At 63.3% G+C, this 57671-nt stretch carries 50 protein-coding genes and 3 pseudogenes (1 of these 53 running past the window's edge); 29 read left to right on the top strand and 24 right to left on the bottom strand.

Going from position 1 to position 57671, the window contains the following annotated elements; genetic code table 11:
* Nucleotides 1-483 precede the first annotated feature (483 nt).
* Nucleotides 484-2577 (top strand): heavy metal translocating P-type ATPase, encoded by a 2094-nt coding sequence (locus tag GM909_RS12390; protein WP_157016696.1) that lies wholly within the window; start codon nt 484-486, stop codon nt 2575-2577.
* On the opposite strand, the gene GM909_RS12395 is transcribed toward GM909_RS12390, so the two are convergent.
* The 13 genes from GM909_RS12395 to GM909_RS12455 all read right to left on the bottom strand — a co-directional run bounded on the left by GM909_RS12395 (nt 2537) and on the right by GM909_RS12455 (nt 12951).
* The gene (locus GM909_RS12395; RefSeq protein ID WP_157016697.1) at nt 2537-2812 is read right to left on the bottom strand and encodes a hypothetical protein; all 276 of its coding nucleotides are present in this window, start codon (nt 2810-2812) and stop codon (nt 2537-2539) included. The two genes, GM909_RS12390 and GM909_RS12395, sit on opposite strands and share 41 nt — an antisense overlap.
* Before the next feature lie 91 nt (nt 2813-2903).
* Nucleotides 2904-3068, bottom strand: coding sequence for a cbb3-type cytochrome oxidase assembly protein CcoS (gene ccoS, locus GM909_RS12400; protein WP_157016698.1), 165 nt, complete (start codon nt 3066-3068; stop codon nt 2904-2906).
* On the bottom strand, nt 3065-5311 hold the full coding sequence (locus GM909_RS12405; RefSeq protein WP_157016699.1) for a heavy metal translocating P-type ATPase: 2247 nt from the start codon (nt 5309-5311) through the stop codon (nt 3065-3067). Before GM909_RS12405 ends, ccoS begins: the two co-directional genes overlap by 4 nt.
* 4 nt (nt 5312-5315) lie before the next feature.
* The gene (locus GM909_RS12410; RefSeq protein WP_157016700.1) at nt 5316-6107 is read right to left on the bottom strand and encodes a DUF2189 domain-containing protein; all 792 of its coding nucleotides are present in this window, start codon (nt 6105-6107) and stop codon (nt 5316-5318) included.
* 23 nt (nt 6108-6130) lie between these two features.
* The gene (locus GM909_RS12415; RefSeq protein ID WP_157016701.1) at nt 6131-6328 is read right to left on the bottom strand and encodes a hypothetical protein; all 198 of its coding nucleotides are present in this window, start codon (nt 6326-6328) and stop codon (nt 6131-6133) included.
* Entirely contained in the window at nt 6325-7221 is an 897-nt protein-coding gene (ccoP, locus tag GM909_RS12420; protein WP_198174229.1) for a cytochrome-c oxidase, cbb3-type subunit III, read from the bottom strand. The genes GM909_RS12415 and ccoP overlap by 4 nt, the downstream gene beginning before the upstream one ends.
* Nucleotides 7212-7382, bottom strand: a complete 171-nt coding sequence (locus GM909_RS12425) for a cbb3-type cytochrome c oxidase subunit 3 (protein ID WP_157016748.1) — start codon at nt 7380-7382, stop codon at nt 7212-7214. Before GM909_RS12425 ends, ccoP begins: the two co-directional genes overlap by 10 nt.
* Nucleotides 7382-8134: a cytochrome-c oxidase, cbb3-type subunit II gene (ccoO, locus tag GM909_RS12430; RefSeq protein ID WP_157016702.1), complete on the bottom strand. Its 753-nt coding sequence runs from the start codon at nt 8132-8134 to the stop codon at nt 7382-7384. The genes GM909_RS12425 and ccoO overlap by 1 nt, the downstream gene beginning before the upstream one ends.
* Before the next feature lie 4 nt (nt 8135-8138).
* Complete coding sequence (gene ccoN / locus GM909_RS12435) at nt 8139-9782, bottom strand: cytochrome-c oxidase, cbb3-type subunit I (protein ID WP_157016703.1); 1644 nt, start codon at nt 9780-9782, stop codon at nt 8139-8141.
* Nucleotides 9783-9797: 15 nt separating this feature from the next.
* Entirely contained in the window at nt 9798-10259 is a 462-nt protein-coding gene (locus GM909_RS12440; protein ID WP_157016704.1) for an RrF2 family transcriptional regulator, read from the bottom strand.
* 4 nt (nt 10260-10263) lie between these two features.
* Nucleotides 10264-10734, bottom strand: a complete 471-nt coding sequence (locus tag GM909_RS12445; RefSeq protein ID WP_157016705.1) for a hypothetical protein — start codon at nt 10732-10734, stop codon at nt 10264-10266.
* The gene (locus GM909_RS12450; RefSeq protein ID WP_157016706.1) at nt 10721-11176 is read right to left on the bottom strand and encodes a group III truncated hemoglobin; all 456 of its coding nucleotides are present in this window, start codon (nt 11174-11176) and stop codon (nt 10721-10723) included. Before GM909_RS12450 ends, GM909_RS12445 begins: the two co-directional genes overlap by 14 nt.
* 89 nt (nt 11177-11265) lie before the next feature.
* Nucleotides 11266-12951 (bottom strand): heavy metal translocating P-type ATPase, encoded by a 1686-nt coding sequence (locus GM909_RS12455; RefSeq protein WP_235911871.1) that lies wholly within the window; start codon nt 12949-12951, stop codon nt 11266-11268.
* A 507-nt stretch (nt 12952-13458) separates the two neighbouring features.
* On the opposite strand from GM909_RS12455, the gene hemN reads away from it, so the two are divergent.
* Both hemN and GM909_RS12465 read left to right on the top strand, forming a co-directional pair.
* The gene (gene hemN / locus GM909_RS12460) at nt 13459-14817 is read left to right on the top strand and encodes an oxygen-independent coproporphyrinogen III oxidase (RefSeq protein ID WP_157016708.1); all 1359 of its coding nucleotides are present in this window, start codon (nt 13459-13461) and stop codon (nt 14815-14817) included.
* A 77-nt stretch (nt 14818-14894) separates the two neighbouring features.
* Entirely contained in the window at nt 14895-15104 is a 210-nt protein-coding gene (locus GM909_RS12465) for a DUF1858 domain-containing protein (protein ID WP_235911864.1), read from the top strand.
* An 8-nt stretch (nt 15105-15112) separates the two neighbouring features.
* Here the strand turns inward: GM909_RS12465 and GM909_RS12470 are convergent, their stop codons facing one another.
* Nucleotides 15113-15814, bottom strand: coding sequence for a Crp/Fnr family transcriptional regulator (locus tag GM909_RS12470; RefSeq protein ID WP_157016709.1), 702 nt, complete (start codon nt 15812-15814; stop codon nt 15113-15115).
* A gap of 118 nt (nt 15815-15932) precedes the next feature.
* On the opposite strand from GM909_RS12470, the gene GM909_RS12475 reads away from it, so the two are divergent.
* Nucleotides 15933-16373 (top strand): pseudoazurin, encoded by a 441-nt coding sequence (locus GM909_RS12475; protein WP_157016710.1) that lies wholly within the window; start codon nt 15933-15935, stop codon nt 16371-16373.
* A 97-nt stretch (nt 16374-16470) separates the two neighbouring features.
* Nucleotides 16471-17652: an NnrS family protein gene (locus tag GM909_RS12480; RefSeq protein ID WP_157016711.1), complete on the top strand. Its 1182-nt coding sequence runs from the start codon at nt 16471-16473 to the stop codon at nt 17650-17652.
* A gap of 53 nt (nt 17653-17705) precedes the next feature.
* Here the strand turns inward: GM909_RS12480 and nirK are convergent, their stop codons facing one another.
* Nucleotides 17706-18809, bottom strand: a complete 1104-nt coding sequence (gene nirK / locus GM909_RS12485) for a copper-containing nitrite reductase (RefSeq protein WP_157016712.1) — start codon at nt 18807-18809, stop codon at nt 17706-17708.
* A gap of 255 nt (nt 18810-19064) precedes the next feature.
* Here nirK and GM909_RS12490 point away from each other — a divergent pair, with 255 nt between their 5' ends.
* From GM909_RS12490 to arcC, 4 genes are read left to right on the top strand one after another with little or no spacing between them, the layout of a single operon-like run.
* Nucleotides 19065-20501, top strand: coding sequence for a YfcC family protein (locus GM909_RS12490; protein WP_157016713.1), 1437 nt, complete (start codon nt 19065-19067; stop codon nt 20499-20501).
* Between the two features lie 9 nt (nt 20502-20510).
* On the top strand, nt 20511-21737 hold the full coding sequence (arcA, locus tag GM909_RS12495) for an arginine deiminase (protein WP_157016714.1): 1227 nt from the start codon (nt 20511-20513) through the stop codon (nt 21735-21737).
* A 23-nt stretch (nt 21738-21760) separates the two neighbouring features.
* Entirely contained in the window at nt 21761-22762 is a 1002-nt protein-coding gene (argF, locus tag GM909_RS12500; protein WP_157016715.1) for an ornithine carbamoyltransferase, read from the top strand.
* A gap of 3 nt (nt 22763-22765) precedes the next feature.
* On the top strand, nt 22766-23686 hold the full coding sequence (gene arcC, locus GM909_RS12505; RefSeq protein ID WP_157016716.1) for a carbamate kinase: 921 nt from the start codon (nt 22766-22768) through the stop codon (nt 23684-23686).
* A 30-nt stretch (nt 23687-23716) separates the two neighbouring features.
* On the opposite strand, the gene GM909_RS12510 is transcribed toward arcC, so the two are convergent.
* The 3 genes from GM909_RS12510 to GM909_RS12520 all read right to left on the bottom strand — a co-directional run bounded on the left by GM909_RS12510 (nt 23717) and on the right by GM909_RS12520 (nt 25779).
* Nucleotides 23717-24568 carry a DUF6544 family protein gene (locus tag GM909_RS12510; RefSeq protein ID WP_157016717.1) on the bottom strand — a complete coding sequence of 284 codons (852 nt, stop codon included), beginning with the start codon at nt 24566-24568 and terminating at the stop codon, nt 23717-23719.
* A gap of 79 nt (nt 24569-24647) precedes the next feature.
* Nucleotides 24648-25490, bottom strand: a complete 843-nt coding sequence (locus GM909_RS12515; RefSeq protein ID WP_157016718.1) for a universal stress protein — start codon at nt 25488-25490, stop codon at nt 24648-24650.
* Between the two features lie 25 nt (nt 25491-25515).
* Nucleotides 25516-25779, bottom strand: coding sequence for a c-type cytochrome (locus GM909_RS12520; RefSeq protein WP_328600458.1), 264 nt, complete (start codon nt 25777-25779; stop codon nt 25516-25518).
* Between the two features lie 332 nt (nt 25780-26111).
* On the opposite strand from GM909_RS12520, the gene GM909_RS12525 reads away from it, so the two are divergent.
* From GM909_RS12525 to glgP, 3 genes are read left to right on the top strand one after another with little or no spacing between them, the layout of a single operon-like run.
* The gene (locus GM909_RS12525; protein WP_157016719.1) at nt 26112-28517 is read left to right on the top strand and encodes a phosphoketolase family protein; all 2406 of its coding nucleotides are present in this window, start codon (nt 26112-26114) and stop codon (nt 28515-28517) included.
* Nucleotides 28517-29689: an acetate/propionate family kinase gene (locus tag GM909_RS12530; RefSeq protein WP_157016720.1), complete on the top strand. Its 1173-nt coding sequence runs from the start codon at nt 28517-28519 to the stop codon at nt 29687-29689. Before GM909_RS12525 ends, GM909_RS12530 begins: the two co-directional genes overlap by 1 nt.
* Nucleotides 29690-29734: 45 nt before the next feature.
* Nucleotides 29735-31438, top strand: coding sequence for an alpha-glucan family phosphorylase (glgP, locus tag GM909_RS12535; RefSeq protein ID WP_235911865.1), 1704 nt, complete (start codon nt 29735-29737; stop codon nt 31436-31438).
* A gap of 36 nt (nt 31439-31474) precedes the next feature.
* Here glgP and GM909_RS12540 read toward each other — a convergent pair whose 3' ends face one another.
* Nucleotides 31475-32161: a CBS domain-containing protein gene (locus GM909_RS12540; protein ID WP_157016721.1), complete on the bottom strand. Its 687-nt coding sequence runs from the start codon at nt 32159-32161 to the stop codon at nt 31475-31477.
* A 162-nt stretch (nt 32162-32323) separates the two neighbouring features.
* Nucleotides 32324-33160: a universal stress protein gene (locus GM909_RS12545; protein WP_157016722.1), complete on the bottom strand. Its 837-nt coding sequence runs from the start codon at nt 33158-33160 to the stop codon at nt 32324-32326.
* 184 nt (nt 33161-33344) lie between these two features.
* On the opposite strand from GM909_RS12545, the gene GM909_RS12550 reads away from it, so the two are divergent.
* Nucleotides 33345-33734 carry a hypothetical protein gene (locus GM909_RS12550; protein ID WP_157016723.1) on the top strand — a complete coding sequence of 130 codons (390 nt, stop codon included), beginning with the start codon at nt 33345-33347 and terminating at the stop codon, nt 33732-33734.
* A 99-nt stretch (nt 33735-33833) separates the two neighbouring features.
* A complete protein-coding gene (locus GM909_RS12555; RefSeq protein WP_235911866.1) occupies nt 33834-35027 on the top strand; it encodes an AI-2E family transporter in 1194 nt (397 codons plus the stop codon).
* Here GM909_RS12555 and GM909_RS12560 read toward each other — a convergent pair.
* Complete coding sequence (locus GM909_RS12560) at nt 35019-37658, bottom strand: bifunctional acetate--CoA ligase family protein/GNAT family N-acetyltransferase (RefSeq protein WP_235911867.1); 2640 nt, start codon at nt 37656-37658, stop codon at nt 35019-35021. The two genes, GM909_RS12555 and GM909_RS12560, sit on opposite strands and share 9 nt — an antisense overlap.
* Nucleotides 37659-37880: 222 nt before the next feature.
* Here GM909_RS12560 and GM909_RS12565 point away from each other — a divergent pair, with 222 nt between their 5' ends.
* From GM909_RS12565 to GM909_RS26585, 9 genes and pseudogenes are all read left to right on the top strand, one after another.
* Complete coding sequence (locus tag GM909_RS12565) at nt 37881-38465, top strand: NAD(P)H-dependent oxidoreductase (RefSeq protein WP_157016725.1); 585 nt, start codon at nt 37881-37883, stop codon at nt 38463-38465.
* 78 nt (nt 38466-38543) lie between these two features.
* Entirely contained in the window at nt 38544-40652 is a 2109-nt protein-coding gene (locus GM909_RS12570; protein WP_157016726.1) for a DUF294 nucleotidyltransferase-like domain-containing protein, read from the top strand.
* A 406-nt stretch (nt 40653-41058) separates the two neighbouring features.
* A pseudogene (locus GM909_RS12575) lies at nt 41059-42177 on the top strand (PAS domain-containing sensor histidine kinase); the annotation flags it as partial.
* Entirely contained in the window at nt 42167-42784 is a 618-nt protein-coding gene (gene fixJ, locus GM909_RS12580) for a response regulator FixJ (RefSeq protein WP_157016728.1), read from the top strand. The pseudogene GM909_RS12575 and the gene fixJ, both read left to right, overlap by 11 nt.
* 104 nt (nt 42785-42888) lie before the next feature.
* Nucleotides 42889-43251 (top strand): DNA-binding transcriptional response regulator, encoded by a 363-nt coding sequence (locus GM909_RS12585; RefSeq protein ID WP_198174230.1) that lies wholly within the window; start codon nt 42889-42891, stop codon nt 43249-43251.
* Nucleotides 43252-43330: 79 nt separating this feature from the next.
* On the top strand, nt 43331-44008 hold the full coding sequence (locus GM909_RS12590; RefSeq protein ID WP_157016730.1) for a helix-turn-helix domain-containing protein: 678 nt from the start codon (nt 43331-43333) through the stop codon (nt 44006-44008).
* A gap of 170 nt (nt 44009-44178) precedes the next feature.
* On the top strand, nt 44179-44949 hold the full coding sequence (locus GM909_RS12595) for an SDR family NAD(P)-dependent oxidoreductase (RefSeq protein ID WP_157016731.1): 771 nt from the start codon (nt 44179-44181) through the stop codon (nt 44947-44949).
* Between the two features lie 10 nt (nt 44950-44959).
* Entirely contained in the window at nt 44960-47569 is a 2610-nt protein-coding gene (locus GM909_RS12600; RefSeq protein ID WP_157016752.1) for a cation-transporting P-type ATPase, read from the top strand.
* Between the two features lie 12 nt (nt 47570-47581).
* A pseudogene (locus tag GM909_RS26585) lies at nt 47582-47756 on the top strand (AAA family ATPase); the annotation flags it as partial.
* On the opposite strand, the gene GM909_RS12605 reads toward GM909_RS26585, so the two are convergent.
* Nucleotides 47756-48946 carry a tyrosine-type recombinase/integrase gene (locus tag GM909_RS12605; RefSeq protein ID WP_157016732.1) on the bottom strand — a complete coding sequence of 397 codons (1191 nt, stop codon included), beginning with the start codon at nt 48944-48946 and terminating at the stop codon, nt 47756-47758. The pseudogene GM909_RS26585 and the gene GM909_RS12605 overlap by 1 nt on opposite strands.
* A gap of 1054 nt (nt 48947-50000) precedes the next feature.
* Here GM909_RS12605 and GM909_RS26035 point away from each other — a divergent pair.
* Nucleotides 50001-50195 (top strand): annotated as a pseudogene (locus tag GM909_RS26035) (IS701 family transposase); the annotation flags it as partial.
* Here the strand turns inward: GM909_RS26035 and GM909_RS12615 are convergent.
* Together GM909_RS12615 and GM909_RS12620 are read right to left on the bottom strand one after the other, a co-directional pair.
* Nucleotides 50172-50495: a ProQ/FINO family protein gene (locus GM909_RS12615; protein WP_407941287.1), complete on the bottom strand. Its 324-nt coding sequence runs from the start codon at nt 50493-50495 to the stop codon at nt 50172-50174. The pseudogene GM909_RS26035 and the gene GM909_RS12615 sit on opposite strands and share 24 nt — an antisense overlap.
* 376 nt (nt 50496-50871) lie before the next feature.
* Nucleotides 50872-51171 (bottom strand): hypothetical protein, encoded by a 300-nt coding sequence (locus GM909_RS12620; RefSeq protein WP_157016734.1) that lies wholly within the window; start codon nt 51169-51171, stop codon nt 50872-50874.
* 150 nt (nt 51172-51321) lie between these two features.
* On the opposite strand from GM909_RS12620, the gene GM909_RS12625 reads away from it, so the two are divergent.
* From GM909_RS12625 to GM909_RS12645, 5 genes are all read left to right on the top strand, one after another.
* Complete coding sequence (locus tag GM909_RS12625; RefSeq protein WP_157016735.1) at nt 51322-53028, top strand: tetratricopeptide repeat protein; 1707 nt, start codon at nt 51322-51324, stop codon at nt 53026-53028.
* A 133-nt stretch (nt 53029-53161) separates the two neighbouring features.
* Nucleotides 53162-53689: a hypothetical protein gene (locus GM909_RS12630; protein ID WP_198174231.1), complete on the top strand. Its 528-nt coding sequence runs from the start codon at nt 53162-53164 to the stop codon at nt 53687-53689.
* 58 nt (nt 53690-53747) lie between these two features.
* Nucleotides 53748-55361, top strand: a complete 1614-nt coding sequence (locus GM909_RS12635; protein WP_157016736.1) for a DUF1254 domain-containing protein — start codon at nt 53748-53750, stop codon at nt 55359-55361.
* Between the two features lie 101 nt (nt 55362-55462).
* Nucleotides 55463-57010: a DUF1254 domain-containing protein gene (locus GM909_RS12640; RefSeq protein ID WP_157016737.1), complete on the top strand. Its 1548-nt coding sequence runs from the start codon at nt 55463-55465 to the stop codon at nt 57008-57010.
* 116 nt (nt 57011-57126) lie between these two features.
* Nucleotides 57127-57671, top strand: the 5' portion of a protein-coding gene (locus GM909_RS12645) for an HAD family hydrolase (RefSeq protein WP_157016738.1). Its footprint extends 478 nt past the window's final position; the window shows 545 of its 1023 coding nt (coding positions 1-545); the start codon lies at nt 57127-57129; the stop codon falls past the right edge of the window.

Here is a 57671-nt window from a genome sequence, read left to right on the forward strand (position 1 = left end):
TCTTTCAATCCTGTCTATACGCTGAGGTCAGACGGTGAATTGCGCCATATCAATTTCATGAGGCTCCCCGCATCATCTCAAGCTTGCGTGAGGAGTTGATCGGTTCAGAGCACCACCGACAGCGTGCCGGCTCTGCGCAGAATCGCAGGCAAGTGGCTGCCTGAGGATCTGGTGGGCCGGAGATTCATGGATTTGCGCGTTGCTGCCAGGATTCCGCTTGCGCGAGATCAATTCCCGCCACCCAGAGTCGGGTAGAGTAGCTTTGTCGATTGGCAGGGAAGAACGCTCTCGACCTTCCAATTGCAGGAAGCTTCAGTTCCCAGAATATGAGGAAGGCAAGGCTTGCTTCTGGCTATTTTCTGCTGATCAACGTCGCGGATTCGCGGGCTCGGATAGCTGTCGACTTGCAGACCGGGAGTGTAATTGCCGACGGGTGAAGATAGCTACCAGACTAGCCTTGGTAGCCGAGGCAAGGGGAGACGAATGCAGGATGCCGATCACCACGCCGCAAGGCAGAACGCTCACCACGGACAGCACGCCGAGGCGCCCCTAACTGGCGACCGAAATCCTGACAGGGGCTCCGGCTCGGATCATGGGGTGCACGCCGGGCATGCCGATCATTCGGCCATGGTGGAAGACTTCCGCCGCAGATTCTGGGTGGCGCTGGCGCTGACGCCGCCGATCCTCATCCTATCGCCGATGATCCAGCACTGGCTGGGGTTGAGCGATATTCTGGCCTTCCCCGGTAGCGAGTTGCTGCTCTTCCTCCTGTCCAGCATCGTCTATTTCTACGGCGGCTGGCCCTTCATCAGCGGGTTTTCCTCGGAGCTGAAGGCCGGCAAGCCCGGCATGATGACGCTGATCGCGCTGGCGATCTCGGTCGCCTACTTCTATTCGGCGGCCGTGACGTTCGGGCTGCCCGGCATGTCCTTCTATTGGGAGCTTGCCACCCTTATCGCCATCATGCTGCTCGGTCACTGGCTGGAAATGCGCTCCGTTATGGGCGCCTCGCGGGCGTTGGAGGAACTGGTCAGGCTTCTCCCTGACACGGCGCTGCGGCTCGATGCCGAGGGCAACAGTCATGAGGTGGCGATCTCCGCACTTGCGCCCGGAGACCGTGTACTCGTCCGACCAGGCGCGAAAGTCCCGGTCGACGGCCGCGTCGCCGAGGGCGAAACCTCTTTCAACGAGTCGATGCTAACGGGCGAGTCGCGCCCGGTTTCCAAGAAGCCGGGAGACAGCGCGATCGGCGGTGCGATCAACGGCGCGGGCGCCGTGACGATCGAGGTGACGGCGACGGGAAGCAGCACATATCTCGCGCAGGTCATCGACATGGTGAAGCAGGCGCAGGCCAGCCGCTCACGCACGCAAGACATCGCCAATCGCGCCGCGGGCTGGCTCACCTATGTCGCGCTGATCGTCGGCTTCGGCTCATTGGCCTTCTGGGTGATGGCCGGCGAGACCTGGGAGTTCGCGATTGAGCGCATGGTCACCGTGATGGTGATCGCCTGTCCGCACGCGCTCGGCCTGGCGGTCCCGCTCGTCGTCGCCGTCAGCACCTCGCTCAGCGCCGGAAATGGGCTTCTCATCCGCGACCGCGCCGCCTTCGAGCGTGCGCGCAATCTCAACGCCGCCGTCTTCGACAAAACGGGAACGCTGACCGAGGGCAGGTTCGGCGTCAGCGATATCGTCATGCTCTCGGGCGAAGACGAGACGGATGCGCTGCGGCTCGCGGCTTCAGCGGAAAGCCAGTCGGAGCACCCGATCGCCCAGGGTATTGTGGCGGCCGCAAAAGAGCGGGGCCTCGCCTTTCCGAAGCCCGACAGCGTCCGCAATATTACCGGCGAAGGCATCGTTGCCGCGGTCCAGGGTGAGGAGCTCAGCATCGTCAGCCCAGGCCGTCTCGCACGGCAGGGTAAACTGATCGCCCACCCGCGCCTGAAGCAGCTCGAGGAGCAGGGCAAGACTGTGGTCGTTCTGGTCAGGGGTGGCGAGCCGCAGGCTCTGTTTGCGCTGGCCGACATCGCTCGGCCGGAATCGCGGGAGGCGGTGGCGCAGCTCAAGCAACTGGGCATCAGCCCGATCATGCTGACGGGCGACGCCGAGGGCGTAGCACGCTCGGTCTCCGCAGAGCTCGGCATCGACGAGTACTTCGCCGAGGTGCTGCCGGATCAGAAGGCCGCCAAGATCGGCGCACTCCAGGACAGAGGCCTGCGGGTGGCGATGGTGGGCGACGGCGTCAACGATGCGCCGGCCCTTGTACAGGCCGATCTCGGCGTGGCCATCGGCGCAGGCACGGACGTCGCCGTGGAGTCGGCCGACGTCGTTCTTGTCCGCAGCGATCCGCGCGATGTGGCCGCCATCCTCGGCCTGTCGCGGGCGACCTACCGCAAGATGGTGCAGAACCTGATCTGGGCGACCGGCTACAACGCGATCGCCATTCCCATGGCGGCGGGCATCACTTTCGGGACGGGCTTCTTAATGACGCCCGCCATCGGCGCCGTCTTCATGTCGGCCAGCACCATCATCGTCGCCATCAACGCCCAATTGTTACGGCTTTACGGACGAGGAAAGTAGGCGGCTTTATTTTTGGCCCCATGGCTTGATCCACATCATGGATGGGTCGCCATAGGCGTGGCAGCATTAATGAAGCCCACTGCGCGAGGGAAGGGAAGACATACGCCTTCTGCACGCCAATAGAAGCAAAAAACGCCCTCTGCGGCTCCAATTCGTCTCCGCCGCGCTGCATCGGCTGATGATCGCTTTCCTCTTGGCGGCGTCGATGATCCTTATCGATAGCTTCCACGCCCATGCCGGAAACTCTTGGACTTGCCCGCAAGGTGGCGTGCCGCGGCGTGAAGGTCTATCCAACCAGCACCGCGCACCGGATGCGCCCGCCCCCGCTAGGCATTTTGTTCGCGGATGGGACGGTCCTCGTCGACAAGGATGCGCGCGGCTGCGCCGTCCAGGTCTTCATACTGCCCGTCGCGCAACGACCAGAGGAAGGCGACGAGGGCGGTTATGCCCATCAGAATGGCGACGGGGATCAACCAGACGAGATAACTCATGAGGTGACCTCAGCCAGTTTCGGCGCACGCAGTTCAGTCGGTGTCAGCGTCCGCTCCCCGCCGCGTAGCCTGAGCGCGTTGGCGACGACGAGGATCGAGGAGGAAGACATGGCAATGGCGGCGACCAGCGGCGTGACATAGCCGGCCAGCGCCAGCGGCAGGACGGCGATATTGTAGGCCACCGTCATCGTCAGGTTCTGGCGCACCAGCACTGCCGCGCGTTGGGCCGTCGCAAGCGCCACGGGGACGGCGCTTAGCGCCCCGGTGAAGAAGACCATGTCGGCGGCGTTGCGTCCCACCTCCGCAGCGCTGCCCGGAGCCATGGAGACATGCGCGGCGGCAAGTGCCGGCGCATCGTTCAAACCGTCGCCGACCATCAGCACGGTGCGGCCCTGCCTGCGCAGTTCTTCCAGCCGCGCCACCTTGTCCGCCGGCAGCATCGCGGCCCGGCAGGTTTCGATACCGAGATGGTGCGCGGCGGCCGCGACAGTCCGCGCGCCGTCGCCGGACACGATCTCCACGGCGATGCCGCGCCCCAGGAGGGCACGGACGGCGCCTTTCGCGTCGGCGCGCGGCGTGTCGGTGAAGGAGAACGTGCCGAGGGGAACACCGTCGCGCGACAGGGCGCTCATACTCCGTTCGCTTGCAGCGGTGGTCTCCGCGCACGCCCAGGAGGGACGGCCGAGGCGGTAGAGTGCGCCGCCGATCCGTCCCTCGATCCCAAGGCCCGGCTGCTCGGCGAAGTCTTCCACCGGCAGGTCTTCGCCGGCCGGATCGAGCCGCGTGATGGCGCGCGCGGCGGGGTGGCGGGAGCGGGCCGCAAGGGCCGCGGCGGCGGCCAGGACGTGCTTCGGCACGGTGGAGGCGGCGACGCGCAGGTCGCCGAGCGTCAGTGTTCCGGTCTTGTCGAAAACGGCCGTGTCGATCTCGGCCAGCCGCTCCAGCGCGCCGCCCTCCTTGAGCGCGATGCCGTGCTCGAAGAGGCGGCGCGCGGCCATCACCTGCACCATCGGCACGGCGAGTCCCAGTGCACAGGGGCAGGTGATGATCAGCACCGAGACGGCGACGGTGAGCGCGCGGTGCCAGTCGCCGGTCGCCGCCATCCAGCCGATGAAGGCGGCAAGGGCCAGCGTGTGGATGACCGGCGAATAGAGGCTCGCCGCGCGGTCGGCGATCCGCCGATAGCGCGAGCGGCCGGCCTCGGCCGCTTCCATCATGCGCATCATCTCGGAGAGGAAGGAGTCCTCGGCGCTTCTCTCGGCGCGGAGGGACAGTGAGGCGTTCAGGTTCAGCATGCCGGCGCTGACCTTATCGCCGCGCGCGACGATGACTGGCACGGCCTCGCCCGTGACAAGCTGGGTATCCAGCTCGCCGCTGCCCTGCATGACGATGCTGTCGAGCGGGATGCGCTCGCCCGGGGCGACGAGCAGCGTCTCGCCCGGCACGATTGCCCTGACCTCCTTGTAGTCGCGCGCGCCGTCGGCCGACACGGTTACCGCCCCGCGCGGCATGATGCGCGCCAGCCCGACGATGGCGGTTCTGGCCTTGCGGCGCATCATGTGGTCGAGCGTGCGGCCGATGAGAAGGAAGAAGGTGAGCGAGACCACGGCGTCGAAATAGGCATGCGGCTCGTTCCGGAATGTGTCGTGCAGGCTGAGTGCCAGCGTGAGCAGGATGCCGACGGAGATCGGCACGTCCATGTTGGTGCGCCGCGCCTTGAGTGCAGACCACGCGGAGGCGAAGAAGACACGGCCGGAATAGGCGACCGCCGGCAGTGCCAGCAGCGCCGAGACGAGGTGGAAGGCGTGGCGGGTCTCGGCGTCCGCGCCCGACCAGACGGAGACCGAAAGCAGCATGATGTTCATCGCCGCGAAACCCGCCACCGCCGTGGCGCGCAGGAGACGACCGAACTCCGGGTCGTCGTCCGACTGGTCGTGTGTGTATAGCGTGGCGTCATAGCCCGCCCGCGCCAGCGCATCGAAGAAGGGTGGCACCGGACCGTCCTTGCGCCATTGCACCGCAACCCGGCGGGTGGAGAGGTTGAGCCTTGCGGCCTCCACGCCGGGCAGCGCCAGGAGCGCCTTCTCAATCGCACGAATACAGGCGCCGCAATGGGCCGCCGGCACGGAGAGGTCGGTCTGCATTAGCGTCTCGGACAGCGCGCGGCTTGCAAGACGCACCTCCTCGCCGGCGGGCCGGCCCGCCGGCGCAATGTCGGCTCCAGGGGCGCAGCAGCCCGCCATGGTCTCAGCTCCGGGCTATGGTTTCATAGGCATGCCAGGTGGCATGGCCCAGAAGCGGGAAGATGATCGCGAGGCCGAGAAGCCCGGTGGCGATGGCGACGAGGAAGAAGGCCAGCACGATACCGCCCCACATGAGCATGACGGGCAGGTTGTTCCACACCAGCGCCATGCTGGTGCCCATGGCCGTCAGCGCGTCGGTGCGCCGGTCTATCAGCATGGGAACGGCGAAGATGCTGATGGCGAAGGAAAAGGCGGCAAAGAGCCCACCGACAACGGTGCCGGTGAGAAGCATCGCCCAGCCAATGGGCGTCAAAATGAGCATCGGCATGATCTGGTCGAGGCCGGGGAAGGGCCGCAGGCCGAAGAAGAGGGCATAGATGAGGACGGCCGCGCGCATCCAGAAGACCATCAGAAGCGCAAGGATCAGCCCGACGAAGACGATCTGGCCGCCGGAGCGCACTGGAACGAAGAGCACGTGCCCGAGGCCGAGCGGCTCGTCCGCCGCCAGCCTGCGGCTTTTCTCGTAGGTGCCGATGGCGATCAGCGGGCCGACGATCATGAAACCGGAGAGCGCGGGAAACAGGATGTGGTCCCAGCCGGCGGCGAACATCACCGCCACGGTGAGCGCCGACAGGGCGAGCACGCCGAAACCGTAGACGAGGCTCAGGCCCGGCCGCGTGATGAAATCGCGCCAGCCGGCGCCCAGCCAGCGAAACGCTTCGGAGGGCGGCAGGTCGCGGCTGCGGATGGCCGGTGCTGCGGCCTCGACGTTGCTTGCGTGGATGTCGTTCGCCATGGTTCTTGCTCTCTTTCCCACCTTCAGCAGGCGGACTTCGCCGCGCGGAACTCACCGGGCCGCGTCTCGTCCGGCATCCTGATATGGTCGACGCAATCCGGCCGAGCCTCGAACGCCACATAGAGGAGGTGCGCATTCGCTCCGGCGAAGAGGGCGAGGGCGGTGGCCACGCCGGCCAGCACCCAAAGCCTCGTCCCGTATCGGCGCGTGATCTGCCTCATCGCGCAGCCCCCGCCCGGCCGCCGGCGATCTCCGTCACGTAGATCGCCAGGATCTTGCGGTCGGTCTCCGTCAACCGGTCTTCCCAGTGCGGCATGTGGCCCTGCCGGCCTTGCGAGACCGTGCCGATCAGGGACGCCCGGTCGCTGCCTATGAGCCAGGAATCGTCCATGAGGTCGGGCGCGCCCATGGCCGGGTCGCCACGCCCGTCCTCACCATGGCAAGCGGCGCAGTTCTCGGCAAAAAGCTGTGCGCCTTCCTTCACGCCCTTCGAGTCCAGCGGCCCCAGGTCGTCGATTCCTTGCGCATTGTTGCGGATGAAGGAAACGATCGAGGAGATCGCCGTCCGGTCGAGGATGCCGTCGCGGCCGAAGGCGGGCATCTGTGCGAAGCGCGTCTCGGGATGGGTGGAGTTGATGCCGATGCGCAGGGTCTCGGCCACGGTCTCCGGATCGCCGCCCCACAGCCAGGCATCGTCCGCGAGGCTCGGGAAGCCGGGATTGCCCTTCGCATCCGTGCCGTGGCAGGCGGCGCAATTGTCGCCGAAAAGCGTGCTGCCGGACTCGCGCACGATCCGCATCAGTTCTGGGCGCTTGGTGATCTCGGCGAAATCGAGCCGGGCAATCTCGTCTGTCCACGCCGCGCGCCGGGCGGCGGCTTCCTGCACAGCCTTTTCCACCGTTGCGCGCTGGTCGATGCCGAGCAGTCCCTTCGTGTAGGTGACGCCAAGCGGCCAGGCCGGCATCAGCACCCAGTAAACGATGGAGAACAAGGTCGTGACGATGAGGAAGAAGATGACGGCACGCGGGACGCGGTTGTCCAGTTCTTCGATGCCGTTCCATTCGTGTCCGGTCGTGTGCCGGCCGGTAATGGGGTCGCGCTCTCCTATCGCCATGGCCGGTCCTCCTTGTCGAGCACGCTCACCTTGGCGCGGGCGAAGCGCTTCCGGTTTCCCGGCCAGAAGGTATAGACCAGCACGCCGATGGAGAGCGCGACGAGGTAGAAGAGCCCCCAGCTCTTGGCGAGCGCGACGAGGGTGTCGTGGCCGATGTCCATCATTCCGTCTCCTCTGCCCGTACGACTTGTTCGCCGGTCCGCTTCTCGTGGGCTGCGTCGGTCAACTGCCCGACGATCTGCAGATAGGCGACCAGCGCGTCCATCTCGGTGAGCCGTCCCGGATCGCCGTCGAAGGCGCGGATATTGGTGTCTTCGCCGTAGCGCTCGGCCACGCCCTCGGCCATGTCGCTGTCGGGATAGGCCTGAGCGAAGGCGTCGCGCGCTGCGTTCTCGATCATCGCGTCCCTATAGGGTACCCCCACCCGAAGCATGGCCATGAGATGGTCCGGCAGGTCGTCGGTCTTGAGGGTGTTGCGTTGAAGCCAGGCATAGGCCGGCATCTTGGATTCGGGCACCACGGCGCGTGGATCGACGAGGTGTGCAACGTGCCATTCGTCGGAATATTTGCCGCCGACGCGGGCGAGGTCCGGGCCGGTGCGCTTCGATCCCCACAACATTGGATGGTCGTACTGGGATTCCACGGCCAGCGAATAGGGGCCGTAGCGTTCCACCTCGTCGCGCAGCGTGCGGATCATCTGGCTGTGGCAGGCATAGCAGCCCTCACGGATGTAGATGTTGCGGCCGGCAAGCTCCAGCGGCGTGTAGACCCGCATGTCCTCGACCTCCTCGACGGTCTCGTCGATGGTGAAGAGCGGCGCGATCTCGACCAGCCCGCCGATGCTCGCGACAACGACAATGGCCAGCACGAAGCCGATGGTCGAGCGTTCCAGTTTCCTGTGTGCTTCAGGCATATCCTTACTCCCCCGGCACGAGCGGACGGTCGGTACCGAGCGCTTCCGCGCGCCGGCTGAGCGGCAGCGGCTCGTGCCTGATCGTCATGAAGATGTTGTAGGTGCCGACCGCTGCACCGATCAGGAAGAAGAGCCCGCCGAGGGTGCGCGCGATGTAATAGGGATGCATGGCGACCAGCGACTCGATGAAGGAGTAGGTCAGCGTTCCGCTGTCATTGTAGGTGCGCCACATCAGCCCCTGGATGATGCCGGAATTCCACATGGCGAAAACGTAGATCAGCGTGCCGATCACCGCGCACCAGAAGTGCACCTCCACCAGCGTGCTGGAATACATGCGCGCGCGCTTCCACATGGCCGGCGTCAGCGTATAAAGCGCTCCGAAGGTGATCATCGCCACCCAACCGAGCGCCCCGGCATGGACGTGGCCGACGGTCCAGTCGGTGTAGTGCGAGAGCGAGTTGACGGCACGGATCGCGAGGAACGAGCCTTCGAAGGTCGACAGGCCGTAGAACACGGCCGCGACCATCATGAAGCGCAGCGTGGCATCGTCGCGCACCTTGTGCCACGCGCCGTTGAGGGTGAGAAGCGCGTTGGCGGCCGAAGCCCAGGAGGGCACGAGCAGCACCACCGAGAAGGTCATACCCAGCGTCTGCACCCAGTGAGGGAGGGCAGTGTAGTGCAGGTGGTGCGAGCCCGCCCACATATACATGAAGGTGATGCCCCAAAAGCTGATGATCGACAGCCGGTAGGAATAGATCGGCCGCTCAGCACGCTTCGGCAGGTAGTAATACATCATGCCCAGGAAGCCGGCGGTGAGGAAGAAGGCGACGGCGTTGTGGCCGTACCACCACTGTGTCATAGCGTCCTGCACGCCGGAGAAGGCGGAGTAGGCCTTGGCATTGCCGAAGGAGACCGGCACGGCGAGGTTGTTGACGATATGCAGGATCGCCACAACCAGGATGAAGGCCATGTAATACCAGTTGGCCACATAGATGTGGGGCTCCTTGCGGCGGGCGAGCGTGCGGATATAGAGCGCGAAATAGGCGACCCAGACGACCACCAGCCAGATATCGGCGTACCATTCCGGCTCGGCATATTCCTTCGACTGCGTGATGCCGGCGAAATAGCCGGAGACGGCGAGCAGGCAGAAAAGGTTGTAGCCGAGCAGCACGAACCAGGGACTCACCTGGTCGGGCAGGCGAGCGCGTGAGGTGCGCTGCACGACATGCAGCGAGGTGGCGATCAGCGCATTGCCGCCGAAGCCGAAGATGACGGCCGTCGTGTGCGCCGGGCGCAGGCGCCCGAAGCTCGCCCAGGCCGCATCGAAGGTCAGCTCCGGCCAGGCCAGAAGCGCGGCCACCCACACGCCGATGAACATGCCGAAGATGGCCCACAGCATCGTCAGCACGATGCCGAAGCGGATCGGATCGTCGTAATATTCGGCAAGCCGGTTCTCGTCCGGCTCCGGCGCGTCGAGATTTCGCAAAAGCGCGATCATCACGAGCGCGCCGAAGACTACGATCAGCAAGCCCTGATAACCCAGCACGTCGTTGCGGCCCGCGATCCCGAGCGCCGCACCCATCAATGTGACGAGCCCGGCGAGCACGAGTCCGATCTGTCTTTCTGTGGCGGTCAGTCCTGCGATCAAAGTCGTACCCCTTGTCTATTCTGCCCTTTGCGGTGCCTTGCCGTGCTCCATTTGAAGCAGCAGTCCGAGCGCATCTTTGTTCTGGATCAAATCCGCCAGCGAGTATTTGTCGAAGACGGCGAGATAGGCTTGGAGCGCCTCGTGCACGACACCCTTCAGCCGGCATGCCGGGGAGAGAAGGCATGCGCCGCCATCCGTTTTCATGCATTCCACCATCGCAAAATCGTCCTCGGTGGCGCGGATGATGGCGCCGATATTGATGTCTTCCGGCCTGCGCGCCAGCGCTATACCGCCGGAACGGCCGCGCGTTGTCGTGATGACGCTAAGGTTGCGCAACTTCAGCGCCACCTTCAGGAGGTGGTTGCGCGAAAGCCCATAGGACTCGGCCACCTGCTGGACCGTCACCGGCTCGCCGTCGCGAACGCCGAGCATCATCAGCATGCGCAGCGCATAGTCGGTGTGAAGCGTCATGCGCATGGGCCTACTCCGATGCCGAGGCGGCGGGTGGGCTGGCCAACCGCAAAAGGCCGCCGAGCCCGATGGCCAGAAGGAGCAAGGCCTTCACGACCTCCGCCGAGGCATAAAGCAAGTGATGCGGGCTGGAGGGCAGCGGTTCGCCGGCGATGATTACTGCCACGCGCGCATCGAGCACCGGCAGCAGCCAGAAGAATTCGGCGACGAGCAGCGCAATGATGCCAATCGCCGCCGCAATCATCCAGCCGTTCAGGCGCGGCAACACGACAACGGGAAGAAGGAGCACGGCCGGAATCCATTCGATGCGCGAGAAGAGAGCAAAGGTGACGCGGCCCACATCCAGCGCCACCGGCAGGTCGAGCGAGGGCGCCTGGAATTTCACTGGCGTGGCGAGAAAGGAAACGCCGACAAGCATACCAAGCCAGACGAGGGCGACGGAGGCCGCCGCTGCGTTGGCGAATCGCTTATTTCGGGTCATGATCGGCAGGCTCCTTCCCGGCCGCATCGAGGGTGAAGAACATGGCAAGCTGCAGGCTCCTGGCGATCCGCTCGGCGCGGTCGATGAAGACGCCGGCCACCTCCGGTGAACAGCGTTCCTGCACGGTCTGGCGGAAGAGGCCGAGCCAGATGGCGAAGTCGGATTCCCGCACCTCCTTGAGCTTTAGGTGCGTCGGGACGGGACGGCCCTGATATTCCCCGGTCTTCAGGATCACCGAGCACCAGAAGTCGGTCATCTTCTCCAGATGCGGCTCCCAGTCGCCGGCAATATGGCGGGCGAAGATCGGCCCCAGCCGCTTGTCTTTGCGCACGCGGGCGTAGAAGTCGCGCACGATCCCGCCGATGAAGGCGCGGTCGACATCTTCGGCGGCGATCGGTTTTTCCGGCTTCGGCCGTGCAGCTTCGATGCGAAGATTGCTCATGGATCATCCAATAAGTGGTAAATTTGATACCACTATTAACGGCCGATCAAACGGACTTCAACGGAAGTGATGTCGCACCTGGCGGAACGTCATTGGCGCGGTATGCTGGTGGTCAAGGAAACCGACGGAGCCCGGTTCAGTCCGGGACCGCTGCCTTCGCCGAGTGCCCGCAGGGCATTGAGAATGACCGCTATATCGATCCCTTCCTGCAGGAGGGCGCCTGCGACCGGCGTAATCAGACCAAAGGCGGCGGCGATCATCGCCACTCCCGAGAGGCTCAGGCCGACGACGATGCTTTGCAGGGCGATCGCGCGCGTGCGGTGCGCGATCTGCAGGGCCTCGCCCACCGGGCGCAGGCGGTCGGTCAGGATCACGACATCCGCGGTTTGCGAGGAAGCGGTAGCGCCACGCGCGCCCATGGCAACGCCAACCGTGGCAGCGGCCAGGGCGGGGGCATCGTTGATGCCGTCGCCGATCATCATGGTCGGCGCCTGCCGCATCTCGTCTTGTACCGCTTTGACCTTTTCCGACGGGCTTGCTTCGGCGATCACGGCATCGATGTCGAGCTGTGCGGCCACGCGTGTCGCGGCCTGGTGATCATCTCCCGTCAGCATGACCGTCCGGCTTATGCCGGCCGATTTCAAGGTGCGCAGTGTCTCGGCGGCGTCGCCGCGCAAGGCGTCGCCGAAGGTCAAGACACCGGCAAGGCGGCCGTCAAGGGCAACATAGACCCTGAGCACCGGCTGGCCGCCATAACGTTTTTCGCCGTCCGTTGCCCAGATCGGTGCGAGGCTATCGCCCAATACGAGAGCGCGCGAGCCGGCACGGATCTGCGTTTCGCCAACGGTGCCTTCCAGCCCGGCGCCGCGGTGTTCCCTCACCCTGGCGGGATGTGACAGCGTCAGATTGCGGGTACGCGCCTCGCCAGCGATGGCGTCCGCCAGCACGTGATGGGAAGCCTGCTCCAGGGAGGCGAGCAGTCGCAGCACCTCCTCCGGATCGTGGCCTGGTGCGGTCTCCTGTTCCACCAGCTGGGCGCCGCCGCGGGTGAGCGTGCCGGTCTTGTCGAAGACGGCGGTACGCGCTCGCGCGAGCGCCTCCAGTGCTTCGCTGCCCTTCATCAGAATGCCGGCGCGCGCTGCCCGCGAAACACCACCGATGAACGCGACCGGGGCCGCGAGGATGAGCGGGCAAGGTGTTGCAACGACCAGAACGGCGAGCGCGCGGATAGGATCGCTCGAGGCATACCACGCGAGCGCGGCGACAATCAGCGTGGCCGGCAACAGGAGAAGGGCAAAGCGGTCCGCCATGCGGATGAAGGGCGCCTTGGCCGTCTGGGCAACGGCGACCATGCGCACGATTCCTGCATATGTGCTCCGGTCAGCGGGAGCCGACGCTCGCATCGTGAAAGCCTCACCGGCATTGACGGTGCCGCTGCGGAGGTAGTCCCCCGCGCGCCGGTTTTCCGGCAATGGCTCGCCGGTGACGGCTTGCTCATCGATCTTTGCCGTCGCGTCGAGCAGATGGCCGTCCACCGGCAACACATCGCCGGCGCGAACGAGAATCTCGTCGCCAACATGAACATCATCGACCGGAATCGTCTCGACCGCTTCCGCGGATTTCCGGCGCGCAAATCGCGGAGACCTGTCGGTCAGCGCCTTGAGGTTGCGCTCGGCCCGGCCGCGCGCGAAGTCCTCCAATACCGTGCCACCGGCATACATGATCGCCACCACAATCGCGGCAAGCGACTGGTCGAGCAGCAGCGCCGCCGACATCGAAGTGAACGCGATCGCATCGACGCCGAACCGGCCGATCCAGAAGTCGCGCAGGATCGAGATCAGGAGCACCGCCACGACGGGCAGCGTCGCCGCCGTCCAGAACACCTCCGGCCGAAGGAGAGGAAAAGCGCCTGCACGAAAGCCAAGCTGCAGGGCGAGGCCGCTAGCAAGCCCCAGTATCGCGGTTGCGAGCAGTATGCGCCTCAGAAGAAATTCGGAGGCCCAACCCCCTGCGCCAGCCGGATCGCCCACCGGTTAAAGTTCCCGCCACAGAACGGCGATCGCGAGCGCGAAGACACGCTCGAGGGGCGATTCGATCGCGTCACTTCTATTATTGCTGCCGGAAGCGACGATTTGGCTCGCGCTTGGATTTCTCATTCGCACCACCTGCCTGGTTTCCTCCCGGAGGGGACATTCCGGAAGCGGGGTGCGCGCGCCTTGACCTACATCAAAGCCGGCCGCCCCGATCGCAGGCAATCGACCTCGATAAAGAGAGGATCAGTCATGCAGCGGGCCGGTGAATCATGGAACGGAACGGAGCGGCTCTCCGAGGCCGTGCCGCGTTATACGAGCTATCCCACTGCACCGCATTTCCATTCCGGCATCGATGGGGCGGTCTTCAGCGGCTGGCTAAGGGAGATCGGGGCGGGCGAGGAGGTCTCCCTCTATGTGCACATCCCGTTCTGCGACAGGCTGTGCTGGTTCTGTGCTTGCCATACGAAGATGACGCGGCGCTACGAGCCGGTGGCCGCCTTTCTGAAGGCGCTTCATCGGGAGATAGCCACCGTCGGCGGCCTCGTGCGCGGTGCCCGCGTGCGGGCGCTGCACTTCGGTGGCGGGTCGCCCACGATCCTGAAGCCGGACGACATCCTTGCGCTGGGGGATGCGCTGCGCCGCGCGTTTGATTTCCGGCCGGATGCCGAGATCAGCGTCGAGCTCGACCCCAACGACATGGACGACGGCCGCTACGACGCCTTCGCCGCCATCGGCATGACACGCGCGAGCCTCGGGGTGCAGGATTTCGCGCCCAAGGTCCAGAAGGCCATCAACCGGGACCAGGGTTTCGAGGAGACGAAAGCGGTCGCCGATGCCGTGCGCGCCCGAGGTGTGGCTTCGCTCAATCTCGATTTGCTCTACGGCCTCCCGCATCAGACGGAGAAAAGCCTGGAGGAGACGATCCGGCAGGCGCTTCTTCTCGCGCCGGACCGCATCGCGCTGTTCGGTTATGCGCATGTGCCCTGGTTCAAGAAGAACCAGACCATGATCGACGAAACCTGGTTGCCGGGATCGGACGCGCGGTTTGCCCAGCAGCAACGCGCCGCCCGCATCATCGCTGCCGCCGGTTATCAGCCGATCGGCCTCGACCACTTCGCCAGGCCCGGCGATTCGCTGGCCATTGCCGCGCGCGAAGGGCGGCTTCACCGCAACTTCCAGGGCTACACCGACGACCCGTGCACGACGTTGATCGGCCTGGGACCTTCGTCCATTTCCAGGCTGGAACAAGGTTATGCGCAGAACGTCACCGCGACACCTGCTTACGAGCGCCTGGCCGGCACGGGGAAGCTCGCGACCGCGCGGGGGATCGCGTTTACCGGTGAGGACCGGGCGCGCGCCTGGGTGATCGAGCGCCTCATGTGCGACTTTGCATTTTCGAGTGAGGAGGCGGTGCGCCGGTTCCGCATGACCGGCCGTATCATTGTCGAGGAAGCGGAGGCACTGGCAGAAGAAGACGCGCGGATGCTTGTCCGCCAGGGTGAGCTTTTTGTCGTACCCCAGCAAGGGCGGCCCTTGGTGCGGTCCGTCGCCGCCCGCTTCGATCAGTATCTGGCAAAGGGCACGGCGCGGCACTCGGCGGCCGTTTGAGAATCGATCTTCTTTGCGCAAGCACAAGGACTTGCGGTGCGGCACGGACGACAGTGCCGTCTGCAAGGAGAGCAGCCGTGCGAAAGGTGCATCTTGACCCGGATATGACGCTCGAGGAGATCATGCGGGCCTGGCCGTCCGCCATCTCTGTCATCCTGCGCTATCGCATGCTGTGCGTCGGCTGCCCCATCACCGCATTCCACACCGTCACCGAGGCTTGCCGCGCGCACAGGGTGGACGAGAGCGTCTTCCTGGAGGAGTTGCGGGCGGCGATCGCGGGTGGTTGAGGGACCGGCTACCGCTGTTCGCGGCTTTCCGCCTTCAGCATCAGGCGGTGCGGGTCGGAAATGGTCACGCGCTTGCGTCCGCTCTTGACGATTCCCTCCCCCTCCCATGCGCTCATCAGCCGACTGACGGTGTGCAAGGTCGCGCCGGTCATCTCCGCGATGTCCTGCCGCGTGATGGGGAAATCGATCTCTATTCCCTCACCGGTCTTCCGGCCCGTCTGCCTGACAAGGCGCAGGAGAGCGTGCGCCACGCGCTGCTCCACCTGCTCCGTCGACATCTCGATCACGCGTGTATGCGCCTCCTGCAGGCGGCTACCGACGGTCCTGTAGGTGTTGGCGCCAAGCGCGGGAAAGCGGGTTGAAAGCTCCGGCCACAGCGCGCTCGGCCAGGCCAGCACCACGCAATCCACCGCAGCAATCGCCGTCGCGGGATAGGCCGTGCGGCCAAGGGCGGTAGCGATGCCGAAGACCTCACCCTCGCTGATGTAGCGGACAATGACCTGTTGGCCTTCCGGCGTAGTGCGCACCACGCGCACATGCCCGTCGAGCAGGACGAAGAAGAAATGCGCCTCCGCTTCCTGTTCGAAGATCGGCTTCTCTCTTTCGAACCGCAAGGATCGGGCGGGGGCGAGCACTTGCTCGAGCTCGTCCTTTTCGAGGCCTTCAAAAGGAGGCAGACCGGCAATCAGCGATGCATCGAGCTTCGGCACGTCATCTCCGGGCGGTTCGGTCAGATATTTCCACTCACTTTGCGCGAGCGCAAATTCTCTGCCTGCTCTCGGCGATAGACAGGATGCAACACCCGAGACCGATAGGAAAGGAACCGAAATGAAAAAGACAATGCTCGCCGCAGCCTGCGTCCTGCTCGCCGTGACCGGCGCTGCCAGCGCCGAGGAGCATGTGATCGAGATGCTGAACAAAGGCGAGAAGGGCGCGATGGTTTTCGTGCCGGACATCGTCCGTGCGGCGCCTGGCGACACGGTCCGATTCGTGGCCGTCGACAAGGGTCACAACGCGGAAACGATCAAGGGGATGGTCCCCGAAGGAGCGGAAGGTTTCAAGGGCAAGATCAACGAGGAAGTCACGGTGACGCTCGCCGAGGAAGGCATCTACGGCATCAAATGCGCGCCCCACTACGGCATGGGCATGGTCGCCCTGATCACCGTCGGTGAACCCGTCAATGCCGCCCAGGCGGAAACGGTGAAGCATCCCGGCAAGGCCGGCAAGGTGTTTGCCGAGTTGTTTGGGCAGGTCGTCGCCTCGAAGTGAGGCATGGCGCCGCTACGATCTTCTTGGCGATGTGACGATACGGCCGGGACAAGCACGAGCCAGTGCCGCCCGGCCGTCTTTCCATTGGAGTGCATTCATGGCCATTCCCAGGCTCCGGGCCTTCGAGGGCCCCGCCTTGCTTTCCTACGGCTTCCGGCCGTTTTTTCTCCTGAGCTCGCTGTATGCGGGCCTTTCGATTCTCATATGGGTGCCGCTTTACATGGGTGCGCTCGACATGCGCATGCTGTTTCTGCCGGTGGACTGGCATATCCATGAGATGCTGTTCGGCTATCTCGCGGCGATCGTCGCCGGCTTTCTCCTGACGGCGGTGCCCAACTGGACGGGCCGGCTGCCCGTGCAGGGCCTGCCGCTTCTCGTGCTCGTTCTGTTGTGGGGGGCGGGGCGCCTTGCCGTTCTTCTGTCGGTTTCGCTTGGCTGGCAGCTTACCGCCGTCATCGATTGCGCCTTTCTCGCCGCCCTCGGCCTGGCGATCGCCCGCGAGATCGTCGCCGGCAGGAACTGGCGCAATCTCAAGGTTCTCGTGCCGGTCGCGGTCCTTCTCCTCGCAAACGGTCTCTTCCACATCGAGGCACAATTCTATGGTGCTTCCGACATCAGCCGGCGTCTGGGGCTCGCCGCGGCGATCACCCTGATCATGCTGATCGGCGGCCGCATTATTCCGTCCTTCACCCGCAACTGGCTGGTTCGGGAAAATCCGGGGCGTTTGCCGGTTCCCTTCGGGCGGTATGACGGCCTTTCCATCGCCGCTTCCATCCTGGCGCTGGCCGCGTGGACCGTCGCGCCGGAACACGCGATGTCCGCAACGCTTATGGCGCTCGCCGCCATCCTGCAGGCCGGGCGACTGGCGCGCTGGGCAGGCGAGCGTACCTGGCGCGATCCGCTGGTCGCGGTGCTTCACCTTGCCTACGCTTTCGTTCCGATCGGCTTCGCACTCCTGTCCCTGGCGATTCTCGCGCCGGGCGCCGTTCCGGTGGCCGCCGGCATGCATGCGCTGGGCGGCGGCGCGATCGGCGGCATGACCCTTTCGGTGATGGTGCGCGCCACCTTGGGGCATACCGGCCGGACGCTCCAGGCGGACCGGGCGACGAACGTCATCTTTGCTGCCGTCTTTGCCGCTGCGCTTCTACGCATCGTGGCGGCCTTCGATGTGCGGATGGTCTGGATCCACGCGGCGGGCGGGGCGTGGGCGCTCGCCTTCCTCGGCTTTGCCGTCCTCTACGGTCCGGCACTCGTCACGCGGCGGCTTCAGCCTGCCTGAATCGGAAAAGCCCGACGCGATGCGCCGGGCCTTCTCCATGCAGACGCGCTTGCTCAGTAGGACGCGATCGGTCGCGGCGCGTCGACCTGCTTCATCAGGTCGTCGTTCCACTCGCCCTCTACCATGATGTGCGCGGCCGCTCCCAGCTCGATCGCCTCGATGAGGTTGTGATTGACATAGGCATAGAGGCCGGGCTGCAGGAAGGTGTAGGTCGCCGCACCCGCCGAGCCGCCGCGGATGAACCAGGTCTCGAGATCCCTGGCGGGCGGGTTGGCGAACTTGCCCTCTTCCCAGACATGGTCGCCATGGCCGCCGATCAGGTGGGGCCGAGTGTCCCGGTTCGCCTGCGCGTGGACGATCATGACCGTTTCGCCGACTTTGGCGGTCAGGGCGTTATCGCCCGTCAGCGCGCCCTTGGCTCCGTTGAAGACGACATGTGTCGGCACCAGACCGCGCATCACCTCCACCGTGTCGGCATACGCATCACCCGCCGACTCGTAGCCCTTGAAGTTGCCATCCACATCGCGCGGGACGTAGAAGTCGTTCTCCCCGATATAGTAGATGCGGTCGTAGCGGATGGGCTCGCCCTTCTCGTCCTTCAGCCCCTCGCGCGGCAGCACCATGATGGTGCCGCTCATGCCCGAGACCACATGCCAGGGAGTCATCGGCCCGCCCGGCGCGCAGTGATAGACGAAGACGCCCGCGCGGGTGGCCTTGAAGCGCAAGGTGGTCTGTTCGCCGGGATTGATCAGGGTCAGCTCGCCGCCGCCCATGGCGCCGGTCGCGGCATGGAAATCGATATTGTGGGCGAGGCTGCTCGTCTCGGGGTTGACCAGCGTGAGTTCCACATAGTCGCCCTCGTGCACCACCATCATCGGTCCGGGAACCGAGCCGTCGAAGGTCATGGCCTGGAAGGTCGTACCGTCCTCGTCGATGACGATCTGCTTTTCCTGGATAGTCATGGTGAACTTGACGATCTTCGGCCCGCCGATCGCCACCTGCTCGTGATCATGCACGAAGGGCGGCGGGACCAGCGCGACAGTCTGGCGCGGCAGGGCGTCGGCTTCGTCTGCTAGAACGGGCGACGCCGTCAAGGGCAGGGCACTCAGCATGGCGGCTGTGGCGACGCCCAGCAGTGCTTCGCGACGCGTGAACATTTCGGTCTCCTTGTAGTGTCCGGTTGTCGATGAAGAAAACGCTACAGGCAGACCGGCCGAAGTTCTTTGCTCTGGCGCAAATACCTTGACTGCCATTTCCGATCTGGTGGGTATGCGAAAGTAGTGTCTCGGTCTCTACCTCAGGCTTCCTCGGAGACGTTGCGCTGGATCAAAGTTTGCGCGGCGCGTTCGAGCTAGGGGAATTGAGGGCTGCCGGAAGGGTGGTCCGGTCAATTCTTTCCAGGAGACGCAGTCATGGCCATCGCCAGCGACGCAACTGAGCCGCGGAGGCTCCCCTTTCCATCGGCCTTCACCATTCTGTTCGGCCTTATCATCCTCGTTGCCGCGCTCACCTGGGTCATTCCGGCCGGGCAGTATGAGCGCACCTTCAATACCGCGCTCGACAGGGAAGTGCCGGTCGCCGGCACCTACCAGACGACGGACTCGAACCCGCAGGGCATTTTCGACGTGATCATGGCGCCGATCGCCGGTCTCTACGATCCGGCGAGCGGCACGGCCAATGCGATCGACGTGGCTCTGTTCGTGCTGGTCATCGGCGGCTTTATCGGCGTGGTCGCCTCGACCGGCGCCATCAATGCCGGCGTGGGCGGTGCGATGACGGCGTTGCGCGGCCGCGAGAAGTGGATGATCCCGGTCCTCATGGGCCTCTTCGCCTTCGGCGGCACCACCTACGGCATGGCCGAAGAGACGCTGGCTTTCTACATGCTGCTGATCCCGGTCATGATCGCGGCGCGCTATGACGCAGTGACAGCGGTGGCGGTGATCCTTCTTGGCGCGGGCGTCGGTGTGCTTGGTTCGACGGTGAACGCGTTTGCCACGGTGATCGCGTCGGATGCCGCCGGTATCCCCTTCACGCAGGGTATCGTGCTGCGCTTCGTCATCCTCGGCCTCTCATGGCTCGCCTGCGTCATCTATGTGATGCGCTATGCCGAGCGCGTGCGGCTCGACCCCACCAAGTCGCTCGTCTACGACCGCAAGGCTGCAAACGAGGCGCATTTCCTCGCCGGCCACGAGAACGACGCCGAGCTTGAGTTCACCTGGCTGCACAAGATCGTGCTCGCGCTCTTTGGCCTGACTTTCGTCGTCATGGTATGGGGCGTGCTCTTCGGCGGCTGGTGGATGGGCGAGATGACCGGCCTGTTCCTCGCTTCCGCGCTCCTCATCGGCATTATCGCGCGGACCGGCGAGCAGAAATTCGTCGATGCGTTCCTGAACGGCGCGCGCGATCTCCTGGGTGTTGCCCTCATCATCGGGCTCGCTCGCGGCATCGTTGTCATCATGGATGCGGGCAAGATCACCGACACCATCCTGCATTGGGCCGAGGTCTCGGTCTCCGGCCTGTCGGCGGTGGTGTTCGTCAATGTCATCTACTGGATCGAGGTGCTTCTGTCCTTCTTCGTGCCCTCGTCCTCCGGCCTCGCCGTGCTCAGCATGCCGATCATGGCGCCGGTGGCCGATTTCGTCGGCACGGGGCGCGATCTCGTTGTCACCGCCTATCAATCGGCCAACGGCCTGGTGAACCTCGTCAACCCGACCTTCGCCGTGGTGATGGGCGCGCTTGCCATCGGCCGGGTGCCCTACGAGCGCTGGCTCGCCTTCATGTGGCCGCTGCTTCTCATCCTGTCGGCGATCATCATGATCTGCCTCAGCGTCGCAACCGTTCTCGCCTGAGGTGTACCGATGTCCCCGACCTATGGAGTGCATTCCGAAGTGGGCCGGCTGCGCCGCGTCATGGTGCACCGGCCGGGCACCGCGCTGGCGCGGCTCACGCCGTCGAATTGCCACGAGCTGCTGTTCGACGACGTGCTGTGGGTGAAGCAGGCCCGCGTCGAGCACATGACCTTCGTCGATGCCATGCGCTATCGCGGCGTGGAGGTGGTCTTCCTGCGCGAAATGCTGACGGAGACCATGCGCATCCCGGAGGCGCGGCGCTGGCTGCTCGACCGGCGCGTCAACGACAATACGGTCGGCGTCGGCCTTGCCGACGATCTGCATGCTCACCTGATGGAGATCGATGCCGATGCGGTGTCGAGCATCCTCGTCGGCGGGTTGAGCAAGGTCGAATTGCCAATGAAGGCAAACAGCGTGGTGGCTTCGGTGCTCGCGGCGGAGGATTTCGTCCTCCCGCCGCTGCCCAACCATCTCTTCACCCGCGATACCACCTCATGGATCTACGAGGGCGTGACGCTCAATCCGATGCGCTGGAACGCGCGGCAGTTGGAAACGGTGAACATCGCCGCCATCTACCGCTTCCACCCGGACTTCCGGGACGCCGTCTTTCCCATCTGGTTCGGCGACCCCGACTGCGGCTTCGGCATGGCCACGGTGGAAGGTGGCGACGTGATGCCCATCGGCAATCGCGCGGTATTGATCGGCATGGGCGAGCGCACGACGGCCCATGCCGTGGGCCAGGTCGCGCGCTCCCTCTTCGCCCACGGAGCCGCCGAGCGTGTCATCGCCTGCAAGCTGCCCAGGGAGCGGGCGAGCATGCATCTGGACACAGTCTTCACCTTCTGCGACCGCGACCTCGTCACCGTCTTTGCCGAAGTGGTGAACGGTATCGAGGCTTATTCCCTCCGCCCCGGCGAAAAGCCGGGTACGGTGGACGTCCGCGTCGAGGAACAGCCACTGACCGAGGTGGTGGCCGGAGCACTGGGTCTTCAGAAGTTGCGCGTCGTGGAGACGGGTGGCGATGCCTACGTCCAGGAGCGCGAGCAGTGGGATGACGGCAACAATGTCGTCGCGCTCGAGCCCGGCGTCGTCGTCGGCTACGACCGCAACGTCTACACCAACACGCTTTTGAGAAAGGCCGGTGTCGAGGTCATCACCGTCCCCGGCGCCGAGCTCGGACGCGGCCGCGGTGGCGGACATTGCATGACCTGCCCGCTCATCCGCGATCCCACCTGATCCCAACCCCAAAGGCCAAGACCATGCCCGTCAATCTCCACGGACGCAGCTTCCTGACGCTGCTCGACTTCACGCCGGATGAGCTCCGGTTTCTCCTGAGGCTCTCCGCCTCTCTGAAGCAGGCCAAATATGGCGGCTACGAACAGCAGCGCCTGAAGGGCAAGAACATCGCCCTTATCTTCGAGAAGGATTCAACCCGCACCCGGACGGGTTTCGAGGTCGCTGCGTACGATCAGGGCGCAAATGTCACCTATCTCGGGCCCACGGGAACCCAGATCGGCCATAAGGAGTCCATGAAGGATACGGCGCGTGTGCTCGGCCGTCTTTACGACGCGATCGAGTATCGCGGCTTCGGGCAGGATCTCGCCGAAGAGCTTGCCCGCCATGCCGGCGTGCCGGTCTACAACGGCCTGACCGACGCGTTCCATCCGACGCAGATCCTGGCCGATTTCCTGACCATGCGCGAATACACGCGCAAGCACCTGTCGGCCGTGTCCTTCGCCTTCCTGGGCGACGCCGGCAACAATATGGGCAACTCGCTCATGGTCGGCGCGGCGCTCATCGGCATGGATATGCGGCTTTGCGGACCGGAACAATATTGGCCTGATCAGCGGCTGGTCGACCAATGCCGTGAGATCGCGGCGCGCACTGGCGCCAGGATCACGCTCACCGAGGACATCGAGCAGGCCGCGAAGGGGTGCGATTATGTATACACGGATGTCTGGGTTTCCATGGGCGAGCCGCAATCGGTCTGGGCCGAGCGCATCGAACGGCTGACGAAATACCGCGTCACCTCCGAAGTCATGGAGGCGACGGGCAACCCGCACGCGAAGTTCATGCACTGCCTGCCCGCCTTCCATAACCGCGAGACCAAGATGGGCGAGAAGATCTTCGAGGAATTCGGCATCGACTGCATGGAGGTGACGGAGGAGGTGTTCGAATCCCCCGCCTCGGTCGTTTTCGAGCAGGCGGAAAACCGCATGCACACGATCAAGGCCGTCCTCGTGGCGACGATCGGGGGGTGAAAGATGCTGGTCGTCATCGCCCTTGGCGGCAACGCGCTGCTTAAGCGCGGAGAGCCGCCGACGGCCGGGAACCAGCGCGCCAATGTGAAGCGCGCGGCGGCGGCCATAGCGGAGGTCGTGCGGGCCGGCCATCGCGTCGTGGTCTGCCACGGCAACGGGCCGCAGGTGGGTCTCCTCGCGTTGCAATCGGCCGCCTACAAGCCCGACGAAGCCTATCCGCTCGACGTGCTGGGCGCCGAGACGGAAGGCATGATCGGTTATCTCGTCGAACAGGAGCTTGAAAACGCGCTTCCCCAGGGCCCCCGAGTCGCGACCCTTCTGACGCAGGTCGAGGTCGATCCGGCTGATCCCGCCTTTCGGCACCCGACCAAACCGGTCGGCCCCGTCTATGAAAGGGAGGAAGCAGAGCGCTTGTCGAAATCACGCGGCTGGGCGGTTGCGCCGGACGGGGACAAGTATCGCCGTGTCGTGGCCTCGCCTCTGCCGAAGCACATACCCGACGTGTCGGTGGTTAAGTTGCTGCTTGAGCAGAATGTGATCGTCGTTTGCGCCGGCGGCGGAGGCATTCCGGTCGTCCGCCGTCCCGACGGCGGGCTGATGGGGGTGGAGGCGGTGATCGACAAGGATCGGTCGGCGGAACTCCTGGCGCAAGACCTGGGCGCCGACGCGCTGCTGATGCTGACCGATGTGGATGCTGTCTATCGGAACTGGGGCCAACCAGACCAAACAGCAATCCGCAAAGCCGTGTCAGGCGAGCTCGATCCGGGAGACTTCCCGGCCGGCTCGATGCGGCCGAAGGTCGAGGCAGCGAGCGCCTTTGTCAGGGCGACTGGCGGTATCGCCGGCATTGGTGCGCTCGAGGATGCGCTCGCGATTCTGGAACGCCGCGCAGGAACCGTATTCAGTGATCCCGATGCTGAATGAGTGGTTTCGAGGTATGTGGCGATTTTGTTGCTAGTGCCCACCGACAAATCGGATGACGCTTACTTCCGCCTTGTAGAATGGAAAGTAGTCTTCGGTGCCGACGAGATTTCCCCCTTCGACGCGCGTGGGCAATCTATAGCCCTCGAATTGCGTGAACGCAGCGAGATAGCCCCCGAAAGGTTGCTCGCGATATAATTTCTCAGGATTGGCATTCGTCCAGCGCGGAATGACCACCTCGACTGGCCTGCCGTCCTCCGCAATCCTGACATCCACGGTCTGGACCATGCCATTGGCAGTAACGGTCGCGCGGGCAAGGCTTTCGGAAAGGGCCTCCCACTTGACACCGTTTCGGGGGAGGAGGGACGCTGGGGCCCAAAAAACGGCTTCCGCAACCATGCGGCCAAATGCAGCTCTCGCATGATCGGCTCCAGCTCCCGCCCGGACAACGGGAACGGTCCCGAGCAGCCAAAACCGGGTCCAGGAGGTTGCTCCGTCAAAGCCGTCGGAGCCTTGGATGCGCATTGCACCCTGGCCTGCATCGAGAGCCCAGACCAGGCCCTGGGGTGGTGCCAGGATCTGCCTTGCGTGCATGGGCATGTAGTTCGGGTTCTCTTTCGTCCCGAGGCTGATCTGGCCAGTCATCTCGACCTCGGCGACGGTGCGGATAGGGCTGCCGGGCGCAATGGTGAAAAGGAGAAAGCGGCGGGCGGGTTCAGGTAACCCCTGGACCATGGATGGGTGGAATTCCGGAGGCGATGCATCGGCCTGCGCCGCCAGATTGCGCCAGACCCGCGCGGCATGCCGGTTGTCCAGCCAGCGCCAAATCTGCAGGCCGGCAGTGGCGAACAGCACCAGGGCAAGGCTTATTGCGAGGATTTCCATCCCTTATACTCCGGGTCGGTAAATCGTTGGGGGCCCGCTGACGTTCGCGAACTGCCGGCCGTACTAATGCCGCACTCCCCTAATGCGCCATGAAAAGTGGCACGGGAACGTCGTCCAGCAGCGAACGCGTAACGCCGCCGAGGATCGCCTGTCGGAAGCGTGAATGGACGAATGCGCCCATGACGAGCATATCGATGGACTCGTCCTTTACGAATTTGCGTAACCTTGCCGACGCATCGTCGTCGATCGCCGAAAGCGTCTCCAAGTGCGGCTCGTAAACGCCGTGCTGAAGGAGGTGAGTGGCAAGATCGGCACCCGGCGCCATACGCGAGAGATCCTTTTCGCCCGTGACGGTGACGACGAAAACGGCGCCTGCCTGCTTGAGGAAAGGCAGGGCGTCGGCCACCGCACGTGCCGAACGGGCGCTGCCGTCCCAGGCAACGGCGATGCGCCGGGGTGCTGCGTTTCCTCCTGTCTGCGGTATGACCAGCACGGGTCGGCCGCTGTCGAAGAGGACATCTTCGATCGCGGCGCGTTGGGCGTTGTCCTCGGGCTCGGCGGCATCGAGGATGGTGACGTCGTTCACGCGCGCCAGGCGCACCAGACGACCGGTTCTGGGTTCAAGCGGCGAGAGCGTGTGCTCGGCGATGCACGAGACCCCGGCCTTGCTGACGAGCTCCGACGCACTGCGTGCGGATCGATGGGTGATCTCCTCGAGACGTCCGATCTCGCTCTTGAGGATGGCGGACGCGGATCCGCCGGTGCGTGTGACAGGCACATAGAAGGCGGGGGGCAGGGCGCAGACGGTGAGACAGGCGCCGTGCTTTTTTGCGAGAGCAATGGCGAATTCGAGCGCTGGCGTCGCCGAGAAATCGTCCTTCGCGGCTACGCCCACGAGAATGCATTTTACTTGTTCAGTCATGGTTCTGGTTCCTTGGTTGCCGCCGTCAGTCCTGAATCGACTCGATGTAGGCGATGATGGCGGCGATCTGGTCAGGGTCGGCCACGAACTCCGGCATGTCCGGATGGCCGACATAAATCCCTTCGGCGAAGGCTTCTTCGAGAGCATCGATCGGGTAGCGCTCCCAGAGCGTGTGGAATGCCGGCGCTTCCGGGTGCTTGCTGACATCGGTCCGAGTTACCGCATGGCAACGCGAACAGTTCGCCTCAACGAGGGCCCTGCCGTATGCAACTTGGGCGTCCTCGGCCATTGCAGGCCTTGCAACGCTCGCCAGGAGCAGAGCCGCGAAGGCCATAATTCGAAACTTCCGTTGCATCGCGGTGCATGCCTCTTTGTTCCCGCGTAAATTGGCAGATCGGCGCAATAGCGCCTTGACCCGTGTCAAACGGAAACAAATTCGCGGCCGCCGCGTGTTCCGTTTCCGTGGTGGCGGTCTCAGCGGCTCGCTCTCCTCGCGCGTCCCGAATCTGAAGTGCATGTTGACACCGATCAACGTCTCCTCCGGGCAGACGTGACATGTTTTCGAGAAAGCCTTTTCGTTCCGTGCTTCTGCCCCAGATTTCTGCCGTGAGGAGTATTCAAATGGATGTTGCCAAAACCGACGGCGGGACAGGGCCGTCCTTCTCGGAGTTTGAAGCGATCGACCGCTATTGGAGAGCGGCAAACTATATTTCGGTTGGCCAGATCTATCTCATGGACAACCCGCTGCTCCGCGAGCCGCTCACGGCCGAGCATGTCAAGCCTCGGCTTCTGGGGCATTGGGGAACGACGCCGGGTCTGAACTTCGTCTACGTCCATCTGAACCGGGTCATCCGTGCGCGCGACCTGAACGTGATCTATGTCTGCGGTCCGGGGCACGGCGGCCCCGCGATGGTGGCCAACACCTATCTCGAAGGGACATACAGCGAGATCTATCCGGATGTGCCCCAGGATGCCGAAGGCCTGAGAAAACTGTTCCGCCAGTTCTCCTTTCCTGGCGGGGTTCCCAGCCATGCTGCCCCGGAAACGCCGGGTTCGATTCATGAAGGCGGAGAACTCGGCTACGCGCTCGCGCATGCCTATGGCGCCGCTTTCGACAATCCCGACCTGCTGGTTGCGTGCGTGGTCGGCGACGGCGAGGCGGAAACCGGACCCACGGCCGCCGCGTGGCATTCCAACAAGTTCCTCAACCCGGCGCGCGACGGTGCCGTTCTGCCTGTTCTTCACCTGAATGGCTACAAGATCGCCAATCCCACGATCTTTGGCCGGATGGACGATGAGGAGCTGCGCGCTCTCTTCACCGGGTATGGGTATGAGCCGTTCTTCGTGGAAGGCAGCGAGCCCGCCGAAATGCACCCGCTGATGGCGCGGACGCTCGACACGGCGCTCGACCGCATCTCCGCCATTCAGCGGCAGGCACGCGATCCGGCGTGGTCGGGAGAGCGCCCTCGCTGGCCCATGATCGTCCTGCGCAGCCCGAAGGGCTGGACCGGGCCGAAAGAGGTGGACGGCAAGAAGGTCGAGGACTTCTGGCGTTCGCACCAGGTGCCGGTTGCCAACGCACGGGGCGATGACGAGCACCGGCGCGTGCTGCAGGATTGGATGCTGAGCTACAAGGCGCAGGAACTGTTCGACGAGAACGGGCGCCTTCGGCCGGAACTTGCGGCTCTCGCACCTTCGGGGAACAAGCGCATGGGCGCCAATCCCCATGCCAATGGCGGGCTTTTAAAGCACGACCTCGTCCTGCCGGACTGGAAGGCATACGCCCTCGACGTGCGGCAGCCGGGAGAGGTGAAGGCCGAGGCCACGCGCGTGATGGGCACCTATCTACGCGACGTGATGAAGCTCAACGTGGATAATTTCAGGCTGATGGGGCCGGACGAGACATCGTCCAACCGGCTCGACGCCGTCTTCGATGTTACCGATCGCGTCTGGATGGAGAGGATCGAGCCCTACGACGTGCATCTGACGCGCGACGGCCGTGTCATGGAGGTGTTGAGCGAGCATCTCTGCCAGGGCTGGCTGGAGGGCTATCTGCTAACCGGCCGGCATGGGCTCTTCTCTTGCTATGAAGCCTTCATTCACATCGTGGATTCCATGGTCAACCAGCACGCCAAATGGGTGAAAGTCTCGCATGAGCTCCCCTGGCGCAAGCCGATCGCATCGCTCAATTACCTGCTCACCTCCCATGTCTGGAGGCAGGACCACAACGGCTTCAGCCATCAGGATCCCGGGTTCGCCGATTTCGTTGCCAACAAGAAGGCGGATACGATCCGCCTCTACTTCCCGCCCGACGCGAACACCCTGCTGTGGGTGACCGACCACTGCCTCAAAACCTACAACCGCATCAACGTGATCACGGCGGGCAAGCAGCCGGGGCCGCAATGGCTGAGCGCCGATGAGGCCGAGATCCACTGCAGGGCAGGGGCGGGCGTCTGGGAATGGGCGGGGACGGTGGCCCGGGACGAGGATCCGGACGTTGTGATGGCCTGCGCAGGCGACGTGCCGACGCTGGAGACGCTGGCGGCCGTGGATATTCTGCGCACGGATTTCCCTAACCTGAAGATCCGCGTCGTCAATGTGGTCGACCTGATGACGCTGCAATCGGCGACAGAGCATCCGCATGGCCTTGACGATCAGGTCTTCGACGCCCTGTTCACGACGGACAAACCGGTGATCTTCGCCTATCACGGCTATCCCTATCTCATCCACCGCTTGACCTACAAACGCGCCAACCACGACAACATGCATGTGCACGGCTTCCGCGAGGAAGGCACGACCACCACGCCCTTCGATATGGTGGTCATGAATTCGCTCGACCGGTTCCATCTCGCCATTGCCGCCGCCACCCGCGTGACGCGGTTGGGCGGCGAGTCGGACGAACTGGTCGCACGGCTCAACGACAAGCTCGCTGAACACGCCGCCTATATCCGCGAGCACGGCGAGGACATGCCCGAGATCCGCGATTGGGGGTGGCCCTACAAGACGGCCGCCGAAGCTGGTGACTGATGCCGAATGCCATCCTCGCCCTCAATGGCGGCTCCTCGAGCCTCAAATTCGGTCTCTACGAGGCTGACCTCTCGGGAGAGCTGCGCTCCATTGCCCGTGGAGCAATCGGCCTTGGCGACGTGCGAAGCCTTACGGCCAAGGGACCGGATGGGAGATCGCTTCTGGAGAAGGAGTTTCCGGGCAGTGGCCTTGAAGATCTCATCGGCGAATTGCTCCGCTGGGCTGACAGCTGGACCGGTCAGGGACTTGTTGCGGCCGGTCACCGCATCGTCCATGGCGGCAACCGGTTCAGCGAGCCGGTACTGCTGACGCCGCAGGTGATCGATGAAGTGGAGAAGCTGAGGCCCCTTGCGCCGCTCCATCAGCCGCGCAGCATCGCCCCTATCCGTGCCCTTACTGCCTTGCGACCGCATTTGCCGCAGGTCGGCTGCTTTGACACGGCTTTTCATGGGACGATTGAGGCTACGGTCAGGCGCTATGCCCTGCCGCGGCGCTACGAGGCTATGGGGATCCAGCGCTACGGATTCCATGGGCTTTCCTACGAATACGTAGCATCCCGCCTGCGGCAGGTGTCTCCGGAACTCGCGGCAGGACGGACCGTCGTTGGGCATCTTGGAAACGGGGCGAGCCTGTGCGCCCTGCGCGACGGCAACAGCGTCGACACCACCATGGGATTTTCCGCGCTCGACGGCCTGGTGATGGGCACGCGCTGCGGTGCGATCGATCCGGGCGTGCTCCTTTACCTCCTTCAGGAGGAGGGATTTTCTCCCGCGGAGCTTCAGCGTGTGCTTTACGAGGGGTCCGGCCTTCTGGGGGTTTCCGGTATCTCGAGCGACGTGCGAGAGCTTTCGGAAAGCCGCGATCCGCACGCCCGCGAAGCGCTCGAGCTCTTCGCCTTCCGCGCGGCGCGGGAGACGGCGGCACTGGCCAGTACGATGGGCGGTCTCGACGGCCTGGTATTCACCGCAGGAATAGGCGAGCACTCGGCCTCGATCCGCTCGGCCATCTGCTCACGTCTGACATGGCTCGGCGCAAGGATCGATCAAGACGCCAACGAATCCCATGCGGAGCGGATCAGCGCTGTGGACAGCCCGGTCGACGTATACGTGATCCCGACCGACGAGGAAGTGGTGATCGCACGCCATGTCCTGTCAGCGGTCGAAAAGGTTTAGGCTCGCGGCGGCGCATGCCGGCGACGACCGGAGCCGACCGGTCCCATGAAGGAACAGAAAGCCATGGACACTCTCCAACAGTTTCTGAGGCACACCAGCATTGCCTACTTTTCCATGGAGATTGCCCTCCGGCCGGAGATGCGGACCTATAGCGGGGGCCTCGGCATACTTGCCGGCGACTGCGCCCGGTCATCCGCCGATCTCGACTTGCCGCTCGTGTTCGTCACGCTTGTGTCGCACGAGGGCTATTTGCGGCAGGAGATAGGAAGCGCAGGGGAGCAGGTCGACCATCCGGATCCATGGCGCGTGGAAGACTGGGCCGCGCAGCTGGATTTTATGGTGGCCGTCGATATCGAGGGACGTTCCGTCTGGGTCAGACCATGGCTCTACGTCGTCTCCTGCCCGCTCGGCGGGCGGATCCCTGTCCTTCTCCTCGATACGAGACTCGAGCAGAACTGTCCCGAAGATCGAAGCATAACCGACCGTCTCTATGGCGGTGATGCCGCCTACCGTCTCAAGCAGGAAATCGTGCTGGGGGTCGGCGGCGCGCGGATTCTCGAAGGACTCGGTTTCGAGATCAAGAAGTATCACCTCAATGAAGGTCATGCCTCGCTGCTTACGCTCCACCTTCTCGCCACGCAGACTGGAATGGATGTGCCGTTGCAGGGGCGACTGGACAAGGTCCGCGAGGCCTGCGTGTTCACAACCCACACGCCGGTCGAAGCCGGCCATGACAGGTTCTCCTATGGCGAAGTAGCGCGGATCCTGGGGCATGGGGGGCTGATAGACCCCGACTTGCTCAAGCAGCTGGGTGGCAAGGACGAGCTCAACATGACGCTCCTCGCGCTCAACCTCAGCCGGCATGTCAATGGTGTGGCGGAAGTCCATGCCGAGACGACCCGCCTTATGTTCCCAGGCTACCAGGTGGGCGCGGTCACCAACGGGGTTCATGTCCCGACATGGGCGCATCCATCGTTCGCGGAACTGTTCCAGGGCATTCTTTCGAGCTGGGCCCATCAGCCGGAGCGGCTGACACGCTGCGAGCAGCTGCCCGACGAGGCGATCTGGAACGCGCATCAAAGGGCGAAGAGGGATCTCGTCGCCGCGGTGGCGAAGGCGACCGGCCAAATGCTCGATGAGGAGCGGCCGATCATCGCGTTCGCTCGCCGAATGACCGGCTATAAGCGGCCCCATCTCATCTTCACTGACCTCGATCGGCTTCGCGAAATCAATCGGCGCTATCCCTTCCAGATCGTCATGGGCGGCAAGGCGCACCCGCGGGATCAGGAAGGCAAGGTGCTGATCGCCGAGATCCATCGCCATATCCGTGAACTGGCGCCGGAGCTCCCGGTTGCCTTCGTTCCGAATTACGACATGGAGCTGGCGCGGCTCTTTGTGTCGGGTGCGGATGTGTGGCTGAACACTCCCATGCCGCCACTGGAAGCGTCCGGCACCAGCGGAATGAAGGCAGCGCTCAACGGCGTCCTCAATTTCAGTGTTCTAGACGGTTGGTGGAGTGAAGGATGGGTCGAAGGCGTTACTGGTTGGGCCATCGGCGAAGGGGACCGGCTCGCCACGGAACATGCGTCCGACTGCCTGGACAAGCTCGAAGGAACCGTTCTGCCGCTCTTCTACGAAAACCGCCCGCGCTGGATCTGGATGATGAAGCAATCCATCTCGAAAATCGGGTCTTATTTTAATAGCCAGCGAATGATGCGACGCTATGGAAGCGAGGTCTATCTGAGCTGATGATCCTGCCCGTCACGATTCAATGATCTCCGCGTCTCAGTGCTCGCGGAGGTCATTACCGCGTAGGGTTGGCGCAATCACGACATCAAGTACGAGCCCGGCCACACCGCGCATGCCGTCGGCTAACGCCACCACGGCTTGGCGCTCGGCTTCAGACCTGACCGATCCTTGGAGGTGAACCTCTGCCGCGTTTACTTCGACTTTGACCTGCTCATCGCCAAGCCCGAGATCCTGATGCAGTCGCGCACGGATACTGCGCGCCATCGCCGCGTCGCCAGGCGCAGTGGCATCGGCAGGCGCCGAACAGATCAATTGGAGGAGGTCACGGCGGGAGACGATTCCGACGACTCGATCTCCACGGAGCACCGGAACCCGTTTGATCCTGTGCCTGAGCATGAGCTCCGCTATTCGATTGACGGGTGCATCCTCCTTTACAGCCACCACGCTTCGCGACATGACGTGACCGACCTTCCACCCATGGCTGTGGAGATAGCCTTGTGCCCTGGTCTCCGGCGGCAGCTCTTCACCAGCCTTTTCCACGTTGCCCAGCTCGCAACGGCGAAGCAGGTCCCCTTCCGTGATAATTCCGACAAGCTGGCCATCGTCTCCAAGTACCGGCAGGCCGCTGAGATCGTGATCCACCATGATCTGCGCAGCGCGCTTGATGCTATTTTCGGCAGATGCGGCTACGCATGGGGTGGACATCAGGTCCTTGGCTCTCATTTTCTTCTCCACGGATTGCTATTGCCACGAGCAGGTCGCCAGCCGGTGCGAGGAGGCGGGTTGGCGCCGAAGCGCGCGAAGGCGCTCAGCCGCTTGGGCTTCGCTCATTCCGGTCGGCTGCCGCGGCGGCGTGACGACGGTCATTTCGATGTCCACACTTTGCTAGCGTGCCATGAAAACGGGCAGATCCGCTTCCTCGATCATGGAGCGCGTGACACCGCCGAAAATCCTCTGGCGCAGGCGCGAGTGACCGTAGGCGCCCATCACGACCATGTCTGCCGCCATATCGACCGCATGTCTGCGCAGCGTCTCCGCGATTGGCTGGCCGCCGCTCGGGAGCCGGTAGATGGTGATTTTTGCGCCGTGGTGGGCGAGATAGGCGGCAAGGTCCGTTCCGGGCTCAATGTTCAGCCCGTCTTCGGTTGCCTGAGGGTCGATCATCGTGAGATGGACGTCCTTTGCACCAATCAGCAGTGGAAGGGCTTCACGTGCGGCACGGGTGGCCTCGGGTCCGCCATCCCACGCGAGCAAAACCTTCTTCGGCAGCAAGGTCGCGCCGGCGGCATCCGGGACGAGCAGAACGGGGATCTGGGACTCGTAGAGGGAACCCTTCAGAACCATGGTCTTGAGATCTTCGTCGGCACCGAGTTCCGGGCCGATCAGGGTGACATCGGCATATCGGCTCCGACGGCTGACCATGTCGTCGGTCCATGACCGTTCGACATATTCGCCGTCCACATCGGCCGAAAGTTCGCTCTCGGCGAGAATCGCCGTCACCTCCTCCACCCGCACATGGAGACGGTCGATCTCAGCCTGACGGTCTTGCAGCCAAGCTTCTGACATCACCGCGGCGTATTCGCTGGTTGGCGGCGGGACGGCAATCGAAAGCACCAGGACTGCAAGATGGGCGTCGATCTGTCGGCACAGATCGATCGCCAATCGCAAATCGCCATCGGAATGCTCGACACTGATCACGCTCAATACAGTCTTGAAGGTCATCACACGCTCCTTGCATGCGGAATTTCCGCCTTGTCGCTTTCCTTACCGCGAATGAGCGGTGCGCCCTTTGCGCTGGATCAAGCAGTGCACTCGTCGGTGCTGCGGAGGCGATTGACCCTGATCAAGGAGGAAGGTCTCGGAACGCGGAAGGATGCGCCAATGCATTACCGATTGGAGAGACGCTATGACTGTCACGACCGCTCACCTGAGTGAGAAATTCCGCCATGTGAGGCTCGAGCTTGCGCGCGAGAAAGGCCACCCGCAGGGTGATCGTGCTTATGGATACGATCTTGTCGTTCCGCTCGAAGACGACGGCAACCTCGATGCAAAGAAGTGCGTGAAGCACCAGGCGAACTGCCGTGTGCGCCGTTTCCGCCCCGGCGAGGAGGATCTGGTGGGCCGCCTGCGCCGCAAGCCGGGCGGCCAGTGGTATTTCGATTACGGCGAGGGCGAGGACGACGACGAACTCGGTTTTCGCTTCAGCGACGAACGGTTCGTGACCGGCGAATATGTCTCGATCCTCAGCGACGGCGTGATGCACACCTACCAGGTGAAGCTGGTGGAAAAACTCTGAGGCTCGAATCTGAACCTGCGGCAATGCGCGACAGGCGATCGTCCTCCCCGGAGACGGCCGGCACTGGCAATTCCGTCGGGTCCTCGGGGTGAGAGCGATATGCGTCAGCAAAATACCAAAGCGGAAAAGAACGGAACACCAAAGGCTGTCACCGTAATCGAGCGGATGGATTCGAGCGCGGCCAGGATGCTGGTCCTCGTGGCCGCCGCCGCCCTGGGCGTCTACCTCTCCTATCGGCTGGCACTGCCATTCCTCCCGGCACTTGTCTGGGCTGTCGTGCTCGGCGTCCTCATCGCGCCGGTCCAGCCGAAACTCGAAATGCACCTTGGCGCAAACATCGCCGCATTCGTCTCGGCGTCGGTGGCTGCTTTGATTGTAATATTGCTTCTGCTCTTTATCGTGCAGCAGCTTGTCAGGGAGGCTGCCGATGGCGCCGTGAACGTCGAAAGCGCGCTGCGGTCATCCGACTGGCAGAGCATTATCAATGGCGTACCGATACTTTCCACGATTGCGGTATGGCTCGGGGAGCGTCTCGATCTCGCCGGGATGATGGGTCGGATCGCCCAGTGGCTCACTGCACAAAGTGCAACGCTGTTGCGCGGATCCATCAATCAGGCAATCGTGCTTCTGCTCGTCTTCTACATGCTCTTCTATTTCCTGCGCGATCGACAGCTTGCGGTGCGCGCCCTGAGAGAATTCTCGCCGCTGAACAGCGACGAGACGGCACATATCATCGCTCGTTTCACAGATGCGGTGTATGCCACGGTGTTCGGTACCGTCATGGTCGCCGCCGTTCAGGGCACGTTGGGTGGACTGATGTTCTGGTTGCTTGCCCTGCCGGCTCCCGCGTTCTGGGGGCTGGTCATGGGCCTTCTCGCGATCGTGCCCGTGCTGGGTGCGTTCGTAGTTTGGGTCCCCGCAGCCATCTTTCTTGCCGTGGAAGGCGAGTGGGTTCGTGCTCTTGTTCTGGTTATATGGGGCGGCGTGATAATCGCCACGATCGACAATCTGCTCTACCCGATATTTGTCGGCAATCGGCTGAAGCTGCACACCGTTCTGGCTTTCATTGGCGCCGTGGGTGGCATCATCCTGTTCGGCGCCTCCGGGCTTGTTCTCGGGCCAGCGACGATTTCTATTACGTTGGCTCTGATCGCGGTCCTGAAGGGCCGCTTCCAGGGCAAGCCATTGTCGATGATAGACCAGTCGACCAACACTGAAGACGTAAGCCAACGGCCCGCGTCATACGCCGGGGCGGAGGATGCCCAATCCAAGCGCCGCGAGCGGCTACCGTAGCTTGAGGGTGGCGATCGTCACGCCGGGCTCTGAAGGGTGGGGTGCCTGCTTGAAGCCGAACTCCCTACCCATCGCGAGCATTTTCGTGTTCTCACTGAGAATGAAGCCTTCGATGACGCCCAGTCCGTCTGCCCGTGCATAGTCGATGAGATGCGTGAGGAGAGCCCAGCCCAGGCCTCGGCCCTGCAGGTCGGTGCGGACGAGAAGGCCGTACTCGGCTGTTTCCTTGTCCGGATCCGACGACAGGCGCACGATACCGGCAAGTTCGCCGGTCTCCTTTCGCAGAGCGACGAAGGCGATTTCCCGCTCATAATCGAGTTGCGTGAGCCGCAGAAGCATCTCATCGGGAAAATGCCGGCGCGGCGCGAGGAAGCGGAACCTGACGTCCTCCGGTGAGACCTTCGCGAGGAAGGCGGGATAAAGCGACACATCCGCCGGCTTGATGGGGCGCAGGCGATATTCCTCCCCCTTCAAGACGACCTCCTTTTCCCAAGCGGCAGGGTAGGGCCGGATGGCGAGCGCCGGGTTGGGGCCGGCGTGTTCCACATCGCTCAGTTCGATCTCAATGCGTGCATCGAGCGCAATAACGCCTTCGCTGTCGGCGAGCAGCGGATTGATGTCCGTCGAGACGATGCAGGGGAAATCGACGATCAGTTGCGACAAGGCGTTCAGCGCCCGGACGATGGCTTTGCGATCGGCGGGGGGCCGGTCGCGATACCCGGCGAGCAGCCGGCCGATGCGCGTGCGGTCGATCAGGTCGCCGGAAAGCAAATTGTCGAGCGGGGGGAGGGCGATCGCGGTATCGTCGAGGATCTCCACGGCCGTGCCGCCAGCGCCGAACAGCACAGTCGGGCCGAAAATGGGGTCGCGGCCGATACCAAGGATGACCTCCTGCGCTCCCTTCCTGGTGACCATCGGTTGCACGACGAAGCCATCGATCTTTCCGGCGTCACCAGTTTTCCGCAAGCGCTCTTCAATGTCATGGACCGCCTCGACCGCGGCTTCGGGCGTGGCGATATCGAGCACCACGCCGCCAACATCCGATTTGTGGCTGATCTCCTTGGAGAGCAGCTTGACGACGATCTTCTCCGATTGCTTGAGCAGGCGCTTTGCCGCTTTTCTCGCTTCGTTGCCCGTGCGAACGACGATCGTTTCCGGGACCGGGATTTCGTAGGCCTCGATCACTGCCTTGGCTTCAGGCTCGGTGAGCATGCGCCGGCCTTCGGAGGCGGCATTCCGGAAGATATCGAGGACAGCTTCGCTGTCGCCGCGCATGTCTTCGCCGCGGCTCGAGGGCACGCGCATCAGGACCTTCTGCGCTCGCGACCAGTCGCTGAGGTATGAGACTGCGGCCGCCGCCGCGGCGGGGGTCTCAAAGCTTGCGATGCCCGCCTCCTGCAGGACGTGGCGGCCTTCCCGCGCGGTTTTCTCGCCCAACCAGCAGGTAAGCACCGGCTTGCCGTTGATCATTCCCCCTCGTGCAAGCCGCGCAACGGCCTGCGCCGCCTCGGCCGGGGAGGCAAGTCCCGTGGGACAGTTCATCACCAGCAGCGCGTCGGTTCCTGAATCCTCGGCGACCACCGATACGGCGGCGCTGTAGCGTTGCGCGGGCGCATCGCCGATGATGTCGACGGGGTTGGCGCGCGACCAGTTCGCGGGTAGGGCCTTGTCCAGCTTGTCGACGGTCTCCTGCGAAAGCGCGGCAAGCTCCGCACCCAGATCTGCCAACCTGTCGACGGCGAGCACGCCGGCGCCGCCGCCATTGGTGACTATGCCCACCCGCGACCGTTCAAGCTTGGGGAAGCGGGCGACCGTCTCCGCTGCATCGAAAAGCTCGCGGAGGCCGTGCACGCGAAGGATGCCGGCGCGACTGAGTGCTGCTTCGACAACCTTGTCAGAGCCGGAAAGTGCGCCGGTGTGGGTGGTTGCTGCCTTTGCCCCGGCGGCATGCCTACCTGATTTGACTGCAATGACGGGCTTGAGGCGCGCCGCCGCGCGGGCCGCCGACATGAACTTGCGCGGGTTGGGAATGCTCTCGAGGTAGAGCAGGATGGCGCGTGTCCTGGCGTCGCCTGCAAGCAGGTCGAGATAGTCGCCGACATCCACATCGGCCATATCACCCAGCGAGACGACGTGCGAGAAACCGATCCCTTCATCCGCCGCCCAGTCGATGAGCGTTGTCGCGATCGCTCCGGATTGCGACAGGAGCGCCAAGCCGCCTGGTTGCGGGTTCATATGGGCAAAGCTTGCATTGAGCTTCGCGGGCGGGACGATCAGGCCCACCGTATTGGGACCGATGACGCGGAAGAGGTATGGCTTCGCCGCGTCCAGCATGGCCTGGCGCAGCCCGTTCTCGCGCGTCAGGCCAGCGCTGATCACCACTGCCGTGCGCGTTCCCTTCTTTCCCAGCGCGCGAATGATGCCTGGGACCGTCTTGGGTGGGGTGGCGATAACCGCCACGTCGGGTGCTGCCGGCAGTTCATCCGCATTTGCATGGCAGCGTCGGCCGTTGATCTCCCGGTATTTCGGATTGACCGGCCAGATATCGCCCTCGAAGCCGCCTGCGATGATATTTTCAAGAACGATCCGGCCAACGGAGCCTTGCCGGATGGAGGCGCCGAAAACAGCCACCGACTTCGGATCGACCGCATTTTCGAGATTGGGATGGTCATGGAAAGCCCGCCTCTTGTTAACCAGCCTAGTTCTAGCGGCACCGCAGCACGGTAGTCTTGCGCATGATCAAGGGAAGAGGAACTCCGTCCGATTGTTCCCGACTGCTGGCGTTTGACGCCGGTCAAGGCGATGCCTGGGTCGGGGCGTATTGTTTCGGTAGATTCCAAACCAGGAAGCGCCATGACCAGACGCATCGTCATCGTCCAGGGCCACCCCGACGCGGACCCCCGCCGCTACTGCCGCGCCTTGGCTGATGCCTATGCGCAGGGCGCGGAGGCGGCAGGCCATGAAGTGACCAGGATCGACATTGCAAGGCTCGATTTCCCGCTCCTGCGCACGCAGGAGGACTTCCTGCACGGCTCGGTGCCGCAGGAACTTGAGCCTGCCAAGGAAGCGATCCTGCGGGCCGAGCATCTGGTCTTTGTCTTTCCCCTGTGGCTTGGAACGATGCCCGCCCTGCTCAAGGGCTTCCTCGAACAGATAATGCGGCCGGGCGTGGCCTTCGCTTATGGCAAGCACGGTTTTCCCGAAACCCTCCTCAAGGGCCGCTCGGCGCGGATCGTCGTCACCATGGGCATGCCGGCCTTCTTCTATCGCTGGTGGTTCTTCGGTCACGGGCTGCGCGGCATGCGGCGCAACATCCTCAAATTCGTGGGGCTCGGCCCGGTGAAGGAAACCCTGTTCGGTATGATCGAGCCCGCTGGCGACCGGAAGCGGCGCAAATGGCTCGATCAGATGCGGCGGCTCGGGGAACGGGCAGCCTGAACCTCATACCTGTGGCGTTCTTCGTGGCTCGAAGCGCCAGTGCACCGTATAAGCCATCTGAAGATGGGAGGGGCGTTAGTGCAGCCTGACGTCGGAGCGATTCCGCTGATTGCGCTCGACGCGGTGGCTTTCGACACGGAGACCACCGGCCTCGACACACGCGCGGCGCGCCTCGTCCAGATCGGGGGTGTGGCGATCGCGTGTGGCGCGGTATGTCCGGACCAATCCTTCGAAAGCTTGGTCGATCCGGGGATGCCTGTCCCACCAGAATCAACGCGCATCCACGGCATTACCGACGAAATGGTGCGCGAGGCGCCTGCTTTTGCTTCCGCATGGCGCAGTTTCGAGAGGTTTCGCGGCGGGCGCCCGCTGATCGGCTATGCCATCGGCTTCGATCTCGCCATCATAGAGAGGGAAGTGGCGCGTGCCGGAATCCACTGGAAGCGGTCGCGGACGTTGTGCGTGCGAACGCTGAGCCGCATCGTCAATCGCGATCTGCGCAACCACTCGCTCGAGGCGCTCGCTACCTGGCTCGGGTTCGAAGTTACAGGCCGCCATCAGGCGCTGGGCGACGCCGTGGCCGCGGCGAAAGTGTTCACCGGCCTCCTGCCGAGGCTGCAGGCCATGGGCATTCGTACTTTTGCCGAGGCGGAGCGAGCCTCCCTCCAGCTTGCAAGGGAGCAGGACGAGCAGGCAAGGGCAGGGTGGGCGGATCCTGTCGCACGGCCGGTCCCGCAACCCTTTGCCGCGATCGACCCCTTCGCCTACCAGCATCGCGTCGGCGATCTCATGGCCACGCCTCCTATCGTCATCCGCCATGAAACATCGCTCCGCTCGGCGATCGGGCTGATGGCGGAGAGACGGGTGGGCTCCGTCCTGGTCTCCCAGGGCGGTCAGCACAGCCACCACAAAGGCGAATATGGCATCCTCACCGAACGCGACGTGCTCCGCCTGCTGGCGGCGGATGGTGAGCGGAGCTTTGAGCGCCGCGCGGGCGAACTTGCCAGCCGACCGCTCATCAGCATCCGTGCGCAGGCCTTCGCCTATCGCGCGATCGGCCGCATGGACAGGCTTGGGGTTCGTCATCTCGGCGTGCATGACGAGAAGGAAGCGCTTATAGGGGTCATATCCGCGCGTGATCTCCTGCGCCTGCGCGCAAGCGCGGCAATCCAGCTCGACGATATGATCGATGCCGCAAGGTCCGGCGCTGAGATGGCCGCTGCCTGGGCGTCTCTTCCCTCCGTTGCCTCTGCACTGGTGGCAGAGAAGATCGAAGCGCGGACTGTTGCCGAGATCGTCAGCGAGGAACTGCGCGCCATGACGCGTCGGGCGGCGATCCTTGCGGAAGAGGAAATGAAGATTGTTGGCCTGGGCGACCCACCATCACCCTATGCCGTACTTGTTCTTGGTTCCGCCGGGCGCGGCGAGAGCCTGCTTGCCGCCGATCAGGACAATGCCATCGTCTTCAAGCGGGGCGTGCCGGGCGGGCCGGAGGATCGGTGGTTCGGCGCCCTTGGCGGGCGGATCGCCGCCATTCTCGATACAGCCGGGATCGCCTATTGCAAGGGTGGGGTGATGGCGAAGAACGAGGAATGGCGCGGTTCACTGGATCTCTGGAGGGAACGCATCAGCGGGTGGATGCGCCGCTCCCGCCCTCAGGACCTGCTTAACATCGATATCTTCTTCGATCTTGCCCCCGTGCACGGCGAAAGAGGGCTTGGCGAGACCCTATTCGAGGGCGCCTACGCATATGGGCATGCTGATGCCGCGTTTCCGCTGGTGCTCGGCGAACGGCTTGCCAGTCTGCCCACACCCTTCACGCTGTTCGGCGGATTGCGGACGGAGGAAGGCCGGATCGACCTCAAGCGCTATGCCCTTTTCCCTCTTGTCTCTGCCGCGCGGGCGCTGTCGATCCGTCACGATATCCGCGCGCGCTCCACGCGGGCGCGCCTCGAAGGGCTCCTGGAGCGGCAGATCGGCAACGGGCCGGCGATCCGTCGTGTGCTCGCAGCACACGAACTCGTGCTCTCGCTGATGCTTGCGCAGCAGGGCCGAGACCGGCATCAGGGGGTGCCGCTTTCCAATGGTGTCGAGGTTGCCACCCTTCCGCGCGATCGCAGGGGGGCACTGCGGACAGCACTGCGGGACCTTCAGATCGTGCCTGACCTCATGCATGATCTGATGTAAGCCCTATCGCGTCGCACCGCCGCCACAAGAAGATCGAGCGGCGGCACATCTTGCCGCGCTGGCGAATGGTGGCGCTTTCCCCTAAGCCGCCCTATTGTAACGTCCGGTAATCAGAGCGCTTTAATCGGGGCGGCAAGTGATCTTCCAGGGAATGGGACAGACGTGGTTCTTGCTGCTCGTGCCGGTGGCGGTTCTGAGCGCCGCTATCTGGGGAGGAAAACGCGCGGGCCTCCTGGTCCTGGTCGTCGGCGCCGCCTTTCTCGCGGCAGGGGCAGCTGAGGTGATGGCGGGCTTCGGCGCCGTGCCGGCGCTTTTGTCGTTTTTGTTCTCCGCCGCGTTGGTCTTCGTCGGCTCCGGCTACCGTGACGCCAGGAAAATCGCTCGTGGCGCGCAGGAACAGCTCGATGCGCGTGAAGCCCATCTTCGCTCCATTCTGGATACGGTGCCGGACGCGACGGTGGTCATTGATGTGCAGGGCACGATGATCTCTTTCAACCGGGCCGCCATTCGCCAGTTTGGATATACGGAAGCCGAAGCGGTAGGGCAGAACGTCAAGATCCTGATGCCGGAGCCCTATCAGGGCGAACATGACGGCTACATCCACCGCTATCTGACGACCGGCGAGCGGCGGATTATCGGCATCGACCGCGTCGTCGTCGGACGGCGGAAGGATGGCTCGACCTTCCCCATGAAGCTTGCGGTGGGGGAGATGAAGAGCGGCGGCCAAATATTCTTTACCGGCTTCATCCGCGACCTGACGGAAAGGGCCGAGTCGGAGGCGAGGCTGGAGGAAATCCAGGCGGAGCTTGCGCGCCTTGCACGTCTGAACGAACTCGGAGAGATGGCCTCTACATTGGCGCACGAACTCAACCAGCCGCTTTCGGCCATCGCCAATTATGTGCAGGGGTGCAGCCGGCTTCTGCGGGATATGGACGACGCGCTGGCCTCCCGCATGCGCGAGGCATTGGATGAGACGGCCCGCCAGACGCTGCGCGCGGGCCAGATCATCCGCCACCTGCGCGAGTTCGTCACCAGGGGCGATACCGAAAAGCAACCAGAGGATCTCCACAAGCTCGTGGAGGAGGCCGGCGCGCTCGCCCTGGTCGGCTCGCGTGAAATGGGCGTGCGAACGGTGTTCGACTTCAAGTCCGGCCCTAAGGTGGTTCTGGTCGACCGCGTGCAGATCCAACAGGTACTGATCAACCTCATGCGCAATGCCATGGAAGCCATGAAGGAGAGCGAAGCCCGCGAGTTGGTGGTACGAATCATGCAGGGCGAAGGCGGCGAAGCGATAGTGGAGGTTTCCGACACGGGCTCGGGTGTGCCGGAAGACGTGGTGGCACAGCTTTTCCAGCCCTTCGTCACCACCAAGCCCGGCGGGATGGGAATAGGGCTCTCCATATCGAAGCGGATCATTGAGGCCCACAGGGGCGAACTGATCATGCAGCGGAACGAGAAGGGCGGGGCGACTTTCCGCTTCACCTTGCCGGCCGGAAAAGAGCAGGAACAGGAAAATGAGCGGTGATGTCGTAGTTCATATTGTTGACGACGAGGAGCCTGTCAGGAAATCGCTGGCATTCCTCCTGACGATATCGGGGCACGCGGTGCGCGTGCACGGCTCGGCGACCTCCTTCCTCTCCGTTGCCGGGGCACTGGAGAACGCCTGCCTCGTCACCGATTTGCGTATGCCGGATATGAGCGGCGTCGAGCTGCTCAAGCGGTTGCACGAGGAGGGTGCAATGCTGCCCGCCATCGTGATTACGGGACATGGGGACGTGCCGTTGGCAGTAGAGGCGATGAAGGCGGGCGCGCTCGATTTCATCGAGAAGCCATTCGAGGACGAGGTTCTGCTCGAAGCAGTGGCGCGGGCCATCGCTGAGCTCAAAAGGAAGCCGCGGGAGCAGGACGACATTTCGGCCATACGACAACGGCTTGGCCAGCTTAGCGAACGGGAGCGGCAGGTCATGGCCGGGATCGTCGCCGGGCTCCCCAACAAGACCATTGCCTACGACCTCAATATCAGCCCGCGAACGGTAGAGGTCCACCGCTCGAATGTCATGGCCAAGATGAACGCCAAGAACCTGCCCGAGCTTGTGCGCATGGTTTTGGCGGCGGGCGACGAGAGCCCCTGAGGCGCCCTTGGTGGGCTTGATCCAGCGCAAGGCGGTTTGGGCTCCTGTCGGTGCACTATGGCCGACAGGCTGAGAAGGCCCGTTGTGCCAAGAAGCAGATCGAATTGCCCACAAATGCCAAAATCCTCGTTGTCGCGCCGGATCCGGATTTCCGGCGTTCACTGGCTTTCGTGCTGGAGGCCGAGGGCTGCCGCGTGAACATCGTGGAGTGGTTGCCCGACCTCGACACATTGTCGGACCGTTATGATTGTCTGGTGATCGACCACCGGTCGATACCGGCGGCGGCGCAGAGCGGAACACTCTTGGCGAGCATGCGCACACCTATGGTGGTTCTGGTCAGCCACGCGCAGGACATGGTCGCCAGAGGCTTCGAACGGGTGGTGGTGAAACCCTTCCTTGGTCACAAGCTGGTCGAAGCCGTGCGCGATGCCCTGAAGCAGGAGCCGCAGCGCGCCACGCCTACGTAGTTTCCCTTAGGATATAACCGAATTTCTTCGATCGGCGTTCCGGGGCACTGATGATCCGACAAGATCGGAGATCATCAAGATGCTCGCTTCCAACGCCGTGCAAATCCCTTCAAGAACAACCAACCTGGGCATTCCCGCCGCTCAACCGAGAACAGCCGCGTGCATTGCGCCACCGGCCTTTGCCGCCTCGCAGCCGCATCAGGTGCTTCTCTATTTGCCCAATGCGGAAATCTATGGCCAGGGCGAGCGGGCCACCGCGCTCTACCAGGTGGAGTTCGGCGCTGTCCGCGTCTACCGCCTGCTTTCCGATGGCCGGCGGCAGATCAGTGCTTTCCACGTGGCAGGCGATGTCTTCGGCTTCGAGGCGGACGGCCACCACCATTTCTTCGCAGAGGCGATCTGCAATTCCGCGATCCGCATCTATCGCCAGCCGATCGGTGCGGATGTCGCGCGCGAGATCCTTCCCGTCGCGCTCACGGCGCTGATCCGAGCCCAGGAGCATTTGCTGGTGATCGGGCGCCAGAACGCCGCCGAGCGCGTGGCCGCCTTCCTGCTCGATCTGTTCGAGCGTCAAGACGGCCTGCCGCAGGTCGAGCTCGTCATGTCACGGACCGATATCGGCGACTATCTCGGCCTGACGATCGAGACGGTCTCGCGCGTTTTCTCGAAGTTCCGCGAGAAGGGCTACATTCGCCTCCAGGGCGTGCGCACCGTAAATCTCGTCAAGCTGGAAGCGCTGCGCGCTCTTTGCGTCTGAATAGCTGGAGTCCTTTCAGGGCGCTCCCGGCGGACTGTCCAGGTAGCTGTATGGCGGCCGGGAAGGGGACGGCACGGGGACATTCCCAAAACGACACTGAAGTCCGCCAGACGACCTGAACCGCGCCCGTAACACCTCATCTCTGCACTATCTAAGCAAGGAGAACTGTTGTGAATCGTTTGAAAGGGAAACCCGCCATCGTGACCGGTGGAGCTGTCGGAATCGGTCGCGCCTGTGTGGAGCGCATGGCCGGGGAAGGCGCGAAGGTGGCGATCTTCGACCTACTTGAGGCGGAAGGCACGGCGCTCGCCGCCACGCTGACGGCGCAAGGCCATGAGGTTGCCTTCTGGAAAGTCGATGTCGCCGACGAGGCGGCGATGAAGGACACGATCGATGCAGCCGCCGCGCGCTTTGGGGGCTTGCAAATCGTGGTCAACAATGCGGGCATCTCAGGCACACCCAAACAAACCGATCAGGTAACCGAGGCCGAATGGGACCGGGTGCAGGCGGTGAACGTGAAAGGCGTATTCTTCGGCACCAAACACGCGATCCCGCATCTGCGTATGGCGGGAGGCGGGGCGATCATCAATCTGTCGTCCATCGCCGGGCTGATCGGCGTGGGCGGCATTGCGCCCTATCATGCCTCCAAGGGGGCGGTGCGGCTGATGACCAAGAACGATGCGATTACCTATGCGCCCGAGGGTATCCGTGTGAATTCGATCCACCCCGGCTATATCTGGACGCCCATGGTGGAAAACCACCTGCGCGCCACCTCGGACGATCTCGAGACCGCCAAGGCCGCTGCCGGATCGGCTCATCCGCTGGGTCATATGGGGGTACCCGACGACATCGCCTGGGCGGTGGTCTATCTCGCTTCGGACGAGGCAAAGTTCGTCACCGGCGCCGAGCTGGTGGTGGACGGCGGCTATACAGCACGGTGAGTCGCCCGTGATGCGCCTGACCGGCCCGCACAGTCAGCCCGTCGCGGCTTGCCTCGTTGCCGTTGATTCCCGAACGGACGGCCTCACCAAAGCCGAGGCCGCGCGGCGGCTGGCGCAGCACGGCCCGAACCGGCTGCCCGAGGCGCGGGCCCGCGGCCCCTTGCGCCGGCTTCTGGCGCAGTTTCACAACGTGCTGATCTACGTGCTTCTGGCTGCCGCTGTGGTGACGGGGGTACTTCAGCAGTGGGTCGATACCGGGGTGATTTTGGCCGTGGTGCTGGCCAATGCGGTCATCGGATTCCTGCAGGAGGGCAAGGCCGAGGCGGCGATGGCGGCGATCCGCGACATGCTCGCGCCCCGTGCCGCCGTCCTGCGCGACGGTGCGCGGGTGACGGTGGACGGTGCCGATCTGGTTCCGGGTGACATCGTGCTCCTGGAGGCGGGCGACAGGGTGCCCGCCGACCTGCGTATCCTCGAGGCGCGCGGGCTAGCGGCGCAGGAGGCGATCCTGACCGGCGAATCGGTGCCGGTCGAAAAGGCGTCGGCACCGGTTGCCCCCGAGGCACTTCTGGGCGACCGGCGGTCCATGTTGTGGTCGGGCACGCTCGTCACGCAGGGTACGGCGCGCGGGCTGGTGGTGGCCACCGGCCCTGCCACCGAGATAGGCCGCATCGGCGGCTTGTTGGCGGGGGTGGAGCAGGTGACGACACCGCTGGTCGCGCAGATGGACCATTTTGCGCGGTGGTTGTCATTCCTGATCCTCTTGGCCGCGGCTCTCCTGCTCGCCTATGGCTATTATGTCGGTCACCACGACTTTTCCGAGATGTTCATGGTCGTGGTCGGAGTCGCGGTAGCCGCTATTCCCGAAGGCCTGCCTGCGGTAATGACCATTACACTCGCCATCGGCGTGCAGGCCATGGCGCGGCGCAATGCCATTGTTCGCCGTCTGCCTGCGATCGAGGCCATCGGCTCGGTCTCGGTCATCTGCACCGACAAGACCGGTACGCTGACCCGCAACGAGATGGTCGTCGCTGCCGCCGAGACGCCTGAGGGCACCTTCGAGATCACGGGCGAAGGCTATGGGCCGGAAGGCCAAGTCGCGCCCGAGGGCGACCTATCGCGCCTCGCGCGGGCGGCGGAGCTCTGCAACGACGCAGCAATCGTCTATCGTGACGGGCAGTGGAAGGTCGAAGGCGACCCGATGGAGGGAGCTCTCCTGGCTTTCGCGCGCAAGGCAACGGGCGATTCCCGGGCCGGTGCGGGCAGGCTGGACGCGATTCCATTCGATTCCCGCCACCGTTTCATGGCCGTGCTGACCGAGAGCGGGGATGGCCGCGTGACCCATGTAAAGGGCGCGCCGGAGCGGGTGCTGCACATGTGCGGCGACATTGATCCTGCAACGTGGCTCGGTCGCGCAGATGCCATGGCCAGCCACGGGCTTCGGGTGTTGGCATTGGCCGAACAGCGGCAGACGGGTGACCGGATAGACCCTGTCGCTCTGGAAGGCGGCCTCAGCTTTCTCGGTCTTGTCGGCCTGATCGATCCGCCGCGGCTCGAGGCGATTGCCGCCGTGGCGGAATGCCGTGCGGCAGGCATCCGCGTCAAGATGATCACCGGCGACCACGCCGGCACCGCCGCCGCCATCGCTACTCAGATCGGCCTGGAGAACCCCGGTCGCGTGCTCACAGGCGCCGATCTTGACAAGCTCGACGACGCACAACTGGCGCTGAATGTCACCGGGGTGGATGTTTTTGCCCGCACAAGCCCCGAACACAAGCTGCGCCTTGTCACGGCGCTTCAATTGAACGGGCTGTTGGTCGCCATGACCGGCGACGGGGTGAACGATGCGCCGGCGCTCAAGCGCGCTGATGCGGGCATCGCCATGGGGCTCAAGGGGTCCGAGGCCGCCAAGGAAGCCGCCGATCTGGTGCTGGCCGACGACAATTTCGCCACCATCGCCGCAGCGGTGCGCGAAGGGCGCACCGTCTACGACAACCTCAAGAAGGTGATCAGCTGGACGCTGCCCACCAATGCGGGCGAGTCCCTGACCGTGGTTCTGGCGCTGCTGGCGGGGCTCGCTTTGCCGGTGACGGCGGTGCAGATCCTCTGGATCAATCTGATCACCAGCACCACGCTGGGTATCGCGCTCGCCTTTGAGCCGACCGAGGCCGGCACCATGGCCCGCCCGCCGCGGCCCCGGAACGCGCCGATCCTGTCGGGGGGACTCGTCTGGCACGTGGTGCTGGTCGCGCTTCTGTTCCTGGCAGCGACTTTCGGCATCTTCACCTATGCCATAGACCGGGGCCATTCTCTTGAATTGGCGCAGACCATGGCGATGAACATGCTTGTGGTGCTGGAAATTTTCCACCTCTTCTTCATCCGGAATATCCACAGCACCTCGCTGACTTGGGCGGCGGCGCGTGGGACGAAGGTCGTTTGGATTGTGGTCATCGCCATCACCGCCGCGCAATTTTCCGTCACCTACCTGCCGCCATTGCAGGCGATCCTTGGCACGCGGCCTGTGCCGGTTTTGGACGGACTGTTGATTGTCGGCGTCGGCGCCGCCTTCTTTGCGATAGTTGAGATTGAAAAGCAGATACGACTGGCCCTCACTCGATAGAGGGGCGCGAGTGATCCGAAATCCGAGTTTGAGGAGCTGGTAGGCCTTTTCATCGAAGTCAAATCGAATCGTCAGGTGATTGTGGTGACCCACAATGCAAATCTTGTGGTCAATACCGACGCCCAATCTTCATCGCGCACTGCACCCACATGGCGAACTGCCTCCGATCTCCTACACATCTTGCGGTTAGGCGGCGTTATCTTCGGCTGTCTCGCTGACCGTCGCTTCGACCGGCTTGGAGAGAGAGATCGCGATCATTTCCGACACCTTGTCGGCTGCCGTGCGGATTGGATCGGTCTTGAGATGGGCGTAGCGGGCTGTTGTCTGAACCTGTGTATGCCCGAGGAGCCTGCCGATCATTGTCAGATCTTGTCCAAGCTGGAGTGCGTCCGAGGCGAAGGAATGGCGCAGATCATGAATACGCAAACCGCTGAGTCCTGCACGCTTCCGTAGCCGGCGCCAAGGCTTCTGGATGTCGGTCAGGTATTGACCCTCGACGCGACCGGTAATGACATACGGGTTATCCTTCAGCTTCGGGATGTCCTTCAGTACGTCGATGGCAGCCTTGCCAATTGGCACAATTTTGGCACCGGTTTTGGAGTCGGGGAGGCGCAAGACACCTGCGTCGAAGTCAATGTACTCCCATTTGAGCGTCTGAATCTCGCCCAGGCGGCAGCCGGTAAGAAGCAAGAGGCGAATGCAGTTCGCGGCTTCCGGCTCGCTATCGGATTCGCGCAGGACCCTGCCGAGTCGGGCGAGCTCATCCGGGGTCAGATAACGCTCCCGTTTGACTTCCTTGTAGCGTTTCACCTTCCAGCAGGGATTTACGCCGTCGGTGCGCACCCCCCAAGTGTGCGCGACGGTGAACATGATCGAGAGGACGCCGAGCGTGCGGTTCGCCTGATAGGGCGTCGTCTTCATCGACTGGTGCAAATTGACGACGTCGGCGCGGGTGACATCGATGATCCGAGGGGAACCCAGCTTGGGGTTAATGAACAGCTCAACCGAACGCTTGTATTCGCCGTAGGTGGACGGCTTGCAATGTACGGCGACGTGTTCCTTGAGGAAGCGCTGGCCGAACTCCTTCATCGTGGGCGAGGCTTTGCGCTTGTCGCGGTCGGTCGCGGGATCGCCGCCCAACCGGACATCGGACAGATGCTTCATCGCCTCGGTGCGGGCGAGTTCGGGCGTCAGAGCGCCATGAAGGCCTATGTTGACGCGGCGTAGCCGGCCGCCGGCGCGAAACTGCGCAAGATACATCTTCCGACCCGAAGGATAGACGCGCAGACCGAAGCCTTTCAACTCGTCGTCCCAAAGGAAGAATTCCTTGTCGGCCGGCGCTGCGGCATCGACGGAACGTTTCGTGATCTTCGGCATGGAACACCTCGTGAACGCCGGAATCTCCGGAATCAAATCGGAATCATCTGGGAGAAAACTGCGGAGTTTTCAGTCGCAGAAAAGCGTAGGGGTGTGGTCGAAATATGTCAACGAAAACATCGTTTTATGTGGCGTTTGGCGGTGTTTTCGCAGGAACGGAAAATGTAGCGAAAACGGCCTGTAGCAAACTCATAACCTGAAGGTCGCAGGTTCAAATCCTGCCCCCGCAACCAACGCCTACGCTACAGTATCCGATAAGCGCCGGAACAACGCCATGACGCGCGAAAGCACTACGATATCGCCGCGATATGCATGCCGGTCGGAGGCCCGCATAGTACCGGAGCCGATCCGCATGAGCCTGGAAGGCTTTGGCCATTTCGTCAACGTGCTCTCCCGTCCGCCCGCTTCGGTCCCGGAAATGGTGGAGCTCCTCAAGCGCCCTGCACCTTGGGAGCCGGGGCATAAGGCGAAACGGTGAGCCCCGGCCGCTTATCGGGTCGCAGGATGTCATCGCGCTCAAACTTTTCGAACGGCCTAGTAAGCGACTGAAAATCGGATACGCCAGTGGTTCGGATGTCCGATCTCATCAAGCATGGTCACTGGCGGCAATGGCGTCGAGCCTTTCGTTTCGTTGGTTCATGGCCTTCTGAATCGCCCGGCCGGCCTCGCGCGGGGCGGCCTTTCTGTTTTGGCGATCGATACAGATTGAGAATGCGGGGCAGTCTGCCCGTCGACCCTGCTTCCGGCCGGCCAGACCGCCCCAGCGACGCCCGCCAGGCATGCTTTGGGCGGGGGCGTTGGGCATACCTGTCAAAACGCCGCTGTCCCCAAAGGGACGCGCTTCCTTTAGAGTGAAGCTCTCGTGGTGGCTACAAGCAGCAATGCAGTCAAATCGATATGATCGACTGAACACAGCGTCCAATTCGGCATTTGCGCAAGATAGTTGCAGGAATATCACGCCGCGACATGCTCCAGCCTGACCAAACGGTCATCCGGCAGCGACCCGCTGCAACGCCTTCGCTTCTTCCCACGGTGCGGTTTTGCGATTAGGCCGCATAAGCGGATGAACGAGGAACTTGGCCTCGATTTTTTCGAAGGCCAATCCTGGCATGGGATTCATCGCCACGCATTGATGACCATGATCGCCTATGCCTTCCTCCAGAATCAACGCCTCGGCCAAGCCGAGCCTGCCCGCCGTAAGACGCGCCGTCATCGCAGCCCTGTGCTAAGCCACCGGCTTTCGGAATGATCGGCGACGCTTGGTCACCACAACGACATCTTGAGACCTGTCGTCCGTGCGTTTGGCCTTGAAGGCGAGCACCTTTTTCGGTTCCGGTGCCGACAGGGGCTCAGGTTGTCCTGTCGGCTGCGGCGTTTGCCGGGCTTCTGACCTTGCTTTTCGGGTGCGCCGTAGTGCCTTGGCGGCCACTGCTTCGGCATCCGACACCTCACCGGACTGGTTCCCGTCGAGATCAATACGCGCGCCCCCGGCGCACAATGCCTTCAGATATTGATCCGTTCGGGTGTAGGCGCGCAGCGCTCTGCACAACTCCTCGTCCGAAAGTTCGTCGTCGCGCGAATGTCGTTATGGATGCCGATCTTCAGCGGCCTTGGTGCTCCCGGATTGAACGCCTGAGGCCACTTCGCCGACAGATAGCGGAAGAGCTTTGCAGGTGACTTCCCTTGCTTTGTGATCGGCATGACCAAGCCTCGCCCGATTTGTTCTGTGCCAAAGACGATGCCCTCGTAGCACGCACGCGGGCACAATATTAGGGAGAAATTATCCGAATTCAGTCGCTTAGCGGGACTGATGGGGTTGTCCCCGCAATCAATGGCTCTCGCCACTTGGCTGCCGATGCCGGCAGCTTACGTGAGGCCCTATGTGAAGTGGTAAAAGGTTGCTCATGTCAAACTCGCCGCAACGTTCATCGCGATGGCGGAGGAACGATGCGCGATTTCGTGACACGCTCCCCGTCGAGGATCGCGGTCCTCGCTTCCTCCGCCAGCCGATCCACCAGTTCCTGCCATTCCATGCGTCTTGCCTCACGCAAAGCGATCGGCAATTCATCGACATTTGCAAGTGCGCGTTCGGCATCCGCGAGCTCCTCGCAGATGTCACGAAAGGATTCGTCCGCACCGAACAGCCGGCGAATAGTCAGTTCGAACTGGGGGTAACGACTGACCACCGCCGAAAGAGCTGCCTGCTTGCCCGTTAGTCCGCTCATCTTCACGATCCGTTGAATTCGGCATGCTATCCGAGGGCTATTGCTGGAACCAGCGGCTGTATGTAAATTACGTGGGCGATTGATGTAATGACGGCAAAAGAGAAGCCGACGGTCGCCAAGATATAACCAGGTGAAGGTTCGGTGACCCCAGTGGAATCAGCCACGGCAAAGGGGGATTTTTCCCCTGCGGAGGATTGCCGCGCCCAGCTTGCCAGAATACTGAACAGCGCCGACTTCAACGCCAGTGAACGCGACCGTCGCTTTTTGAGCTATGTGGTCGAGGAAACACTGGCTGGCCGCGGCGACCGCATCAAGGCCTATTCTGTTGCAATCGAGGTTTTCGGGCGGGATACGTCCTTCGATCCGCAAAACGATCCGATCGTCCGCATCGAAGCTGGGCATCTGCGCCGGGCGTTGGAGCGGTATTATCTGACCGCTGGCCAGCCGGATCCGATCCTGATCACCATACCGAAGGGCGCCTATGTTCCGACGTTCTCAAGGCGACCCGCGCCCGATGCTGCCGAAGCGACGCCATCAGGCGCTGCGACAAAGGACACCCTTGCTAAAGCGACAGGCAAGCAACCCAAGAATTGGCTGGTGCTCGCAATCCTGGCTGTTTCTGCAGCGACCGTGGCGGCTGTTTTCGCCTTTCAGCCACGACCGACACGCCTTGATGCCGCAACTCCCGCAATTCCGCGCGTGCTGGTGGAGCGGTTCGACGACCTGGGCAGGACCGAAGCCTCCGCCACCGTTGCAAGCGGCTTGACGCAGGAAGTTATCAGCCAGCTCTCCAAGTTCCGGGACATTGTTGTTGTTGAATCCGCCGACAGTCCTTCCACGTCCCCACGCTATGTCCTTTCCGGAAGTGTCAGCATGGCGGCCAACGCGTTTCGTCTTCAGGCCAGGTTAGTGAACCGGAGCGACGGTACGGTCCTGTGGGCAGACAGCTATCATGGCAGAACGACTGTTGCCGAGATCTTGCAGGCACAGGCCGACATTGCGCGCAACGTGGTGACCAGCCTGGCGCAAACTTACGGTGTCATCTACCATGCGGACATCGCGAACAACGTCGACGCACCCCCCGGCGACTGGGGCGCCTACTCTTGCACGCTCTCCTACTATGCCTATCGAGCGAGCCTCGATCCGAGGGCCGGCCGCGAAGCGCGCAATTGCCTGGAGAAGACCGTCAAGCGCTTTCCGAGCTATGCGACCGCCTGGGCTCTCCTGGCGCAAATCAGCATTGACGAGCTTCGGTTCCGGTTTCCGTTTGATCCCGATGCATGGCAGCCTGAATTCGATCGCATTCTTATCATGGCACGGCATGCCTCGGAACTGGACCCTCGCAACGTCCGCGCGCTGCACGCCGAGATGTCCGCCCTCTACTGGAAGGGCGAATTCGAAGCGAGCCGAAAGGTGGGCGAGCAGGCCATGGCCATCAACCCGAACGATACCGATCTGATGGGCAGCTTCGGGTCCAGCTTGGCCTTGTCCGGAAGCTGGAGCGACGGCTGCCCGTTGATCGAAAAAGCGCGTGAACGCAGCGTTGGGCCTTTCGGTTACTACGAGTCAATTCTTGCCCTTTGTTCCTATTTCAGCGGCGACTACGAGCAGGCATCCATGTGGATCAGGAAATCGCCGGTCCCGAAAAATCAGCTCTATCACCTGATAGCGGCGGCGATCTTCGGAGAAGCGGGGAACAATACGGAGGCCGACCGCGAACGGGCCTGGCTGGAGAAGAATGCGCCAGAACTGGTGAACAACATGCGCCAGGAAGTCTACCGGCGCCTTCGCCGCCCCGAAGACGCTGCAACCTTCCTGAACTCGCTCAGGAAGGCCGGCCTCGATTTTGCTGTCTGACCAGCGGTTGGGCTGGACAGATCCGTGCCAGACCTGCCCGTAGTTTACCGTTAGTTACGTTCCCCTCCGAAGGAAAACGCGCCAACCATTCTGTCGGGTAATGCACGCCCACTATCGGATCAGGGAGCGCGACATGAACACAACAAGGCGGAACCTTCTTCTGACCGCAACCGGCCTCGCGGCAACGGCTGCTTCGCTGAAGGGGCGTTCTGCCCATGCGGCCGACCAGATGGCCGACTTCCTCTTCGTGCAGACGGCCGACGGGATGCGCTACGACAAGGCTGCGAACAGGCTTACCCTGGAAGGCGTTTCAGGCTCCACGCTGTTCTTCTCCGACCGCCCCGAGCGCATTGCCGGAAACATGAAAACCGCTGCCTTCATCCCGTTCTGGAGCAAGGGCGGGGACAGCTTCCTTTCCGACCCGCCGAACGCCGACCTGTCGATCCTTGAAGGAGATGAACTCAAGCAGGTCGTCGTCGTCCTGGAGAACCCGGAACTGAACGACAACAACCTGACCTACACGGTGAAGGTGGTTGGGGGCGAGATGCCAGAGACGGGCTCCGAGGCTTCCGTGTTCATCGACATCATCGGCATGCCGCTGACGCCGCTTTCATATGCGGGCGTCGCAAGGCGCGGCTACCGACGGGCGGTTCTTCACTAACCGCGACGCCCAGCGGGCCGCCCCAAGCACCAACCTATTATATCAGGAGTATGGAAAGATGAGACATCCGATCGCCGCAGGGCTCGCCCTGCTTCTCATGCAATCGGCCGTAGCGACGGCCCAGGTTTCCGAGGAAACGGTGAAATCGCTCGGCGCCCCCGACAGGATCGAGACCTCGATCGGCACGCTGGACTTCAAGGACGGCGCGCCGACCGCTGAGACCGCGCAAAAGGTGTTCGACGCGCTCGATTTCACGAACGCGCTCAACGTCTACAACAACAGCTTTCGCGGTGCTTCGGCCCTCGGCTTCCACAAGGGGCTCCAGAGCATTGGCGCCGACTACAACGACGTCATCATATCGTCCGAACTGGCGGACTCGGCGTCCCTGTTCCTGACCGGTAACGCCGACACCGTCTATTATATCTCGGTCGTCGACCTCTCGAAGGGGCCGATGGTGATCGAACAGCCGTCCGATGGCGTGGGCACCATCAACGACATGTGGTTCTCGTGGATCATCGACGTCGGATTCCCCGGCCCGGACCGCGGTCTCGGCGGCAAGTACCTGATCGTCGGGCCCGATTACGACGGACCGCTTCCCGAGGGCGGATATTTCGTCGCTCATTCGAAGACGGACCATATCCTCTACGCCTCGCGCGCCTACCTGGTGAACGACGATCCCAAACCGGCGGTCGAGAACATCAAGGCCAATCTGAAGATCTATCCCTACGCGGCGGGCGGCTACGGCACCAGCATCGCCGAGGCGCTGACCGGCGCGGTGCGCCTCGGGGAAAATGCGAAGATCCCCGACACCAAATTCGTCGAGTTCAGTGATGTGTCAATGAACACCATCCCGCCCAGCGATTTTGGCTTCTACGAGTGGATCAACGAGAACGTCCAGGCCGAGCCCGCCACCAGCTATGACGTGGAGCTCGCCGGCCAGCTTGCCGCCATCGGCATCGTCAAGGGCAAGGAATTCGCCCCCGACGAGCGGATGAAGAAGATACTCACCGATGCCGCCGCCGTCGGCCAGGCTGCCGGCCGGGTGCTGAACTGGCGCCCCTACGCGGTCCACCCGGACTGGGCCTACTACGAGGGATCGCAGTGGGGAAGTATGCTCTGGGAGGGCGGCGCCTTCTTCGAGACCCCGCCGCCTGCCTTCGCCGATGGCGAATTCAAGCCACTGCCGCCGACTGGTGCGCGCACCCTCGATTCGCGCACGGCCTTCTACTACGGCTACACGCTCGACAGCCCCGGCATGATCATGAACATCCCCCGCGTCGGATCGCAGTATCTGATGAATTTCCTCGATCCCGCGGGTGATGTGTTCGACGGCGCGAAGACCTACAAGGTGACGCTGCCCAAGGACATTCCGGCCGAGGCGTTCTGGTCGCTCACGCTCTACGACAACCAGACCCGCTCGATGCTGGCGACGCCCCAGAAGTACCCGCGCGCCGGCAGCCAGAGCTATCCCTCGCCGGCGGCGACGGCAGCCGAGGACGGCTCCACCACCGTCTGGTTCGCGCCCGAGCAGCCCGACGGCGTGGATCGCGGCAACTGGATCCAGACCGACCCCGAAAAGGGCTGGTTCACCATCCTGCGCCTCTACAGCCCGCTGCCGTCGTTCTTCGATAAGAGCTGGCGTCCGAGCGAGATCGAGCTGGTCCAGCAGTAGAGCTGGTTAATGCGGTGCCGGCGGCGGACGTCGGCACCGCACCGGTGGTCATGCCGATCACCAGCAAATGCAGGCGGACGAAATATATTGGAGATCGAAACATGAAACCCCCAAGCAACCCTGCTTCAGACGGCAGGCCTCTCGCGACCAAACTCGCGGTCGCTCTGCTCACCTCAGCCCTTGTCGCCGTGGGGTCGCTGCAGCTGGCGGCGGCGGATGTCACGGAAGCGGAACTGGGGTCGATCTCGATCCCCGACAAGGTCGACACTTCGATCGGCACGTTGGAGTTCTTTGACGGCGTACCAATCGGCAACACGACCCAGGCCGTTTACGACAACCTCGACAGAATGCGCGCCACCGACGTCTTTCTGGACAATCTCGGCGCCGTGTCGGTCTACAGCCTTCTCGACGGGTTTGCCAGGGCAGGCGCGGACGCGCCGAACAAGGTCGCGTTCTTCCCACAGTTGTTGGATTCGGCGACCGTCATGGTGACGCCCAACACCTCGACGCTCTACGCGTGGTCCGGCACCGACCTGGCGAACGACGGGCCAACGGTCATCGAAGTGCCGCCCGGGATGCTTGGCTTTCTCGACGATGCCTGGCAGAGATTTGTCGGCAATATCGGCATCACCGGTCCTGACAAAGGCAAGGGCGGCAAGTACCTCGTGCTTCCCCCGGGCTATTCGGGCGACGTGCCGGACGGGTATTTCCTGCTCAAGCCCCCGACCAACAAGAACTTCCTGTTCCTGCGCGGCTCAATCAAGGACGGCCTCAAGCCGGCGGTCCAGAACATCACCTCGGGCGTCAAGATTTACCCGTTGAAAGACGCCGGCAATCCCTCGCCGACTGAATTCGTCGACATGTCCGGGAAAGGCTTCAACACCGTTTTCCCGAACGACCTGAAATACTTCCAAATCCTCGACGCGATAATCCAGCACGAGCCGATCGATGCGATCGGGCCCGAAACGCGCGGTGAGATCGCTTCGATCGGTATCGTCAAGGGCCAGAAGTTCGAGCCCGACGACCGGATGAAGAAGCTGTTGACCGAAGCAGGCACGCTCGGCAACGCAACCGCGCGCGTCATCACCGCCTATCCTCGCATCGGTGGGGTCCAGATCTATCCCGACACCGACAGTTCCTGGATAATGGGATTTGCGAACAAGAACACCTCGTTCGAGGCGGATGGGGCCATGGGCCTCTCTGCGCGGCTTCTGTTCTACTTCAATGCTGCCGGCGTTACGCCGGCCATGGCGGTGACGAAAGCTGGTGCCGGGTCCGACTACGCCCTGGCCAGTCTCGATGCCGACAAGAAGCCGCTTGACGGGTCCAAGACCTATAGGCTGCATCTACCGCCGAACGTGCCGGTGAACGATTTCTGGGCCGTCACGATGTACGATACCCAAACCCGCTCGCAACTCCAGACGAGCCAGAAGTTCCCGACTGTCGGCAGCCAGACCGACGGCATGATCAAGAACGCTGACGGCTCCTACGATGTGTATTTCGCGCCCGAGGCGCCGGAAGGCAAGGAAGGCAACTGGCTTCAGACCATCCCCGGCAAGAGCTGGTTCGTGCTCCTGCGGATGTACGGGCCATTGGAGCCCTGGATCGACAAGACCTGGCGGCCCTCCGAGATAGAGCTGGTGCAATAGATGGAAGGCGCGGCTGAGATGCGGATCGGGCCGACGGCTTTCTGCGCCCTCGCACCCCAGCCGCGTCGCGCCCGAGGCTTGAGCCGGACTGCTACGAACATGGAGGAGAGACCACGATGACGTTTCATTCATCGCACATCCGCCGCGCCATCCCGGTGCTAATCGCGGGCATTCTGCTCGCCGCACCGGCAGCGGCACAGACCGACCCGCTGCCATCCTGGAACGACGGTGCGAACAAGCAGGCGATCATTGCCTTCGTCGAGGCGGTCACCGAGGAGGGCGGCCCTGACTACGTGGCCCCCGGCGACCGCATCGCCACCTTCGACAACGACGGCACGCTTTGGCCCTCGCACCCGATTTACACCCAGCTCGCCTTTGCGATCGACCGGCTCAAGGCGATGGCGCCCGAGCATCCCGAATGGAAGAGCACCGAGCCGTTCAAGTTCGCGCTCGAGAACGACATGGAGGCCCTGGCCAAGGGCGGAGAGAAGGGGGGCATGAAGATCATCGCGGCCACCCATGCCGGGATGAGCACCGCGGATTTCGAGAAGATCGTCACCGACTGGTACAAGACGGCCAAACACCCGAGATTCGACCGCCCCTACACCGATCTCGCCTACCAGCCGATGCTCGATCTGATGGACTACCTGCGCGCCAACGA

The organism is Mesorhizobium xinjiangense (assembly GCF_009749525.1).
Taxonomy (GTDB): domain Bacteria; phylum Pseudomonadota; class Alphaproteobacteria; order Rhizobiales; family Rhizobiaceae; genus Mangrovimarina; species Mangrovimarina xinjiangensis.

What these genes read in the sequence shown, in the direction of transcription:
- GM909_RS12620 (WP_157016734.1), bottom strand. Translation starts at nt 51,171, where the DNA reads ATGAGCGGACTAACGGGCAAGCAGGCAGCTCTTTCGGCGGTGGTCAGT.
- GM909_RS12510 (WP_157016717.1), bottom strand. Translation starts at nt 24,568, where the DNA reads ATGGAAATCCTCGCAATAAGCCTTGCCCTGGTGCTGTTCGCCACTGCC.
- GM909_RS12405 (WP_157016699.1), bottom strand. Translation starts at nt 5,311, where the DNA reads ATGGCGGGCTGCTGCGCCCCTGGAGCCGACATTGCGCCGGCGGGCCGG.
- GM909_RS12440 (WP_157016704.1), bottom strand. Translation starts at nt 10,259, where the DNA reads ATGCGCATGACGCTTCACACCGACTATGCGCTGCGCATGCTGATGATG.
- GM909_RS12395 (WP_157016697.1), bottom strand. Translation starts at nt 2,812, where the DNA reads ATGGGCGTGGAAGCTATCGATAAGGATCATCGACGCCGCCAAGAGGAA.
- GM909_RS12565 (WP_157016725.1), top strand. Translation starts at nt 37,881, where the DNA reads ATGACCAGACGCATCGTCATCGTCCAGGGCCACCCCGACGCGGACCCC.
- GM909_RS12640 (WP_157016737.1), top strand. Translation starts at nt 55,463, where the DNA reads ATGAAACCCCCAAGCAACCCTGCTTCAGACGGCAGGCCTCTCGCGACC.
- GM909_RS12415 (WP_157016701.1), bottom strand. Translation starts at nt 6,328, where the DNA reads ATGAGGCAGATCACGCGCCGATACGGGACGAGGCTTTGGGTGCTGGCC.
- ccoS (WP_157016698.1), bottom strand. Translation starts at nt 3,068, where the DNA reads ATGAGTTATCTCGTCTGGTTGATCCCCGTCGCCATTCTGATGGGCATA.
- GM909_RS12515 (WP_157016718.1), bottom strand. Translation starts at nt 25,490, where the DNA reads ATGACTGAACAAGTAAAATGCATTCTCGTGGGCGTAGCCGCGAAGGAC.
- GM909_RS12425 (WP_157016748.1), bottom strand. Translation starts at nt 7,382, where the DNA reads ATGGACATCGGCCACGACACCCTCGTCGCGCTCGCCAAGAGCTGGGGG.
- GM909_RS12390 (WP_157016696.1), top strand. Translation starts at nt 484, where the DNA reads ATGCAGGATGCCGATCACCACGCCGCAAGGCAGAACGCTCACCACGGA.
- arcA (WP_157016714.1), top strand. Translation starts at nt 20,511, where the DNA reads ATGTCCCCGACCTATGGAGTGCATTCCGAAGTGGGCCGGCTGCGCCGC.
- GM909_RS12525 (WP_157016719.1), top strand. Translation starts at nt 26,112, where the DNA reads ATGGATGTTGCCAAAACCGACGGCGGGACAGGGCCGTCCTTCTCGGAG.
- argF (WP_157016715.1), top strand. Translation starts at nt 21,761, where the DNA reads ATGCCCGTCAATCTCCACGGACGCAGCTTCCTGACGCTGCTCGACTTC.
- GM909_RS12520 (WP_328600458.1), bottom strand. Translation starts at nt 25,779, where the DNA reads ATGGCCGAGGACGCCCAAGTTGCATACGGCAGGGCCCTCGTTGAGGCG.
- GM909_RS12555 (WP_235911866.1), top strand. Translation starts at nt 33,834, where the DNA reads ATGCGTCAGCAAAATACCAAAGCGGAAAAGAACGGAACACCAAAGGCT.
- GM909_RS12630 (WP_198174231.1), top strand. Translation starts at nt 53,162, where the DNA reads ATGAACACAACAAGGCGGAACCTTCTTCTGACCGCAACCGGCCTCGCG.
- ccoP (WP_198174229.1), bottom strand. Translation starts at nt 7,221, where the DNA reads ATGGCGATAGGAGAGCGCGACCCCATTACCGGCCGGCACACGACCGGA.
- arcC (WP_157016716.1), top strand. Translation starts at nt 22,766, where the DNA reads ATGCTGGTCGTCATCGCCCTTGGCGGCAACGCGCTGCTTAAGCGCGGA.
- hemN (WP_157016708.1), top strand. Translation starts at nt 13,459, where the DNA reads ATGCAGCGGGCCGGTGAATCATGGAACGGAACGGAGCGGCTCTCCGAG.
- nirK (WP_157016712.1), bottom strand. Translation starts at nt 18,809, where the DNA reads ATGTTCACGCGTCGCGAAGCACTGCTGGGCGTCGCCACAGCCGCCATG.
- GM909_RS12530 (WP_157016720.1), top strand. Translation starts at nt 28,517, where the DNA reads ATGCCGAATGCCATCCTCGCCCTCAATGGCGGCTCCTCGAGCCTCAAA.
- GM909_RS12490 (WP_157016713.1), top strand. Translation starts at nt 19,065, where the DNA reads ATGGCCATCGCCAGCGACGCAACTGAGCCGCGGAGGCTCCCCTTTCCA.
- GM909_RS12635 (WP_157016736.1), top strand. Translation starts at nt 53,748, where the DNA reads ATGAGACATCCGATCGCCGCAGGGCTCGCCCTGCTTCTCATGCAATCG.
- GM909_RS12540 (WP_157016721.1), bottom strand. Translation starts at nt 32,161, where the DNA reads ATGAGAGCCAAGGACCTGATGTCCACCCCATGCGTAGCCGCATCTGCC.
- fixJ (WP_157016728.1), top strand. Translation starts at nt 42,167, where the DNA reads ATGAGCGGTGATGTCGTAGTTCATATTGTTGACGACGAGGAGCCTGTC.
- GM909_RS12545 (WP_157016722.1), bottom strand. Translation starts at nt 33,160, where the DNA reads ATGACCTTCAAGACTGTATTGAGCGTGATCAGTGTCGAGCATTCCGAT.
- GM909_RS12475 (WP_157016710.1), top strand. Translation starts at nt 15,933, where the DNA reads ATGAAAAAGACAATGCTCGCCGCAGCCTGCGTCCTGCTCGCCGTGACC.
- GM909_RS12605 (WP_157016732.1), bottom strand. Translation starts at nt 48,946, where the DNA reads ATGCCGAAGATCACGAAACGTTCCGTCGATGCCGCAGCGCCGGCCGAC.
- GM909_RS12410 (WP_157016700.1), bottom strand. Translation starts at nt 6,107, where the DNA reads ATGGCGAACGACATCCACGCAAGCAACGTCGAGGCCGCAGCACCGGCC.
- ccoO (WP_157016702.1), bottom strand. Translation starts at nt 8,134, where the DNA reads ATGCCTGAAGCACACAGGAAACTGGAACGCTCGACCATCGGCTTCGTG.
- GM909_RS12445 (WP_157016705.1), bottom strand. Translation starts at nt 10,734, where the DNA reads ATGACCCGAAATAAGCGATTCGCCAACGCAGCGGCGGCCTCCGTCGCC.
- GM909_RS12600 (WP_157016752.1), top strand. Translation starts at nt 44,960, where the DNA reads ATGCGCCTGACCGGCCCGCACAGTCAGCCCGTCGCGGCTTGCCTCGTT.
- GM909_RS12590 (WP_157016730.1), top strand. Translation starts at nt 43,331, where the DNA reads ATGCTCGCTTCCAACGCCGTGCAAATCCCTTCAAGAACAACCAACCTG.
- GM909_RS12480 (WP_157016711.1), top strand. Translation starts at nt 16,471, where the DNA reads ATGGCCATTCCCAGGCTCCGGGCCTTCGAGGGCCCCGCCTTGCTTTCC.
- glgP (WP_235911865.1), top strand. Translation starts at nt 29,735, where the DNA reads ATGAAGGAACAGAAAGCCATGGACACTCTCCAACAGTTTCTGAGGCAC.
- GM909_RS12455 (WP_235911871.1), bottom strand. Translation starts at nt 12,951, where the DNA reads ATGTCGGCGGCGCTGCTGCTCGACCAGTCGCTTGCCGCGATTGTGGTG.
- GM909_RS12550 (WP_157016723.1), top strand. Translation starts at nt 33,345, where the DNA reads ATGACTGTCACGACCGCTCACCTGAGTGAGAAATTCCGCCATGTGAGG.
- GM909_RS12450 (WP_157016706.1), bottom strand. Translation starts at nt 11,176, where the DNA reads ATGAGCAATCTTCGCATCGAAGCTGCACGGCCGAAGCCGGAAAAACCG.